Source organism: Pseudarthrobacter sp. AL07, assembly GCF_029960665.1.
In the GTDB taxonomy this organism is placed as follows: domain Bacteria; phylum Actinomycetota; class Actinomycetes; order Actinomycetales; family Micrococcaceae; genus Arthrobacter.
In genome coordinates, this window is record NZ_JASBRB010000012.1 from 1 (window position 1) to 57,516 (window position 57,516).

Consider the following 57,516-nt stretch of genomic DNA (forward strand, 5'->3'; position numbering starts at 1 on the left):
AGACTGCCTCGCCGAAGAACTCCGCCGCCTCGACCCCGACGAAGTATTCGGCGAAGTGATTACTATTGGACTGCCACGTACCAATCTAAGGAGCGTCCGACCCAGTGAGCGTTGAGCCAAGAGTTAGCATCCATCCTGATTCCTCCGTCCTGATGGCCGCCATCGCGGCCCGCCTGATCACCAAGCTGGTGGATGTGCAGGACAAGCACGGTGAGGCCACGGTGGTGCTGACCGGGGGCACAGTAGGCATCGGAACACTGAAGGCCGTTGCGGATTCTCCGGCGGCGCCCGCCGTCGACTGGTCCAGGGTGAATTTTTGGTGGGGTGACGAGCGCTTTATTGCTGCGGATGATCCCGACCGGAACACCAGGCAGGCGTTTGATGCACTCCTGTCGAGCATTGCGGTTGATCCTGCAAGGATCAATCAGCCGGGCTCCTCGGATGACTTCGACACGCCTGAGGAAGCGGCCGAAGACTACGCTCGCAGGCTCCGGGAAGCAGCCCAGGCCGAACACGCTGCTGACATGTCCGACGACCGACCGGACCAGCCGGGGATACTGCCGCGGCTGGATATTGTGCTGCTGGGCGTAGGCCCAGACGCCCATGTCGCCTCGCTTTTCCCCGAACAGGGCGGAATCCGGGAGAAGGAACTGACGGTGGTAGGCGTCCGGAATTCGCCCAAGCCGCCGCCACAGCGGATCTCGCTGACGCTTCCCGCCATTAATACTGCGGCCGAGGTCTGGATGGTGGTTGCCGGTGAGGACAAGGCCGGCGCAGTTGGCCTGGCCCTGGCGGGCGCCAACCCGGTGCAGGTTCCGGCGGCAGGCCCGCGGGGAACCTCCCGCACCCTGTGGCTTATCGATGAAAACGCGGCGTCACGTGTCCCGCAGCAGCTCGTCCGGAAGGACGCCACCGGCGCGTAGTTTTTCCAGCGCTCCGGCCAGGACAGCCTCGGCGTCCTGGTCGGAGCGCCGTTCTTTAACGTATTCAAGATGGCTCTTAAAGCCTTCGCCCAACGGGTCGGGCAGGTCGGCGTCCTTGCCGTCCCGTGATGCGTGAGCCCCGCAGCGCCGGCAGTCCCAGACGGAGGGAATTTGCTCGTCCGGCAGCCGCAGGAAGACTAGCTGGGTCTCATGACCCTTGGCGCACCAAAAAGAAACCCGGATACGGGGCACTCTTTCGCCTGAGGCCGCTTCTGACTGGTTCTTGGGACCGGCCCCCTCTGTCACACCCACCCGGGTGCCGCGGAACGCTGACGCACTATGTACCATCTGGACTCCTGGCTGCTTAAACGACGCTGTTTAAACGAAACTGTGGCTGTTGGGAGCCAACAGCCACAGTTTAGTTCGGAGATCCTCATCGCGGCAGTGCCGGGCGACGATCAGTTGCAGAGTCTACGAGTCCCCTGCGCCGCTGAAGCGCATAATCAGGCCGAGGCCAATGATAACGACGCCCCAGGTGACGCCCAGGATCACGGTGAACCTGTTCAGGTTCCGTTCGGCAACCCCGGAGGAGCTGAGGCCGGAACTCATACCACCGCCGAACATGTCCGACAGCCCTCCGCCCCGTCCCTTGTGAAGGAGGATTAGCAGGGTAAGCAGAAGGCTGGTAATGCCCAGGAGAATCTGCAGAATGACATGAAGAACGTCCACGACGGCCTTTCAGAAGATTGGAATTGCGGGAGCCTGGAACTGCGTGACGGACTAGCCCGTCACCAGGTGACTCTCGAACCTGACAATATTAGCAAACTCCGCGGGATCGAGGCTGGCCCCGCCTACCAAGACACCGTCGACGTCGCGCTCCTTCAGGATCGCGGCGACATTGTTTGCCTTGACCGAGCCGCCGTAGAGCAGCCGGATCTTCGCTGCAACATCGTCGCCAAAGAGGTTGGCCAGTTCCGCGCGGATGGCAGCGCACATCTCCTGAGCGTCCTCCGGGCCGGCCACTTCACCGGTGCCGATGGCCCAGACGGGCTCGTAGGCCACCACAAGCTCTGCCGCCTGCTCGGCAGCCAGACCGGCGACGTTCGCCCGGAGCTGTGTCAGGGTGTGCTCGACATGGGTGCCGGCCTGGCGGATTTCCAGGCCTTCGCCAACGCAAAGGACCGGAGTGACACTGTGCTTGAACGCGGCCTTAACCTTGGCGTTGAGGACGTCGTCGGATTCCTGGTGGATGGTGCGGCGTTCACTGTGCCCCACCAGGACGTATCGGCAGCCCAGCTTGTTCAGGAACTGGCCGGAGGTGTCGCCGGTGTAAGCGCCCGAGTCGAACTGGGAGAGGTCCTGCCCGCCGTAGGCAATGTCCAGTTCATCACCCTGGACGAGGGTCTGCACACCGCGAAGGTCGGTGAATGGCGGGAAGACAGCCACCTCAACCCGGCTGTAGTCGTGCTTGGCGTCCGACAGGGTCCAGGCCAGCTTCTGCAGGAGGGTGATGCCCTGGACATGGTCCATGTTCATCTTCCAGTTGCCCGCAATGAGAGGCGTGCGGTCAAAAGCGCCGTTCGTTGACGTAGTCACGTGTTCTCCAAAAGTTCTTGATATGTGTGCGGCCGGCAGGATGCCCGCGGGCACCCTGCCGGCCGGAGGACTTGGCAGTCCAGGGTCCTAACGGTCCAGGACGCTGAGTCCCGGGAGTTCCTTGCCTTCGAGATATTCCAGGCTGGCGCCGCCGCCGGTGGAAATGTGCCCGAACTGGTCGTCAGCGAAGCCGAGCGTCCGCACGGCGGCAGCGGAGTCCCCGCCGCCCACCACGGTGAACGCGTCGGCCTCAGTGAGGGCTTTGGCTACGGCGCGGGTTCCGCCGGAGAATGCTTCGAACTCGAAGACGCCCATGGGCCCGTTCCAGAACACCGTTTTCGCGTCCTTGATCCGGTCCGCAAAGGCGGCGGCAGAGTCCGGACCGATGTCAAGGCCGATGCCCTGTGCGCCGAAGCTGCTGCCTTCGATGCCGTCCGCGGGGACGGTCTCGTAGTCTGCGTTGGCCGCGAACTTACTGGCCACGATGACGTCGGTGGGCACGATGAATTCCGTGCCGGCTCCGGCAGCCCGTTTCAGGTAGTCCTGGACGACCGGGATCTGGTCTTCTTCCAGGAGGCTGCCGGCCACGCTGTGGCCTTCTGCCGCCAGGAACGTGAAGAGCATGCCGCCGCCCACCAGGATGGTGTCGGCCTTGCCGATGAGGTTGTCGATGACCGCCAGCTTATCGGAGACCTTGGAGCCGCCGAGTACCACCACGTAGGGCCGCTGCGTGTCAGCCGTCAGCTTCCGCAGAACCTCCACTTCGGTGTGTACGAGATCGCCCTGGTAGGACGGGAGGCGGGTGGCGACGTCGAAGACACTGGCGTGCTTACGGTGTACGGCACCAAAGGCGTCGTCAACGTAGGCACCGTTGGGCGCTGTCAGGGCCACCAGTTCGTCCGCGAAGGCGCCGCGTTCGGCGTCGTCCTTGCTGGTCTCCCGGGCGTCGAAACGCACGTTCTCCAGGACGAGGACTTCGCCGTCCTGAAGCGAGGCCGCGAGTTCTTTCGCTGAGCTGCCCACAGTGTCCTGCGCGAGCGAGACCTTGAAAGCGGCGAGTTCGGCGAGCCGCGCTACGGCAGGCTGGAGGGAGTACTTTTCCTCCGGAGCGCCCTTGGGGCGTCCAAGGTGCGCTGTTACCAGCACGCGGGCACCGGCGTCCGTGAGCTTTCCCAGTACTGGCAGAGAGGCCTTAATGCGGCCGTCGTCAGTCACTGTAGAGCCGTCGAGCGGCACATTCAGGTCACTTCTGACAAGAATGTACCGCCCGCGGACACCTTCAGCGATCAGTTCGTTGAGGGTGTGGAATGTCATGTGTCTAACCCTAGCCCAGCTTGGCTGCGACGAGCTCCGTGAGGTCCACGAGGCGGTTGGAGTAGCCCCACTCGTTGTCATACCAGGAAACAACCTTGACCTGGTTGCCGATGACCTTGGTCAGGCCCGAGTCGAAGATTGACGACGACGGGTCCCCCACGATGTCCGAGGAAACGATCGGAGCGTCGGTGTACGTGAGGATGCCCTGGAACTCTTCGGACTCCGAAGCCTTCTTCAGCGCTGCATTGACTTCCTCGACGGTGGTCTCCCGGGAGACGGTGACCGTGAGGTCAGTGGCCGAGCCGGTGGGGACGGGCACTCGGATGGCGTAGCCGTCCAGCTTGCCCTTAAGCTCAGGCAGGACCAGTCCGATCGCCTTGGCCGCACCCGTGGAGGTGGGGACCATATTGATGGCGGCGGCGCGAGCACGGCGGAGGTCGTTGTGCGGGCCGTCCTGCAGGTTCTGGTCAGCGGTGTAGGCGTGGATGGTGGTCATCAGGCCACGCTCGATGCCGAAGGTGTCGTTGAGGACCTTGGCCAGCGGGCCCAGGCAGTTGGTGGTGCAGGACGCGTTGGAAATGATGTTGTGCGCCGCATTGTCGTACAGGCCGTCATTGACACCCATCACGATAGTGATGTCCTCATCGGAGGCCGGTGCGGAGATCAGGACCTTCTTGGCGCCTGCATCGATGTGCTTCTGCGCGGCAGCGGCCTTGGTGAAGAAACCGGTGGACTCGATGACGATGTCCACGTCCAGCTCGCCCCAAGGCAGGTTGGCGGGATCGCGTTCGGCGAGAACCTTGATGACTTTGCCGTCGACGACAATGTTGCCGCCCTTGACTTCAACGGTTTCCTTCAGGCGGCCGCCGACGGAGTCGTACTTGAGCAGGTGGGCCAGCGCCTCAGGGCTGGTGAGATCGTTGACGGCAACGATCTCCAGGTCCGCGCCCTGAGCGAGGGCTGCGCGGAAGTAGTTGCGGCCGATGCGGCCGAAGCCGTTGATACCAATACGGGTCGTCACTTGTTCAGTCTCCTTGGTGCCTAAATAAGCACAAATTAGTTGAGCGGGCATTGAAGCCAACTAACAGATCCCGCACGCCATTGGGCAGAGATGATTAACAGATCGGAGGGCGACCAGCCACGTTGCTGAAGGCAGACCGCCTTCCGTGATCCATCTTACGTTTAAGTTGGTCCGCCCCCGCAAGTGCGGGGGCGGACCAACCGCATTCCAGCCGAAATCACGCCGAAATGTGAAGTTTGTTACACGTACATGTACTGCAGGTCACTACGGCAGGGTAATGAGGCCCGTAGCGTTGGTGCGTGCAGCATCGAAGCGTTTGGCGACATCTGCCCAATTGACGATGTTCCAGAATGCCTTGACGTAGTCAGCCTTGACGTTTACGTAGTCCAGGTAGAAGGCGTGCTCCCACATGTCCAGCATCAGCAGCGGCGTGGTGCCGAGTGCTACGTTGCCCTGCTGGTCGTAGAGCTGCTCGATGACCAGGTTGCCACCGATCGGCTCGTAGGCCAGGAATCCCCAGCCCGATCCCTGCAGGCCTAGGGCCGCAGCGGAGAACTGGGCACGGAAGGCGTCAAAGGAACCGAAGGCGTCATCGATGGCAGCTGCCAGCTCACCCTCGGGCTTGTCGCCACCGTCCGGGGACAGGTTGTTCCAGAACACCGAGTGGTTGATGTGGCCGCCGGTGTGGAACGCGAGGTCCTTGGACAAACGGTTGATGTTGGCGAAGTCGCCCTTTGCGCGTGCCTCTGCCAGCTGGGCAAGGGCATTGTTGGCACCCGCAACGTAAGCGGCGTGGTGCTTGCTGTGGTGCAGCTCCATGATGCGCGCCGAAATGTGCGGCTCAAGCGCTGCGTAGTCGTAGCTGAGTTCTGGCAGTACGTACTCGGTCACAAAATCCTCCAATGTCGTGGACTGTCTGTCCGGGTTGTAACTCTCGGATCGTGCATCCGGATGACTGGCATCCGGAAGATCAGGTTGAACCCTCTGATTCTAGGGGCGCCGCTACTCGTCCAGCATCTCAGGCGTCACATTGGCATCAGTGCCGGGGATCCCCAGATCGATGGCCCGCTTGTCCGCCATGGCCAGAAGCCGGCGGATGCGGCCGGCGATGGCGTCCTTGGTCATCACCGGATCGGCCAGGCGCCCGAGCTCGTCCAGGCTTGCCTGCTTATGGGCCACGCGGAGTTCGCCCGCGTATTTGAGGTGGTCCGGGACGTCGTCGCCCAGGATTTCAAGTGCCCGGTCAACCCGGGCACCGGCGGCCACGGCCGCTTGCGCGGAGCGCCGCAGGTTGGCGTCGTCGAAGTTGGCAAGCCGGTTGGCCGTGGCCCTGACTTCCTTGCGCATCCGGCGTTCTTCCCAGACCATCAGGGCGTCGTGGGCGCCCATCCGGATGAGCAGCGCGGCGATGGTGTCGCCGTCGCGAATCACTACCCGGTCCACTCCCCTGACTTCGCGGGCTTTCGCCTGGATGCCGAGACGGCGGGCGGCACCAACGAGCGCAAGCGCGGACTCTGGCCCAGGGCAGGTGACCTCCAGCGATGACGAACGGCCCGGCTCGGTGAGCGAACCGTGTGCCAGGAAAGCACCACGCCAGACGGCCTCGGCGTCAGCGGCCGAGCCGTTGACCACGGCTGAGGGAAGGCCCCGCACCGGCCGGCCACGGCCGTCCAGCAGGCCTGTCTGGCGGGCCAGGGACTCGCCGTCGCGGACTACCCGCACCACGTACCGGCTGCCGCGGCGCAGTCCCCCGCCGGAGACAACAATGATCTCGCTCTGGTGCCCGTAAACCTCCGCGATGGCCGCCCGGAGCCTGCGCGCCGTTGACGCTAGGTCAACCTCGGCTTCGATCACGATCCGGCCCGAGATGATGTGCAGGCCGCCGGCAAAGCGCAGCATGGCCGAAACCTCTGCCTTGCGGACTGAGGATTTCTTGATGTCCAGGCGGGACAGTTCTTCCTTGACCGATGATGTCAGTGCCATGGCACCTTCCTAACTGTTCCCAAAAATGTCGTGGTACGCCGCTGCCAGACGCAGGGGGTCATGGACGGGTCGGCGGCCCGACGCCCCCACTTTACCCAAGACAACCTCGGCGCCGATCATCCCGGCGGCTTTCTCGAACTCCTGCCGGTCCTGCACCGACGCGGGATCCGCCAGGACGACGTCGACGCTGAAGTCCGGCGCATACCGGTGGAGGGCGTACAAGTGGTCCGCCGCAGACATGCCCGTGGTCTCTTTGGTGTCCGTTGCCAGGTTCATGGTGAGGCAGCGTTTTGCCGCCGTGGAACTCAGGGCGGAACGCATTTCGGGGAGCAGCAGGTGCGGCAGCACGGACGTGTACCAGGATCCCGGCCCGAGGATGACCCAATCGGCAAGTTCGATGGCTGTCAGGGCTGCAACGCAGGCCGGCGCCTGTTCGGGCAGGAGCCGGACCTGTTCCAGCGAGCCGGCAACGGCGCAGCGCGCCTGCCCGCGGATAGTCTGGAGCGCCGACGTGCCGTCAGGTGCCGTGACGCGGATGTCGCCTTCGATGGTCAGCGGCACGGTGGACATCGGCAGCACCTGCCCGCGGGCACCCAGCAAGGCCCCTGCCCACTTCAGTCCGGCCACCGTGTCTCCCAAAAGCTCCCACAGGGTGACGATGAGCAGGTTGCCCATTGCATGCTCATCCAGCGATCCGCCGCGGCCTTCGCCGGGCCGGAACCGGTGCTGCATCACGTCACGCCAGGTGCGGCCCCAGTCCGTGTCATCGCACAAGGCGGACAGCGCCATGCGCAGGTCTCCGGGCGGCAGGACGCCGTACTCGTCGCGCAGACGCCCGGAAGACCCGCCGTCGTCCGCCACAGTGACAATGGCGGTCAGCTCGGAGGTAAGCAGCCGCAGCGCCGAGAGCGAAGCAGACAGGCCATGCCCGCCGCCGAGCGCCACAACATTGGGGCCTTTGTCCTGCTGGCCGGCTGCCGTTCCGCTGGAAATCGGTACCAGCGGGAGGGGCCCGGTGAGCATCCCCATTACTCGCGGCCCAGATCCCGATGGGTGGTGGTCACGGTCACGCGCGGATACTGTGCCAGTTTCTTGGAAAGTTCGACGGCGACGGCCACGGACCGGTGCTTGCCGCCGGTGCAGCCGACGGCAATGGTGGCGTAGTGCTTGTTTTCGCGCCGGTAGCCGTCCAGGACGGGCTCGAGCGCCAGGACATAGCGGTCCACGAAGTTCTTCACGCCTTCCGCCTCGAGGACGTAGTCGCTGACGTCCTTGTCCAGGCCCGTATGCGGGCGCAGCTGCGGGACCCAGTGCGGATTCGGGATGAACCGGACGTCCGCAACGTAGTTGGAATCCACCGGCAGGCCGTACTTGAAGCCAAAGCTCATGACGTTGAGCCGCAGTGCCACCGGGCCGGTCTCGCTAAAGAGTTCCGTGATGGCGGTAGCCAGGGCGTGGACGTTGTAGGTGGAGGTATCCAGTACGACGTCGGAGCTGTCGCGCAGTTCCTTGAGTACCTCACGTTCGGTGGCAATTCCGTCGAGGATCCGGCCACCTTCCTGGAGGGGGTGGGGCCTGCGGCCCTGCTCGAAGCGGCGGACCAGGACGTCGTCGTTGGCGTCGAGGAAAAGGACCCGGAACTTGACACCGCTGGCGGCGAGGGCCCCCAGGGCCGCACGGACGTCGACAAAGAGGCCTTTGCTGCGGACATCCATCACCACGGCCAGCCGCGGAATGGACTGCGGCGCGTGGGACACAATCTCGGCCAGGGTGCCGAGCATCTGCGGCGGCAGGTTTTCCACGACATACCAGCCGTGGTCCTCCAGCGCGTCCGCGGCGGTGCTCCGTCCCGCCCCTGACATACCGGTGACCACCAGCAGTTCCGCTTCGACGGGCTTGACCGGCGTCATGCCGTCCTGCCCTGTCCCGGATTCCGCCGTAGAGTCTGCCATTCGTTCCGCCCCGTTTCTGTCCAGATGAAGGCAGGCGACCGCAATGGCGGAAACCTGCGTTCTTTACCCTACCTAGGTTTCAATGATTTCGCCGGTGGCCATATTCACGGCCGGAACTTCATCGCCGGCCGTGTCGTCGCCGCTGAAGTGGGCCACGATGGCGTTGGCAAGGGATGGTCCAATGCCCTTCGCCGACGTGAGCTCGGCCGAGGTGGCGGCTTTGACACCCTTGACGGACCCGAAGTGGGTGAGCAGTGCCTTGCGTTTGGACTCGCCAAGGCCTGGCACGCCGTCCAGGGCCGAGACGGTCATGGCCTTACCGCGCTTCTGCCGGTGGAAGGTGATGGCGAAGCGGTGGGCTTCGTCACGGATCCGCTGCAGCAGATAGAGTCCCTGCGACGTCCGGGGCAGGATCACGGGGAAGTCGCTGTCCGGCAGCCAGACTTCCTCAAGGCGTTTGGCCAGGCCCACGACGTACACATCCTCGATGCCAAGATCTGCCAGCGCCCGGGCTGCGGCGTTGACTTGGGGCTGGCCGCCGTCGACCACCACCAGGTTGGGCGGGTACGCGAATTTTGCTCGCGGCGCCGCCGTAGTGGTGTCCAGGAGGGCGGCATCGGCGGCTGCTTCCACGGCGGCTTGATGCCCGGGCAGTGCGGACGCCTCGACCTGCGCCGACTTATCCTGCAGGTAATACCGGAAGCGCCGCGTCAGGACATCATGCATGGCGGCGGTGTCGTCCGCCGCGGCGGCCCCGGTGACGGAGAATTTCCGGTAGTCGGACTTCTTAGGCAGCCCGTCCTCGACCACCACCATGGACGCCACGACGTTGGTGCCCTGGACATGGGAGACGTCGTAGCATTCGATCCGCAGGAGCGCCACGGGCAGGTCCAGGGCTTCCTGCAGTTCCTGGAGTGCCTGGGAGCGTACGGTGAGGTCCCCGGCGCGGCGGGTCTTATGCAGTTTGAGCGCGTGTTCGGCGTTTTCACGGACAGTGGACATCAGCGCAGCCTTGTCGCCGCGCTGCGGCACCCTGATATCCACCTTGGCTCCCCGCAGGCCGCCGAGCCATTCTGTCAGTTCCGCCGCGTTGCTGGGCTCTACGGGCACCAGGACTTCGCGGGGCAGCCGCCCATGGCTGTCGCCGTCGTCGCCGTAGACCTGCTGCAGCAGGTGTTCCACCAGATCCGGGGTGGTGGCATCCTCAACTTTTTCCACCACCCAGCCGCGCTGGCCACGAATCCGGCCGCCGCGAACGTGGAAGACCTGGACGGCGGCTTCCAGTTCGTCCTCGTGCAGCGCGAAGACATCGGCGTCGGTGTCGTCGGCGAGCACTACCGCATTACGCTCAAAGACCTTCCGCAACGCGGTGATGTCGTCACGGAGCCTCGCGGCACGCTCGTAGTCGAGAGTGCTGACAGCCTCGGCCATCTGCTTTTCGAGCTTGGTGATGAAGCGTTTAGCCTCACCGCCCATAAACGCGCAGAAGTCCTCCGCCAGGGCCCGGTGTTCCTCCGGGGTGACCCGGCCAACACAGGGAGCGGAGCATTTATCGATGTAGCCCAGCAGACAGGGCCGGCCGCTTGCCTGGGCCCGTTTGAGAACGCCGGCGCTGCAGCTGCGGACGGGAAAAACCCGTAGCAAAGTGTCCATTGTTTCCCTGATTGCGCCGGCCGTATACGGGCCGAAATACCGGGTGCCTTTGCGGCGGTCCCCCCGCATGACCTGGACCCTGGGGAGCTTCTCGCTCATGGTGAGTGCCAGGTACGGATAGGTTTTGTCGTCGCGGAAGACCACGTTGAACCGGGGCTTGAATTCCTTGATCCAGGTGTATTCGAGCTGCAACGACTCCAGCTCGCTGCCCACCACTGTCCACTCCACGCTGCTCGCCGTGTGGACCATTGCGTGGGTTTTGGGCAGCAGGCCCGCCGGGTTCGCGAAGTAGGAATTCAGGCGCGAGCGAAGGCTTTTGGCCTTGCCGACGTAGATGACCCGGCCGTGTGGATCGCGGAACCGGTACACCCCGGGGTTCGTGGGAATTTCACCCGTCTGGGGCCGGTACGTTGCTGGATCTGCCACTACTTCATTCTACTAATCCGTGCTCTTACTTTGGTTGTAGCTGGTGGAGCGTTCCTGGCCGCTGAGTTCGGCGATTGCATCCATGATGCGGTCCGTCACCTGGCGGCGCGCCGGCAGCGAATGATCCGGGCCGGTCTTGTCAAAATACAGAGGCTCCCCCACCTTCATGGTGAAGTGATGCGGCCTGAAGCCCTTCTCACCGGCCGGCTGCAGATTTTCCGTCCCGATCAGGCCGACCGGGATCACGGGAACTCCGGTTGCCAGTGCAAGCCAACCCACACCGGTGCGGCCGCGGTAGAGAATACCGTCCCGCGACCGTGTGCCTTCCGGGTAAATGCCGATGCCCTTGCCGGACTCCAGGATGTCCAAGAGGGTTTTGAGCGCCTGGACGCTCGCCGCCTGCTCGCCACGCTCCACGGGGATGGAGCCCACGGACTCGAAGAAGGATTTCATGACCTTTCCCTTCACGCCACCCGTGGTGAAATACTCGGCTTTGGCGAAGAAGGCCACCGGCCGAGGCATCAGTGCCTGGACGATGACGCTGTCAAAGAAGGAGAGATGGTTCGGCGCCACAATGAAGGGCCCCTCTTTTGGGACATTTTCAAGGCCGACGACGGTGGGCCGGCAGGTGCCCGCCACGAGCCCGCGAAACGTCCAGCGGACCGCCTCAAACAGCGCCATCGTTGCGCACCTCACTCATCGCGGCAGTGTGGATGGCTTCGAGGCGCCCGATGGCGGCGAGCATGCCCGCGGCGGTGTCCACCACGGTGACGGCCCCGGCTTTTTCGAGTTCGCCGTCGGGGGCGAATCCCCAGCCCACGCCGATGCAGTCAAGCCCGTTGGCGATGGCTCCCGCCACATCCTGGGCGCGGTCACCCACCATAACGGCATGCTGGGTGGACAGGTCGGTCAGTGCGGCGGCGATGATCTCTGCCTTGCCTACCGGACCGTCCGTTGAGAGTTCGTTGTCTGCCGAACCCCTGATGGACTGGAACAGCCCGGCGATGCCGTGGTGGCCCAGCACGATCTGGGCCAGCCCCTCGGGCTTCTGCGTGGCGACGGCCACCGGCCTGCCTTCCGCAGCAAAAGTCTCCAGCACTTCCTTGATCCCGGGGTACAGCCGGCTCTGGGCTATCCCCGTGGCCAGGTAGTACTGCCGGTACGTCCGGATGACCTCATCAAGCATCTCGGCCGGAACCTTGCAGACACTCTGGAGTGCGTCGCTTAGTTTCGGGCCGATCATCGACTGCAGGACGTCTTGGCCGGGAACCGGCAGACCTGCGGCGGCAAGGGCGGCTGCGATTCCGTCGGATATACCACCGGCCGGATCGACAAGAGTGCCGTCCAGGTCAAAGATCACGGGCACTGTTGTTTGAGTCACCGGCCTAGTTTCTCACGACACCGAGCATGCCCGAAACTCGCATGCCCGACACGGCATACGTCCTTGGACGCCAACCGCCTAGCTCAGTATTTCCGCGAGGAAGGATGCCGTGTGGCTCTTGGTGGATTTCGCCACCTGCTCGGGAGTGCCGGTGGCCACGATCTGCCCGCCGCCGGAACCGCCGTCCGGGCCAAGATCCACGATCCAGTCGGCGCTCTTGATGACATCCAGGTTGTGTTCGATGGTGATCACCGTGTTGCCCTTGTCCACCAGTCCCTGCAGGACCATCAGGAGCTTGCGGATGTCCTCGAAGTGCAGGCCCGTGGTGGGCTCGTCGAGGACATAGACGCTGCGTCCGTTGGAGCGCTTCTGCAGTTCCGCGGCAAGCTTGACGCGCTGGGCTTCGCCGCCGGAGAGGGTGGTTGCCGGCTGTCCCAACCGGACATAGCCGAGGCCCACGTCCACGAGCGTGTTCAGGTGCCGGGCGATCGGCGAGAAGGCTGCGAAGAACTCCGCACCTTCTTCGATGGGCATGTTGAGCACATCCGCGATGGTTTTGCCCTTGTAGTGCACTTCAAGGGTTTCCCGGTTGTACCGTGCGCCGTGGCACACCTCGCAGGGAACGTAGACGTCCGGCAGGAAGTTCATTTCGATCTTCAGTGTGCCGTCACCGGCGCAAGCTTCGCAGCGCCCGCCCTTGACGTTGAAGGAGAACCGGCCTGGCAGGTAGCCGCGGACTTTGGCCTCGGTGGTTTCGGCGAAGAGCTTTCGGATGTTGTCAAAGACACCGGTATACGTGGCGGGGTTCGACCGGGGGGTGCGCCCGATGGGGCTCTGGTCCACGTGCACCACCTTGTCCAGGTGCTCCAGGCCCATGATGCTCTTGTGGCGTCCCGCTACCTGCTTGGCGCCGTTGAGCTTGTTGGCCAGCACTTTGTAGAGGATCTCGTTGACCAGCGTTGACTTGCCGGAGCCGCTGACGCCGGTCACGGCGGTGAACAGGCCCAGCGGGAAGGCCGCATCAACGTTGATCAGGTTGTTTTCACGGGCCCCAACGACCTTCAGCTCACGCTTTTTGTCGTATTTGCGCCGCTTCTTGGGGATGTCGATCTTCTTGCGTCCGGACAGGTAGTCGCCGGTCAGTGACTTGGTGTTGGACAGGAGGTCCTGGTACGAACCGGAGTGGACGACCTGTCCGCCGTGCTCGCCTGCGCCCGGTCCGATGTCAACGATCCAGTCCGCCACCTGGATGGTGTCCTCGTCGTGTTCCACCACGATGAGCGTGTTTCCCATGTCCCGGAGCCGCGTCAGGGTGTCAATGAGCCGGCGGTTGTCGCGCTGGTGGAGGCCGATGGAGGGCTCGTCCAGGACGTAAAGGACGCCCACCAGGCCGGAACCGATCTGGGTGGCGAGGCGGATCCGTTGCGCTTCGCCGCCGGACAAGGTGGCGGAGGGGCGCTCAAGGTTCAGGTATTCCAGCCCGACGTCGAGCAGGAAGGTCAGCCGGGCCTGGATTTCCTTAAGCACCTGGTGGGCGATCTGGGCTTCGCGGCCGGTCAGGACCAGGTTGTTCAGGAAGTCCGCGCACACCCGCATGGGCATGGCCGCTACATCTGCGATGGACTTGCCGTTGATCAGGACGGACAGCGAGGCGGGGTTGAGCCGGGCGCCATTGCACGCGGGGCACGCGATCTGCCGCATGTATTCTTCGTAGCGGTCGCGGGCCCACTCGGAGTCCGTCTCACCGTGCTTGCGGTGGACGTACTGGATGGCACCCTCGAAGCCGGTGCTGTATTTGCGTTCCCGTCCGAAGCGGTTCTTGTACTGGACAACCACCTTGTGGTCCTTGCCGTGCAGGACAGTCTGGCGGACGTCCTTGCCCAGCTTCTCCCAGGGTGTGTCCATGGAGAATCCAAGCTCATTTGCCAGCCCTTCGAGCAGGCGGTTCCAATACTCAGTGGTCGCGGTGCCCAGTGACCACGGCGCGATGGCGCCCTCGGACAACGACAGCTCCGGGTTCGGAATAATCAGTTCTTCGTCAACCTCGAGCCGTGTACCGATGCCGCTGCACGCGGAACAGGCGCCGAAGGGATTGTTGAACGAGAAGGATCGCGGCTCGATTTCATCGATGGCCAGGGGGTGTTCGTTGGGGCAGGCGAGGTTCTCGGAAAATGCCCGCAGCCGTCCCGGAGCGTCTGCGTCCAGATCGACGAACTCGGCCAGGACCCGGCCTTCGGCCAGGCCAAGCGCCGTTTCAACGGAATCCGTGAGGCGCTGGCTGATGCCTTCCTTGACCACCAGGCGGTCCACCACCACTTCAATGGTGTGCTTGAACTGCTTGCCGAGTTTGGGGGGCTCGCTCAGCTGGATCAGCTCGCCGTCCACCCGGGCACGCGAATAGCCCTTGGCGGTCAGTTCCTTGAAGAGGTCCACGAACTCGCCCTTGCGCCCCCGCACCACCGGCGCCAGGACCTGGAATCGTGTGCCCTCCTCAAGCTCAAGCAGCTGGTCCACGATCTGCTGCGGCGTCTGCCGGGCCACAACCTCGCCACAAACGGGGCAATGCGGCCGCCCCACGCGTGCCCACAGCAAACGCATGTAGTCATAAATTTCAGTGATGGTGCCAACCGTGGAGCGGGGGTTCTTACTGGTGGACTTCTGGTCAATCGATACCGCAGGCGAGAGGCCTTCGATGAAATCGACATCCGGTTTGTCCACCTGGCCGAGGAACTGGCGGGCATAGGCCGACAGGGACTCAACGTAGCGCCGCTGGCCCTCGGCAAAGATAGTGTCGAATGCCAGCGATGACTTCCCGGAGCCGGATAGCCCGGTGAAAACGATCATGGCATCACGGGGCAGATCCAGGTCCACATTGCGCAGGTTATGCTCCCGCGCGCCCTTAACCACAAGGCGGGAGAGGTCTGGCCGGGCAGGCATGGCTGGGGCCCGGGGAACGGCGACGGGGACGGATTCGACTGCTGTTTCTTCAGCTACGGCTTTAGGCACCCACTAATGCTAATCGAAAACTTCTTCGAATATCCATGCGGGCCCGGCTAGTCGGCGTCGTAGGCTGCTGCCAGTAGCTTGACTGCTTCGGCAAAGGTGGCACCTTGGGCCTTTGCCACCGATGCATAGGAGTTGGCGGCAAGGGACAGCGCATCCTCCCGCTCATCACGCGCGCACACCAGGGTGCCGTTCCTGCCCTTCGTGGCCACCACACCGGCTGCCTCCAGCTCCTTGTACGCCCGTGCAACGGTGTGGGGCGCGACGTCGAGCAACCCCGCCAACGTACGCACCGCCGGCAGCTTGGTTCCCGGCGGAAGGGCGCCACCGTCCGCCAGACGGATTACGTGCAGGCGCAGCTGTTCAAACAGTGGCACCGTGCTCGACTGACTGGGCTTCCAAGTGCCGGGGAACGGACCTCCTGAGGTCATCGTCCGGCCTCCAACGTGCCGGTGCGGCCCGCACGCCCGGCGAACTGCGCGTTGTATAGCCGTGCATAGCGGCCGTTGGCTGCCAGGAGGCTTCGATGGGTTCCCTGTTCTGCGATGCGTCCGTGTTCCATGACCAGAATTAGATCAGCGTCCCGGACAGTGGACAAACGGTGGGCGATAACAAAGCTTATTCTTCCGCGGCGCAGCCTCTGAGTTGCCTGGCGGATCAGGGCCTCCGTACGGGAATCCACCGAACTGGTTGCCTCGTCCAGGACCAGCACAGCGCGGTCCGCCAACTGCGCCCGGGCGATGGAGATCAGCTGGCGCTGCCCCTGGCTGAGCGGCTCTCCGCCGTTGCCCAGCACCGTGTCGTATCCGGCGGGCAGCGATCTGATGAGGTGGTCCACATGGCTCGCCTCTGCCGCCGCGGTGACCTCGGCATCTGTGGCCCCAGGCCGGCCGTATTCGATGTTCTCCTTGATGGTGCCGGAAAACAGCCACGCATCCTGGAGCACCACCCCAAAACCTTCACGCAGGACGTCCCTCGGAATATCAGCGATGTTGGTACCGCCGATGGTGATGCTGCCGGCGTCGACCTCATAGAACCGCTGGAGGAGATTAACAACGGTGGTCTTGCCGGCGCCCGTATGGCCGACAATTGCCACAGTCCGGCCCGGTTCCACCGTGAACGAGAGACCACGGACCACCGGGTCAGCCCGGACATAGCCGAACGTGACATCGCTGAACACAATCCGACCGCCCTGACCGGCTTTGCGGCCATCGCCTTCACTCTCAGCAGGTAGCTCCTCAGAATCGAGCAGGTCGAACACGCGGCGCGCCGATGCCACGCAGGACTGGATGACGTTGAGCATGCCGCCGATCTGGCCCACAGGTTGGGTAAAAAGCCGACTGAACTGGATGAACGCCTGGATCCCGCCGATGGTCATGGCCCCCGTGGTGACCTGGAGCGCCCCCACCACCGCCACGGCAATATAATTCACATTGGCAATGAGGACCATCAACGGCTGTACCAGGCCCGATGAATATTGGGCACGTGCCGATGCCTGGGCAAGGCGATCATTGCTTTCCTTAAAGGCTGCAGCCGCCTGGTCCTGGTACCCGAAGGCCTTGATGACCTCATGCCCGGTGACAAACTCCTCCACGTGGGCGTTCAAGGCACCCGTTTCGGTCCACTGAAGGGCAAAATGTGCTTGGGATTTCCGGGCCACCAGAACGGTGATTAGGGTGGACAGTGGCACTGAAACAATAGCGATCAGTGCCAGGAGCGGAGAGATCCACAGCATCATGGCCAGGGCACCGCACAGCATCAGAATGGACATAATCAGCTGCGTGAGGACCTGGCTAAGCGCTTGCGAAATATTGTCGATGTCGTTGGTGACGCGGCTCAGGACGTCTCCCCTGGACTGCGTCTGGAAGTACGTGGAAGGAAGCCGGTGCAGCTTGGCCTGGACGGATGCCCGGAGGCCAAACATCAGGCCGTGTACCGCGTTGGCTGTCAACGCTCCCTGGATCCAGTTGAACAGGGAAGCTCCGACGTACATCGCGGCAACGGCGGCCAGCAGGATTCCCAGCCGCTGCCCGTCGAGCACTCCGCTGTAGACCCCATCCACCACCACATCGGTGGCATCACCGAGGTAGTTCGGCGCCGCGACGTTGAGGACAACAAAAGCGCAGGTGGCCGCAACGGCGCCCAGCATCCGGCCCCGCGACGGGCGCAGCAATGCAAGGACACGTCGTGCTGTGGGCCAGAAGCCGTTGGACGCCGCCCCGGTGCCGGGTACAGCCGTCATGGCGCGCTGTCCAGTGCCAGTTGGGACCCGGCGATTTCCCGGTAGGTGGCAGATGTCTCCAGCAACTGCAGGTGCGTCCCCTCTGCGACCAACCGGCCGTCGTCGAGTACCAGGATCTGGCCGGCGCCGGCAACGGTGGAGATCCGCTCCGCCACGACAATGACCACTGCGCCGCGAAGTGCCAACTCCAGGGCATCCCGCACTCGGGCCTCGGTGGCAAAGTCCAGCGCGGAAAAGCTGTCGTCAAACAGATAGACGGGAACTCTCCGCAGGAGGGCACGTGCAATGCAGAGGCGCTGCCGCTGGCCGCCCGAGAGGGTGGTTCCCCCCTGCCCGACCTCTGTGTCCATACCCAGCGGCAGCGCACGGACGAAGCTGGCCGCCTGGGCTGTCTCCATGGCTTCCCACAGCTGGCCGTCGGATGCCTGCGGAGCTGCGACGCGCAGGTTATCGGCGATAGTTCCGGAGAAAAGATGCGACCTTTGCGGCACAACCGCCATGGTCCGGCGGAGGACATCCAAGGGCATGGAACAGATGTTCCGGCCGCCGATGCTGACAGTTCCGGCCGTGGAGTCCACGAAACGGGGCACCAGGCTCAAGAGTGTCGATTTTCCGCTGCCCGTGGAGCCGACGATTGCAACGATGGTTCCTGGCCGGGCTGTGAAGCTGATGTCTTCAAGTACTGGATTTTCGGCGCCGGGGTAGGAGAAACTCACGTTCCTGAAGGTGACGCTGCCGCCCTCCAGTGGGCTCCCATGGCCGGTCCCACGGAACATCTGATGGTCCTGGACTGATGGTTTTGCGTTGAGCACGGCACCCAGCCGCTCTGCGCAGGCGGCGGCCCTCGGAGCCGTCATAAACACGTACATGGCCATCATGATTGCCAGCAGGATCTGCAGGATGTAGGCGATGAAGGCCGTGAGGGCGCCGATGTTCATCCCGCCGTCGTAAACCCGATGGCCACCGAACCACACCACGGCCACCGATGACAGGTTGACCACAATCATGATCAGCGGCAGCATGCCGGCAACGAGCAGCGACGACTGAAGGTTGTTGCCGGTTAGGCTGCTGTTGGTCTTCGCAAACCGTCGTGTTTCGTGTCCCTGCCGGACGAAGGAACGGATCACATTTGCGCCGATGATCAGCTCGCGAAGGAGTTCACCCGTCCGGTCCAGGAGCTCCTGGCCCTGCCGGTAAAGGGGCACCAGGCGCCGGACGATGAGATACATGATCAGCAGCAGGATGGGCATGATGGCGATTACGACGCTTGAAAGCACTATGTCCTGCTGCCATGCCAGCAGGACGCCCCCAGCCGCCATAACCGGCGCCGCCACCAGCGTGGTGAAAACCAGGACGGCGAACGACTGGATCTGCTGGGTGTCGTTGGTGGCCCTGGTGACGAGGCTTTGTGTGCCGAAGGCCGCCACCTCCTGGGAAGAGAGGGACTGGATCCTGCTGAAGACCTCGGCGCGCAGCTGGTGCCCGATCTTCATGGCCACCACTGCCCCGAAGTAGCCCGCGGCGATGGCCGCCGACGCCTGGACCGCAGCTATCAGGACCATGACAGTGCCCAGGCGGAAGATTTCCGGGGTGTTCCCGGCCACGATGCCGTCGTCGATGATGGCGGCATTAACGGTGGGCAGGAGAAGGTTGCCTGCGGTCTGGACGAGCTGGAGAGCAGCGATCGCGGCCACGGCACCCTTATGGCCAGCCAGAAGCCGGGCCATTAAGCCGAAAAGCATCGCACCTCCAGGACGGGATTTGGGAGGCTGGTCAGGGTCCGGCCGTTGTGCCATCCCCAGGAGCCGCTTTCGTCATTGTAACCAGCATCACATTCTCTTCTTGGTCACAGGGCATTGCCGACCATGTCGAGAACTTCAAACGAATGGAGTTTATGTGCTGGGCTGCTTTTGCGCTACGGCAAAGATCCTCCGGAAGGGAAACACCGTGCCGTGGACCGTTCCCAGGTACGCGGCACGCAGGGCCGCCGCAAACTCGGCTTCAAAGGCGAGGCTGTCCTCGGCTGAAAGGGCCGCCACGACCGGGCGCAACGCCGTGCCCCGAACCCAGTCCAGCACCGGGTCCACCCCTGTGAGGACCTGCAGGTACGTGGTTTCCCAAGCATCCGCCGTGCAGCCCGCGTCCAGCATGATGCGCAGGTAGTCTGTGGGCTCGCCCACGGAGTCCCCACCGCGAAGTACCCCGTCGAGCCGGGACGACCAGCGGGCCGAACCCGCGAGGTCCCGCATCAGGACATGGGACGGGGCGTTGAAATTTCCCGGCACCTGCATGGCGAACCAGGCACCGGGCTTGAGCGCCGCCAGCCAGCCCGCCAACATTTCCTGATGGCCCGGCACCCACTGAAGGGCGGCGTTGGTGACCACCACGTCGGTGTCAGCCGGGGGCGTCCAGGCCGCGATATCCGCCAGTCTGAAGCTGAGGCCCGCATGGCGGGCTGCCTGCGCGGCAGCCTTGTCCAGCATCTCCCCGGACGAATCGAGCCCCACCACTTTCGCTTCCGGCCAGCGCCGGGCGAGGGTGGCCGTGAGGTTCCCTGGACCACAGCCCAGATCCACAACGCGCCGCGGACGGTCCGCCTGGATCCGCCCCGTCAGGTCGAAAAAGGGCCGGTCGCGGTAGTCGTCGAACTGGACGTACTTTACGGGGTCCCACTTCACAGTTACCTCCATCGCCTGGTGCTCCAGGGCAGTCCCGCGAGCCTAACCCGGGCCCGCCCGGATATCAGGCACCGGCTGGGCACTAAGCTGGAAATCAATGAAACTCGTTGACCAGCTGCCTGTCCTGCCCGCCCCAAGCCCCTCCGGCGCAGGCATCGACCCGGACGCCCTGTACACCCAATTCCTGGAGTGGACCGAAAGCCGGGGCCTGGAGCTGTACGCTGCCCAGGACGAGGCCATCATGGAGCTGGCCACCGGTGCCAACGTCATCCTCGCCACGCCCACCGGTTCCGGCAAATCGCTGGTGGCCATCGCGGCGCACTTCCAGGCCATGGCAAGAGGCCAGCGAAGTTACTACACCGCTCCCATCAAGGCGCTGGTCTCCGAGAAGTTCTTTGCCCTGTGCGACATCTTCGGTGCAGAAAACGTCGGTATGATCACCGGTGACTCCGGCGTGAACCAGAACGCGCCGATTATCTGCTGCACGGCAGAAATTCTCGCGAACATCGCCCTCCGCGAAGGGGCCGACGCCGAACTCGGTGCGGTCATCATGGACGAATTCCATTTCTACTCCGACCCCCAGCGTGGTTGGGCCTGGCAGGTCCCGCTGCTGGAACTGCCCCAGGCCCAGTTCCTTCTGATGTCCGCAACCCTGGGTGATGTCAGCCGGTTCGAGGCCGGCGTCACCGAACTTACGGGCCGCCCCACAACCACCGTCAGTTCAGCCGAGCGCCCCATTCCGCTGCACTACTACTACCACCAGACGCCGGTCCACGAAACACTCGAGGAACTCCTCTCCACGCGCCAGGTGCCCGCCTATGTGGTGCACTTCAGCCAGATCGAGGCCATTGACCGGGCCCAGACACTGATGAGCATCAACGTGTGCACCCGCGAGGAGAAGGACAAGATCGCCGAGCTGATCGCGAATTTCCGTTTTGCCGCAGGCTTCGGTAAGACGCTCAACCGGCTGGTCCGGCACGGTATCGGCGTCCATCACGCCGGCATGCTGCCGAAGTACAGACGGCTCGTGGAACAGCTTGCCCAGGCGGGCCTGCTTAAGGTGATCTGCGGCACGGACACGCTGGGCGTGGGCATCAATGTGCCCATCCGCACCGTCTTGCTCACCGCACTGAGCAAGTACGACGGCGTACGCACCCGTCCGCTTAACTCCCGGGAGTTCCACCAGATTGCCGGACGGGCCGGCCGCGCGGGGTATGACACCGCTGGGACAGTAGTGGTCCAGGCGCCGGAACACGTGATCGAAAACGTGAAGGCCATGGCCAAGGCCACCGCCAAATTTGGTGATGACCAAAAGAAGCTCCGCCAGGTTGTCAAGAAGAAGCCGCCGGAGGGCTTCGTTTCCTGGGGTGAACCCACTTTCAAGCGCCTTGTGGAATCCGTGCCCGATCCTTTGACCTCAAGTTTCAGTGTGACGCATTCGATGCTGATGAACCTGATGGAACGGCCCGGCGACCCGTTCACGGCGGCTCGCCGGCTTCTGACCGAAAACCACGAGACCCGGTCCTCGCAGCTGCGGCTGATGAAAAAAGCCCTGGGAATCTACCGGGAGCTCCTTGCCGCTGAGGTGGTGGAGCGCATCCCGGCAGAAGAGCAGGGCCACGACGGCAGGACCGTCCGGCTCACCGTCCATCTGCAGGCCAATTTTGCCCTGAACCAGCCGCTCTCGCCGTTTGCACTGGCGGCGCTGGAGCTCCTTGACCCGGATTCGCCGTCGTACGCCCTGGACGTGGTGTCGGTGATCGAGGCGACCCTCGAAAAGCCCCGCCAGATCCTGTCCGCGCAGCAGAAAAAGGCCCGCGGGGAAGCCATTGCCGCGATGAAGGCTGACGGTATCGAGTATGACCAGCGCATGGCCATGCTGGAGGAAGTCACCTATCCGCAGCCACTCGCGGAACTCCTGGGCGAAGCCTTCGAGGTGTACCGCAAGGCCGCGCCGTGGGTGGGCGACTTTGAACTGGCGCCCAAGTCCGTGGTCCGCGACATGTACGAGCGGGCCATGAACTTCGGCGAGTTCGTCCAGTTCTACGGGCTGGCCCGCTCGGAGGGCATTGTGCTGCGTTACCTCGCCGACTGCTTCAAGGCGCTGCGCCAGACCGTGCCGCAGGACATGCTCCGGGAGGACCTTGAGGACCTCATCGCCTGGCTTGGCGAACTGGTGCGGCAGGTGGACTCCAGCCTCCTGGACGAATGGGAGGAGCTGACGTCCGGCGCGATGCCCACCCCGCACGACGCTCCCCCTCCCCCGCCGCCGTCGCTGACGTCCAACGTCCGTGCCTTCCGTGTGATGGTCCGCAACGAGATGTTCCGCCGTGTGGAACTGTTCGCGGACGAGAACGCAGCAGCCCTGGGCGAGCTCGACGGCGGCGCAGGCTGGGGTGCCGACCGCTGGGAGGACGTCCTGGACGACTACTTCGACGAACACAACGACATCGGCACGGGCCCGGATGCCCGCGGCCCCGGGCTGCTCATGATCACCGAAGAGCCCGGGCTGTGGAAGGTCCGGCAGATTTTCGACGATCCGGCCCGCAACCATGACTGGGGCATCTCCGCAGAAGTGGACCTGGCATCTTCCGACGAATCCGGGACGGCAGTGGTCCGGGTCACCGACGTCAACCGGCTCTAGGCTGTGACCCCGTGGAATCCGTCCCCGACCTGACCGGCAGCCTTCGGGTTGTGGAAGCCCTGAAGGCCCAGCCCGTGGCACCGTCCGACGGTCCACGGCAGTGGTGGAAGGGCCCGCTGGACGTTGGGGGCTGGCTTTGGGTGCGGTCCAGGCAGCAGCCACGTCCCTGAACGCAGTGGTTGGCGTTCCGGGCAGGTACTCCCTGGCATCCGGAGCCACGGCAGCGTCCTTCGATTCGCTCGGACACCTGCGGATCGCAGGCGGAAACCCCAAGGGTTCGCTCCGATGTCCGGCTTTCGGCGCACGTCGGACGGTTGGATCCGCCTCCACGCCAACTACCCCCACCACGCAGCCCGGCTGATGGCGGCGCTCTCCGCCAGCACGCCACAGATGTGGAACCCGCCCTGCTAAGCATGACGTCCGTGGCCGCCGAGGAAGCCATCACGGCAAACCACGGCGTCGCAGCTGCCGTGCGCACAGGGGCGAGTGGATCGCGACCCCCATGTATGCAACGGCCCGTCCCGGTCCCTGGATCAGAATCTCCCGTCCGCCACGGTCAGCCAGTGAAAGTCCGCAGCTCTCCCGGTGGGTTCCATCGGCAGTTCCGCGTCACCCCTTGGCCGGGCTCAAGGTGCTGGACCTGACGCGCGTCATTGCGGGGCCCACTGCCAGACGCCACCTGGGCGCCCTGGGCGCGGACGTTCTGCGCATCGACCCGCCCCAGCTTCCGGAGTTGGGCAATGTGTTCATTGACTCGGGCTTTGACAAGCGCAGCGCCGAGGCGGACCTCCGGGATCCTGCCGCCATGGAAGCAGTACGGCTTCTCATCGAGTCTGCCGACGTGGTGGTCACGGGCTACCGCGAGGGCGGGCTGGACCCTTTTGGGCTGGCGTCCGAAGCGCTGCTGCAGGCACGGCCCGACCTCGTCATAGTTGCTCTCAGTGCGTGGGGAAGCGGTGGGCCCTGGACAGGACGGCGCGGTTTCGGCAGCCTGGTACAGGCCGCATGCGGCATTGCCGAACGGTATGGCCGGACGACCGATGACGGGTGGCGGCCTGGGGCGCTGCCTGTGCAGGCGCTCGACCATGCCACCGGATATGGCTTGGCGGCGGCAGCATTTGCCTTGCTGGCCGAACGGCTCCGAAACGGACGCGGCGGCGCGCCCCGGCGTTCCCTGGCCCGCACCGCTGAAGAATTGTTCTGGCTCCCCGCCTTGGCCGGTCACGGCGGTTCCCTGCCTGCCCCGGACCTCCGCGTGATGGACAGCCCCTACGGCCGTCTGCGATATGTTGGGCCGCCCATCATGGCGGACGGCGTGCCGCTGGCGTACAGCAAGGGACCCGTCCGCTACGGGACATCGCAGCTTCGCTGGCAATAGGGAGCCTGGCACTAGGGATCACGGCCCCGCTTGTAAACTCGGACCATGAGTGTAATCCGCCCCGCCACCCGGCAAGACGTCCCCGCCATTCTGCAGATGATCCACGAACTGGCCATTTACGAGAAGGAACCGGACGCGGTCCGCAACACACCGGAAATGCTGGCTGACGTCCTGTTCGGCGAGAACCCGCGCGTGTTTGCCACGATGGCTGAGAACAGCGCAGGCGAGGTCCGGGGTTTCGCGCTCTGGTTCCTGAACTACTCCACCTGGGAAGGCGTCCACGGCATCTACCTGGAAGACCTCTACGTCAGCCCGCATGCCCGCGGCGAGGGCCACGGCAAGGCGCTCCTGCAGCACCTGGCCGCCACCGCCGTAGAGAGGGGCTATGCCCGGGTTGAGTGGAGCGTCCTGGACTGGAACGAACCGTCCATCAACTTCTACCGCAGCCTCGGCGCCCGCCCCCTGGATGGCTGGTCCACGTTCCGGCTGACCGGCGACGCGCTGGAGAGCTTTGGCACCAGAACGGCAGCGTCCATCCGTGGCTGAGCAGGACGCGTCCTCTCAAACCACACAAACGCAGACGCCTGTCCCGCATTTTGTGAAGGCCCGGCACGAATTCCGGGGCATGCGCACCGCCGAGCACTACTTCACCGTTCCCCTGGACCACTTCGCGCCGGAGAGCGGCGACGGCGCCGCCGAGACCATCACCGTTTTCGCCCGTGAGTACGTCTCGTCGGCCCACACCCGTGCTGAAGCCGAAGCGCTTCCCTGGCTGCTGTTCCTCCAGGGCGGCCCGGGCGGCCGCGGCAACCGGCTGGCTTCACTGAGCGGCTGGAGCAAGGCGGCTGCCCGGGACTTCCGGATCCTGATGCTGGACCAGCGCGGCACCGGGCTGTCGACCCCCCTTGACCGGAACACGCTGCCCGCGCGTGGAACGGCCCAGGCACAGGCTGGGTACCTTGAGCATTTCCGTGCTGATTCCATCGTGGCCGACGCGGAGCTCATCCGGGCGGCGCTCGGCTCCGGCCCCTGGAGCATCTACGGCCAAAGCTATGGCGGATTCTGCGCGCTGACGTACCTGTCCTTTGCCCCGGACGGGCTGAAGGAAGCCCTCATCACGGGCGGGTTGGCGCCCCTCGCCGGCCACGCCGACGACGTCTACCGCGCCACGTTCGCCCGCGTTGCGGCCCGCAACACTGAATACTTCAGCTGGTATCCGGAGGACCGCCGGACTGTGAATGCGATCGCATCGCATCTTCGGCAGACCGAGGAGTTCCTTCCCGACGGTTGCCGGCTCACGCCGGAACGGTTCCAGATGGTGGGCTCCTTTCTGGGCGGAAACACGCGGGTGGACGGCCTGCACTACCTGCTGGAGGACGCCTTCACCGCGACACCGCACGGGAACAGGCTCTCCGATGCCTTCCTCGAACAGGTCCAGGGCATCGTGTCCCGCCTGGGAAACCCGCTTTATGCCCTGCTGCACGAGTCCATCTACGGTCAGGGACGGGCGACCGACTGGGCTGCCTGGCGGGTGCTGCAGGAAAATCCGGCATTCCGCCCGGACGCGGATCCGTTGCTGCTGACCGGCGAAATGGTGTACCCGTGGTACTTCGAGCAGGACGCCGCCTTGGCCCCGCTGCAGCACGTGGCCCAGTTGCTGGCAGTCAAGACGGACTGGAAGCCGCTGTATGACCACAGGCAGTTGGCCGCGAACGGAGTGCCGGCAGCCGCTGCGGTTTACCGGGACGACATTTACGTGGACCGCGATCTGTCCCTGGAAACGGCCGCTGCCGTGCATGGACTCCAAGTATGGGAGACAGCCGACTTCCACCATGACGGCATAGCTGACGACGGCGAGGCCATCTTTGGTCGCCTGCTGGGTATGGTGCGCTCGGTTGCCGGCTCAGCGGGCAACCGAGCCGCCAACTGAACCGGTGGTTGTGGCGGCGTTGGGGCTGCGGCGGCGCGCCACAAGAACAACGACGGCGGCGGTCAGCACTGCAGCCCCCACCAGGCCGCCTGCCATGTTGAGCCCCAGGTAGCCGGCCCAACTGAGGATCAGGCCGGAGGTGGCCCCGCCCACTGCGCCGGCAGCGCCCATCAGCATGTCCGAGACACCTTGGACCACCACACGGGACTCCTGGCTAACGCTCTCCGCCAGCAGTGTGGATCCGGAAATCGTGGCCGCAGACCATCCGATGCCCAGCAGGACAAGTCCCACGGCAACCGCCACGGTTGATGTCTGGCCGAATCCGGCGACGGCGACGGCCGCGATGAGCGTGGTGAAGCCCATCATGATGGTCTCTGTCCTGCCTGCCTTGTCCGTCAGCCAGCCCATGACCGGCGACAACGCGAACATACCGGCGATATGCAGTGAGATGGTGAAGCCGATGATCACCAGGACATCGCCGGAGGCGGTGTGGCCGGCATGGGAAGCACCCGGTCCGGCCACGAGTTTCTGCAAGTGCAGCGGGGTCATGGACATCACGCCGACCATCACGGCGTGCGCTCCGACGACGGCGGCAAGCGCCAGCCAGGCCGATCGGGACTGGCGGATTGCCCGCATACCGCGGACGAGCGATCCGCCGACTGCGTTGCGCGCTGTGGCGCCTTGCTGGTTTGCTATTTCCCGCGCGAGCAGGAGCGGGTCCGGCCTGAGGCCAGCGAAAAGCAGCACAATCGCCAGCAGGAGTCCGGCCGCGGAGATCACAAACGGTCCGGCGACGGGAGGCAGACCGAGGGCCAGGCCCACAACGGTGCCGGGCTGGATCAGGTTGGGTCCGGCCACTGCGCCGACCGTCACAGCCCACACGACTGCGGAAAGCGCCCTGCCGCGGTGTTCAGCATCCGCAAGGTCGACGGCGGCGAAGCGTGCCTGCAGGCTGGCCGCGGTGCCCACCCCGATGCCCACCGCCCCCAGCACCAGCAGGACGAACAAGCCGGACACGATGGACAGCACTATCAGCACAGTGCCGGCCAGGGCGGCGGAAAGCCCCGTGACCTGCCCGGCCCGGCGGCCCCGCCGGTCCGCCAGCGAAGCCAGGGGCAGTGCTGTCAGCGCGGCCCCCAAGGTCATCACCGTGGCCACGGCTCCCGCCCACACGCTGGAACCTGAAAGTTCCACGGCCAGGATGGAACCAATGGAAACCGTGGCTCCGGTGCCGATGCCACCGAAAACCTGGGCCGCACTCAGCAGCGCCACGGTGCGCCGTTGCACCTGGCGCACTCCATATTCCATCATCGGGACGCGGGCCATGGTCAGAGCATAGTCCTCGGGCGGCCGTTGCAGCAGGTGTTCGTTAATGCAAGCAACCCCGGCCGCAGTGCGACCGGGGTTGCTGGAACGTGCTGTGCGTAGGAGAGCTTACTCGGTTTCGCTGAGGCTCTTCTTGGCGTCTTCCTCGAGGCGGGGATCCAGGTGGGCCGTCTTTGCCTTGGAGCTCATGAGGCTGGCAACCACGGCAACGATGATGGTGCCCACAATGACGGCCAGGGAGACGAAGGTCGGAATCTCCGGGGCCCACTCGATGTGATTGCCGCCGTTGACGAACGGCAGTTCGTTCACGTGCATGGCGTGCAGCACCAACTTCACACCGATGAACGCCAGGATGAAGGACAGCGCGTGCTTCAGGTAGACCAAGCGGTTCATCAGCCCACCCAGCAGGAAGTACAGCTGGCGCAGGCCCATGAGGGCGAACAGGTTGGCGGTGAAGACGATGAACGGGCTCTGCGTCAGTCCGAAGATCGCGGGAATCGAGTCAACGGCGAAGAGGAGGTCGGTCAGGCCGATGGTGATGAACACTATCAGCATGGGGGTGAAGACCTTTTTGCCGTCCACCGTGGTGCGCAGCTTGCCGCCGTCGAACTTCTCCGACATGGGGATGACCTTGCGGATCCCGGCGATGAGCGGATTTTCCTTGTCCTCTTCGTCTTCGCCTTCGTCCTGGGCCTGCTTCCAGGCTGTCCAGAGCAGGAACGCGCCGAAGATGTAGAACACCCAACTGAACTGCTCGATCACGATGGCACCGAGGAGGATGAAGATGCCGCGCAGGATCAGGGCGATGATGATGCCCACCATCAGGACTTCCTGCTGGTACTTACGGGGCACGGAGAAGCGGGCCATGATGATGATGAAGACAAACAGGTTGTCGATGCTGAGGCTGTATTCAGTGACCCAGCCGGCCACGAACTGGCCGCCGAATTCGGCGCCGGTAAAGAAGAACATGGCCCCGGCGAACAGCAGGGCAAGGGAGACGTAGAACGCAACCCACAGGCCGGCTTCCTTCATGGAAGGTTCATGGGGACGCCGGACGACCAGCAGAAGGTCAATGAGGAGGATCAGTCCGAGGACGACAAGTGAGCCGACCTCAAACCATACGGGTAATTCGGGCACGGGTAGCCTTTCGCAGGGCACAAGGAATTGGTGTAAGTCTCTCCTGCCAGCCTGTGCACTTGGTGCTGAAATGGCGGCCCGCTACGCCCGGCCAGGCAACTATGCCTGGCGTGTTGACGATCGTAGCGCTCGGGATACTCCCCTACGTGACGTTAACTGTACAGCAGGCGTCCCGACATGCGGAAACATGCCCCGACTGCCACGTGCCCCCGGCGCCCGGGCGTGTCCTAGGCGTGGCCGGCCGCCTGCATCTGGCGGAGCTCTTTCTTGAGGTCACTGACCTCGTCCCGGATCCGCGCGGCCAGCTCGAACTGGAGTTCGGCGGCAGCGCCGTGCATCTGTTCGGTCAGCTGTTCGATGAGGCCCACAAGGTCTTCGGCCGGCGCCGCGGCGAGGCCGTCCTTGCGGACCTGCGCCGCACCCTTTGCCGCAGACTTTCCACGCTTGGCGCCCTTGGCCAGCCGGTTGTTGTTCAGCAGCTCCTGGGTGTCGGCGTCTTCCTTGGCCAGTTGGTCGGTAATGTCGGCAATCTTCTTCCGCAGCGGTTGCGGATCGATGCCCCGTTCCGTGTTGTAGGCCACCTGGATGGCGCGGCGCCGGTTGGTCTCATCGATAGCCTTGGCCATGGAGTCCGTGATGCGGTCCGCGTACATGTGGACCTCGCCGGAGACGTTGCGGGCGGCACGGCCGATGGTCTGGATCAGCGAAGTCGCCGAGCGCAGGAAGCCTTCCTTGTCCGCATCCAGGATGCTCACGAGCGAGACTTCTGGCAGGTCAAGGCCTTCCCGGAGCAAGTTAATGCCCACCAGGACGTCGAAGACACCCATCCGGAGTTCCCGGAGCAGTTCAACCCGTCGCAGGGTGTCCACGTCCGAGTGCAGGTATTCGACCTTGATGCCGTGGCCCAGCAGGTAGTCGGTGAGGTCCTCCGCCATCCGTTTGGTCAGCGTGGTGACCAGGACGCGTTCGTTCTTTGCCGTGCGGGTCTTGATCTCGCCGAGCAGGTCATCGATCTGGCCCTTGGTGGGCTTGACCACCACCTCGGGGTCGATCAGTCCGGTGGGCCGGATGATCTGCTGCACAAAGCCGTCCGCCTTGCCCAGTTCGTACTTGCCGGGAGTGGCCGAGAGGTAGACCGTCTGGCCTACGCGTTGCAGGAATTCGTCCCATTTGAGGGGGCGGTTGTCCATGGCCGACGGCAGGCGGAAACCGAAGTCGACGAGGTTCCGCTTGCGGGACATGTCGCCTTCGTACATGGCGCCGATCTGCGGCACGGTGACGTGGGATTCGTCGATCACCAGCAGGAAGTCGTCCGGGAAGTAGTCGATGAGGCAGTGCGGAGCGGTCCCTCGGGCACGTCCATCAATGTGCGACGAGTAGTTTTCGATGCCGTTGCAGAAGCCCATCTGCTGCATCATTTCGAGGTCGTAGGTGGTGCGCATGCGGAGCCGTTGGGCTTCCACCAGCTTGTTCTGGCCTTCCAGGACGGCCAGGCGTTCGGCGAGCTCGTCCTCGATGCGTTTGATGGCCCGGCCCATCCGCTCGGGCCCGGCCACGTAGTGCGAGGCCGGGAAGACGTACATTTCCTCTTCGTCCCGGATCAGTTCGCCGGTCAGCGGATGGAGGGTGTGGATGTTCTCAATTTCGTCCCCGAAGAATTCGATCCGGATGGCCAGTTCCTCGTACATCGGGATGATTTCCACGGTGTCGCCCCGGACCCGGAACGTGCCGCGGTGGAAGTCCATGTCGTTGCGCGCGTACTGCATGGAGACAAATTTCCGGAGCAGGTCGTCGCGGTTCATCTGCGCTCCCTTTCGGAGTGTGACCATGCCGGCAATGTACTCTTCCGGCGTGCCCAGGCCGTAGATGCAGGACACCGTGGCGACCACAATGACGTCACGGCGGGTCAGCAGGGCGTTGGTGGCGGAGTGGCGGAGGCGTTCCACTTCTTCGTTGACCGAGGAGTCCTTTTCAATGAAGGTGTCCGTCTGCGCTACGTACGCCTCGGGCTGGTAGTAGTCGTAGTAGGAAACAAAGTACTCCACCGCGTTGTTGGGCAGCAGTTCCCGGAATTCGTTGGCGAGCTGGGCGGCCAGGGTTTTGTTCTGCACCATGACCAGGGTGGGCCGCTGGACCTGTTCGATCAGCCAGGCCGTGGTGGCGCTCTTGCCGGTACCGGTGGCACCCAGCAGGACTACGTCCTTTTCGCCGTTCCTGATCCGCTCTGTCAGTTCGGTGATCGCAGCAGGCTGATCACCTGCCGGCTGGAACTCGCTGATGACTTCAAACGGAGCGACGACGCGGTTGATCTCCTGGGCAAGGCTCATGCATCTAATCTACAACCGGGGACCGACAGTGACAGCCGGATCAGTTACCGGCGAACAGCCAGCCGCGGGGGCCGGGAGTTCAGGGGGTGTACGACGGCGGCACCCACCCCGTGCGGTCCGCCCAGCTGTCCATTTGCGGCCAGGCGACGTCCGTGAACCACGGCTCCTTCGCCGCCGCGTACGCGTGGGTACCTTTGGACTCGGCAAACTGCTCGGACAAAACACGTTTGTGGTCCGCATACAGGCTGACGGCCTCCGGATCGCTCCTGAGCCAGTCGCGGAAGAGCAGCGCGTACCGCCAGCCAGATGACCCGGCAGCCCGTACATGGACGTTCACGGCGCGGCCGGGGTCCGCGTTGGCATGGAAGCGTTTCTTCCATTGCTCCGGATCTGGCTGCGTCGGTTTCGGAGTGTCGAAGGCCACCCCTGGCACGGCAGGGAATCCCGCGTCCGCCAGCAGCGGCGCGATCCGGTCCGCGGTATTGAGATCCGACACCGTGACCTGGAGGTCAATGACGTCCTTGGCTGCCAGGCCAGGCACGGCCGTGGAGCCAATATGGTCCACTGCAAGAATGTCGTCCGCTGCGGCGGCGGCGATCCGGGATCCCAGCCGTGCGGCCTGGTCCGCCCAGTCCTCGCGCGGCGCAAACAACACGGCGGTGCCGATCCGGGCTGCCCTGACGCCGCGGCGGATATTGTCCGCGTACGGGACCAGCCGTTCCGTCCACAGCCGGTCCACCTGCGCGGTCACGTCTGCCAATGACCCGGAGTTGACCAGGACCACGTCGGCAGCAGCAAGCCGCGCTCCACGCGACGCCTGGGCCGCCATCCGCGACCCGGCGTCCTCGGCTGTCATGCCTCGGTGTTCGAGCATCCGGCCGATCCGGATGTCATCGGGTGCATCCACCACCAGGACCAGATGGAAGCCGCTCCCCTGGCCGGTTTCCACGAGCAGTGGAATGTCCTGGACCACAATGGCGCCGGCCGGGGCTGTGGCGATGATCCTGGCCGCGGCGGCCCGGACCAGCGGGTGCACAATGCCGTTCAGGACAGCCAGCTGCGAGGGATTGCCGAACACCACGGAACCCAGCCTGGCCCGATCCAGCCGGCCGCCGGCGTCGAGCATGTCCGGCCCAAAGGCTTCCACCACACGGGCCAGTCCCGGCATTCCCGGCTCAACCACGTCCCGGGCCAGCGCATCCGCGTCCACCAGCACGGCACCGAGCCCGGCGAGGCGTGAGGCGACCACTGACTTCCCGGATGCTATACCACCCGTCAAACCGATCTTGAGCATCCCATCACCCTACTAGTGGGCCCACGCGACCAGGGTTCCCTGGGTGAGCGCAGCGAATTCAGGGAGGCGGTGGGGAATAGACTTGGGCGGTGCAAGAGCAAGACAGCCGCGCCACGGCCTACACCACCCTCGCCTTGGGCCAGGACTTCCGGCACGAGATCGAGATCAAGCGCTCCAGGTTCATTACCGTGCTGGGCCGCGCCGACAATGAGGACACCGCCCGGGACCTGGTGGCCGGACTGCGCCGCGAGTTCCACGACGCCCGCCACCACTGCTCGGCGTTCGTCCTGGGACCGGACCGGGACATCCAGCGCTCCAATGACGACGGCGAACCTTCGGGCACCGCCGGCATCCCCATGCTGGAGGCCATCGTCAAAAGGGAAACAGCACCTGGCGTGACGGACCTCAGCGACTTAAGTGCCGTCGTCGTCCGCTATTTCGGCGGCATCCTGCTGGGCACCGGCGGACTGGTGCGCGCCTATTCGGAATCGGTGTCCGCCGCCCTGGAACGGGCTCCCCTGGTCCGGCGGAGCCGGCTGCGGATCTGCTCTGCGTCGGTGCCGCATGCCGCTGCCGGACGGCTGGAGAACGATCTTCGGGCAGCCGGGTTTGTGATGGCGGAAACCAGCTACGGAGCGCAATACACGATCCTGCGCCTGGCAGTACCCGACGAACCTGAGCAAATCACTGCAGCCACCGAACGCGTGCTGGCGCTTACCGCCGGGAGAACCGGGCTCACGCCGGCCGGAACGGAGTGGCTCGATGTCCCGCTCCCCTGAGGTCCGCCTGGCAGACGTTGACGAACCCATGCTGGAGCGGCTGCTGGAACTTGCGCAGCGGGACGCGTCCGCGGACGACGCCACGCCGCCCCTTGGCAACGGGACCGGCTGGAACACTGAACGCATCAACTGGTTCCGCAACTTCCACCGGTCTGCGGCCGCCGGATTGGACGGACCAGGCGCGGAAAAGAGCTGGGCTGTTCTCTGCGACGGCAGCGCGGCCGGTTCGGTCAGGCTCAAAATGATTGACGACGGAACGGCACAATCCGGAACTGCTGAGACAGGCATCTGGCTGGGCCGGAACTACCGTGGCCTCGGTGTGGGCGGCGCCGCGCTGATGCTGGTCTTGGCGGAAGCCCGCCGCGCCGGACTGCGGCAGATGCTGGCCCACACCACGGCAGGCAACGTAGGCGCGCAGCGGCTCCTCACCGCTGCCGGCGCGGTATTAACGCACGGCGACGGCGGCGCGGTGCGTGCCGTCGTCGTGCTCTCATCTGGCTCGCAGTAGACGCACCGAAACCCGCGTTTGGGAGCGTTCAGGTTTGGGAGCGTTCAAGTTTGCGAGCGTTCAGTGCTGGTCAAGTAGCCGCCTGAACACTGCGGGTTAAACACTGCGGGCCCCTGCTCTCGCAGGGGCCCGCTGTGTTGGCCCGGGAAGCCCCGGGCCGGTGGCAATTAGTTGCCGGTCAGCTTCTCGCGCAGAGCTGCAAGAGCCTCGTCCGAGGCCAGGGTACCGGCGCCGGTGTTGGACTCTGCAGCAGGCTCGGAGGAGTAGCTGGTGGTGCCTGAATCGCTGTCACCGGACGTTGCAGCTGCAGCGTCGTCGGCAGCGTGCTGGGCAACCTGCTTCTTGTGTGCTTCCCAGCGGGTCTGGGCGTCAGCGTACTGCTGCTCCCAGACGGCGCGCTGGTTCTCGTAGCCTTCAAGCCACTCGTTGGACTCCGGGTCGAAGCCCTCCGGGTACTTGTAGTTGCCCTCTTCGTCGTACTCAGCGGACATGCCGTAGAGAGCCGGATCGAATTCGGTGGACTCGGCGTCAACGCCCTCGTTGGCCTGCTTGAGGGAGAGGGAGATGCGGCGGCGCTCGAGGTCGATGTCGATGACCTTGACGAACAGCTCGTCACCAACGGAGACAACCTGCTCAGCCAGCTCCACGTGGCGGACTGCCAGTTCGGAGATGTGCACGAGGCCTTCGATGCCGTCTTCGACGCGTACGAACGCACCGAACGGAACAAGCTTGGTGACCTTACCCGGAACAACCTGCCCGAGGGCGTGGGTGCGGGCGAAGGTCTGCCACGGATCTTCCTGCGTAGCCTTGAGCGACAGGGAAACGCGCTCGCGGTCCAGGTCGACTTCGAGAACTTCGACGGTGACTTCCTGGCCAACTTCGACAACCTCGGACGGGTGGTCGATGTGCTTCCAGGACAGCTCGGAAACGTGCACGAGGCCGTCTACGCCGCCAAGGTCCACGAATGCACCGAAGTTGACGATGGAGGAAACAACGCCGGGACGGACCTGGCCCTTTTCCAGCTTGTTGAGGAACGTGGAGCGAACCTCGGACTGGGTCTGCTCGAGCCATGCACGGCGGGACAGCACAACGTTGTTGCGGTTCTTGTCCAGCTCGATGATTTTGGCTTCGATCTTCTGACCGATGTACGGAGCGAGGTCGCGCACACGGCGCATCTCGACGAGGGATGCGGGCAGGAAGCCGCGCAGACCGATGTCGAGGATAAGACCACCCTTGACAACCTCGATGACGGTACCGGTAACGACACCGTCTTCTTCCTTGACCTTCTCGATGTCGCCCCAGGCGCGCTCGTACTGAGCACGCTTCTTGGAGAGGATCAGGCGGCCTTCTTTGTCTTCCTTGGTGAGCACCAGGGCTTCGACGAGATCGCCAACGGAGACAACGTCTCCGGGATCAACGTCGTGCTTGATGGACAGCTCGCGGGAGGGGATGACACCTTCGGTCTTGTAACCGATGTCGAGCAGAACTTCATCGCGGTCGACCTTGACGACGGTACCTTCGACGAGGTCTCCGTCGTTGAAGTACTTGATTGTGGCGTCGACTGCTGCGAGGAAGTCCTCAGCGGTACCGATGTCGTTAATGGCGACTACGGGGGTACCGGGCTTCTCGGTGGAGGTGATGGTCATGTAGTAGGGGCTCCGTTGTGGATAGTTAGTCGGTCAGGCAAACCGCCGCGCCCGCGTTATGGAACGCAGGCGCAGGTCTTCGGGCGATCACAAGGATCTTCCGGGTCTTCCTGATTTTTGGATTTTAGAAACTTGCACGTAGCACGCGCCCACTTATTCTAGTCGCTGCGGCCAACAGGGGTCAAAGTGCAGGCAACACATCGCCCAGTCGGGCGAACCTGGTTCCGCCGCCCTTAAGTTGTGGCAGCGCCTGCCGGAAGCCGGCGGCTGTGCCGCCGCCGGGCTTATTGAAATGCGCTATGACTATGTCGCCAGGCCGTGCTGTGGCCACGGCGGAGGCAACCGCCGCCGGCGCCAGCGTGGCGCCGGCGTCGGCGTTGATGCTGAAGTTGACCGGCAACATGCCCAGACGCCGGGACACCGCGGCGGCCACCTCGTCGAAATAGGCTGTTCCGGAGCGGAAGAACCGTGGCCGGTGCCCCGTCACTTCCCGGAAGACATCCGCGCAGCCGGTGAGTTCGTCATATACGTCGGCCACGTTCCTGGTGCCTGGGATGCCATACGCTGATTTGCCGGTCACGGACAACGGCCGGTGCTGCCAGCCATGGTTGGCCAGTTCAAAGAGCGGGTCGTGCGCCAACTCGGCGGCGACTTGCCGGTTTGACTGGATCCACCGCGCATTCACAAAGAGGGTGGCCGGGATGTTCAGCCGCCGGAGCGTAGCGAGCAGTTCCTGGTCGACGCCGGATCCGCCGGGGCCGCCGCAGGCATCGAAGGTGAGCACCGTATGACTGCCTGGCGATCTGGTGACCACGCCGGTGACGGCCAGACCCCACTCGGCCGGACGGCGGCCCTCGAATTCCGTCACCAGCTGCGCTTTTGACGGAAGCGGGACCTCGGCTGCCGTCGCGGCCGGGACCGGCGACGGTGCCGCCGACGCTTCTGGCCCGTTTGGCACGGGCGGGGTAAGCACCGAGAGGTCCCCGTGTTCATCCGAAAGAGCCACAGGCGCAATCGCGGCCGTGTCCGCCGACGAACACGATGTCACGGCAGCAAAAACTCCGGACGCCAGACCGAGCAAAATAGCCCGGCGGCCAGTCCGCCCGGCCACACCAAAATCCCCCATGGATTGTCCTTGAACGAGGCAGGAGCCCCTAGAAATGGGTCAGGCAGTGGGTGGCCCGCTCAACCGCGAACATCCTCCGTGCCCGGAGCGACGCGCCCTGCTTGTGTTCACGGATTCGCCCAGCCGAAGTCAGCGTAACCGGACAGACCGCTCCCAGATAAATTGAAGACAGGGCGGAGACATCCAACGTCAGTTCAGCCCCGGCTGTCTCTTCCAGGCATACGACGCCGGCCTCGCCGCCGCTGACCTCCACGGCAAACGTTCCAGCCGTGAGGCCAAGCAGGTCCTGCACGTCGAGCACAAGCCTGCCATCCTCAGGGTAATGCCGCGCCTCCAGCGCCTGGGCCACGTCCAGGATGACCTCCGGCACAAGGTCCAGCAGCACACGCGGGTCCGCGATGTCCACGTTGCCGGCGGCGTGGTAGTTCAGCTGGAAGCGGGACGTGGTGTCAACCTTCACCGCGCGTTCGAAGCTGGCCACCCCGTGGCCGAACCGTCCGTAGATAGAGCCCTCGCACGCTGTCAGGGCTGCCATTGCAAGGCCATCCTGCTTCGCCATGGCCAGATTCTCGGACATCATCCGGCGCAGCAGGCCGCGCCGACGGTGTGAGGTCCGGACCGTCACTGCGGTGACCAGTTGGGATTCCAGTAGCTTGCCGAAGTCGATGTTGAGTGTTTTGCGCAGGGTGCCGAAGGTTGCCACCGGCACCTCCGCAGGGAAGCGACCCCGGCGCGACTTCCCTCGTCTGGTAGGCGCCAGTGAAGATCCGTTGGTCAGCTACGTAGGCCTCCAAGGATTTCGCAATGTGTGCCGGCGTGCGCGTGGGTTCGTGGAAGCCGAAGGCCACCGCCTTTATCCACGATTCGGCGTCGGGGTAACCCGCCTCGCCGTTGGATGCCGCTGTGAAGCGCCGGATTTCATAGTCATCACTCAGTTCAGCCACACCGCCGAGCCTAACCAATGATTCCGGCGCCTGGCCAACAGCAACACGCCGGCCGTTCCCCCAGGCGCCGCGCTCCCGCCTCCTAGTGGCCGGCGTCGTACCAGCTGGGGCCCACGCCGATCTGGACATCCAGCGGGACGCTGAGGTCCGCGGCCGAGCCCATCTGCTCGGTGACGAGCTTCTCAACCGCTTCGCGCTCGCCGGCGGCGACTTCCAGCACCAGTTCGTCGTGGACCTGCAGGAGCATGCGCGACTTCAGGCCCTGGGCGGCCAGTTCAGCGTGCACGCCCAGCATGGCGCGTTTGATGATGTCCGCGGCCGATCCCTGGATGGGTGAGTTCAGCGCGATGCGCTCCGCGTTTTCGCGTAGCTGCCGGTCCGTGCTGGTGAGGTCCGGCAGGTAGCGGCGTCGCCCCTCGATGGTGGCCGTGTAGCCGTCCACCCGGGCCTGGTCCACGACACCGCGAAGGTAGTCGCGGACGGCGCCGAACCGGTCGAAGTAGTCCTTCATCAGGGTGCGGGCCTCGTCCACGGAAATTTCCAGCTGCTTGGACAGGCCGAACGAGGTCAGGCCATAGGCGAGTCCGTAGGACATGGCCTTGACCTTGGAGCGCATGGCGCTGGTGACTTCCTCGGTGGGCACGTGGAAGATGTTCGAGCCCACAAACCGGTGGAGGTCTTCGCCGTCCTTGTAAGCCTGGATCAGGCCCGCATCCCCCGAAAGGTGCGCCATGATCCGCATTTCGATCTGTGAGTAGTCCGCGGACAACAGGCACTCGTAGCCGTCACTGACCACAAAGATGCCGCGGACGCGCCGGCCTTCCTCGCTGCGGATGGGGATGTTCTGCAGGTTCGGGTTGTTCGAGGAGATACGGCCCGTCGCTGCCACGTTCTGCGCATAGGTGGTGTGGATCCGGCCGTCTTCCGTCACGGACTTCTTGAGTGACTCCAGCATCTGCCGCAGCTTGGAAGACTCCCGGTGCGCCATCAGCTGGACCAGGAATTCGTGGCCGGTCTTTTCCAGCAGGTTCTTCAGCGACGCGGCATCGGTGGTGTAGCCGGACTTGATCTTCTTGGTTTTCGGCAGCTCGAGTTCTTCAAAGAGCACGGTCTGCAGCTGTTTGGGCGATCCGAGATTGACCTCATGGCCGATCGCGGCGAAGGCAAGTTCCTGCGCGTTGTCAATCACCTTGGCCAGATCAGCGATCTGCTCGTCCATCCGCGGCAGGTCGATGGCGATGCCCGCGGTTTCCATGTCGGCCAGCACGCGACTGACCGGCAGCTCGAGGGTGGTCAGCAGGTCCCCGGCCTTGCGTTCGGTGAGTTCTGACTCGAAGTGCAGGCTCAGGGACCGGACCACAGCCGCTACCTGCACCAGGGCACCGGCAGCGGCGGCGTCGTCGCCGTCGAACGCCAGCTCCAGCTGGCCCGCCTTGGAGGCCTCCGACGGGACACTGACGTTGAGGTGATGCTGGGCCAGCTCCGCAAGTTCATACGTGCGGCGGTCCGGCTGGATGAGGTAGCCGGAAATTGAGGTGTCGTCCACCACGCCTTCCAGGCCAAGGCCCCGGCTGGAGAGGGCCTTCAGCGCAGCCTTGTAGCCGTGCATGACCTTCGGGGAGTTTTCATCGCGCAGCCAGTCCGCGAGGACATTTTCGGCAGCAGCGTCCTGTGCAGCGAGATCGACATAGACGGCGGCGTCGTCACGGACGATGGCCAGTGCGGCGGCGTCCTCGCCGATGCGCCCAGGCACCAGGTCGACGGCGACTGCCGAGGTCTTGCCAGCGCCGGCCGCCAGGAAGGCACCCAGCTCGGCTGCCTCGGCAGGGACCACGAAGTCCGGCGTGGCGATGCTTTCGCGCTCCGCGGATTCCACTTCTTCGCTGCCGTACAGGGCAAAGAGGCGGGTACGGATGGTCTTGAATTCGAGCTCGTCGAACAGCGTTTCCAGGGCGGCCTCGTCCGGCCGCGGTTCCGCGAGGTCGTCCAGCGTGAGCGGGAGGTCAAGGTCTGTATGGAGCCTGTTCAGCCGGCGGTTGCGCTTGACGTCCTCGACGTTGGCACGCAGGGAGTCCCCTACTTTTCCACCGATTGCATCCAGGTGCTCAAGAACGCCCTCGAGACCGCCGTATAGATTGATCCACTTTGCCGCGGTCTTGGGACCGACGCCGGGAACACCGGGGAGGTTGTCCGCGGTCTCCCCCACCAACGCGGCAAGGTCCGAATACTGGGCGGGTGTCACAAAATACTTCTCCTGGATGGCGGCCGCGTCCATCCGGGGGATGTCGCTGACGCCCTTCCTCGGGTAGAGCACAAAAACGTTGTCCGTGATCAGCTGGAAGGCGTCGCGGTCGCCCGAGACGAGCAGTACTTCAAAGCCTGCCTTTTCCCCCATGGCGGCGAGGGTTGCCAGGATGTCATCAGCTTCGTAGCCGGGCAGTTTGATGGTCTTGATGCCCCAGGCGCCCATGACCTGGTCGATGAGGTCGATCTGGCCGCTCATCTCACGGGGAGTCTCGTTGCGTCCACCCTTGTACTCGCTGTACTCCGCTTTGCGGTGGGTGGTGTCATCCGAGACGTCGAAGGCGACGCAGATGTGGGTGGGCTTCTGTTCCTTGATCAGGTTGATGAGCATGGAGGTGAAACCGTGGATGGCATTGGTGTGCTGTCCGTTGGCGGTGGAGAATTTGTCCGCCGGAAGGGCGAAGAAGGCGCGGAAAGCCATCGAATGGCCGTCAAGCACCAGAAGCCGCGGCTGGCCGGTGCTGGGAACCACTGGGGCTTCCGTAGCGGAGACCCGGCCTCCGACCGGCAGGACGTTGATGTCCTGTAAGGCATCTGCAGCGTCAAGCGCAGTAATTTCGGTCGGGAAGGGGGCCGGTTTGGTAGTTTCACTCACAGGTGCCAGCCTAGTTGCCATGATGGACAATTTCACGCCCGGTCCCTTCACTGAGGAATTGGTCACAGCAGGCATCCCGACGGACCTCCACGACTGGCTCGGCCACATGGGCATCGGCGCGCTGGTCGTGAAGATGGGGATCCACTTCCTGGAGATGCGCCCGGCACGGACGGTGGCCACCATGCCGGTGGAAGGGAACACCCAGGTGGCGGGCATCCTGCACGGCGGCGCCCATGTGGTGCTGGCCGAGACGCTGGGATCTTTCGCTGCCGGGATGCACGCTGGCCCGGGCAGGCACGCCTTGGGCATTGAAGTCAGCGCGACACACCACCGTGCGATCGCCGCGGGCACCGTAACAGGCACCTGCACGGCAATCCACCTGGGCCGGACCCTGACAACGCATGAAATTGTGATGACCGACGAAAAAGGCCGCCGCCTCTCCACGGCACGCATCACCAACATGCTGCGGGACAACGAGCCGGCGGAGGCCTGACAGCTTGAGGCAGTCAGGCCGCTAGCGGGTCGGATCCGGGGCTGTGAGGGTGTAACGCAACTCCACGATCCCCCGCCCCATGGTGCGGGACGCCGTCAACTCCAGCGGCGTCGTCGGGCCTTTCAAAGGGAGCAGCCGCTTCCCCTCGCCCAGGACGACCGGGATGACCGACAGGATGAGTTCGTCCAGCAGCCCGGCATCGGCGAATTGCGCAGCGAGGTTGCCGCCGCCCACCACCCATACGTTCTTCTCACCGGCGTGATCCTTGAAGTCCTGGATGAACTCCTCGACGGGACCGCGGATGAAAGTTATGTCCGTGCCGGCCGGGGCCACGTGTTCGTGCCGGGTAAACACATAGCAGGGTATGGAAGGGTACGGCCAGTTTCCGGGTTCGTGCTCCATCAGCCAGGCGAATGTCTCGCCGCCCATAACAATGCAGCCGACGGCGGCCATGAAGTTTTCGTAGCTTTCCTTGCCGCCCTCGAAGCCGTCGAATTCGAGGAGCCAGGCCAGGTCATCCTTCGGGGTGGCAATGAAGCCGTCGATGGAGGCCGCGACGAAATACTGGATCCTGCACATGGAACCAGAGTAGCGCTGCGGTGGACGGGCTGAAGGGCTACTTGCTGAAGTAAGGAATTATCAGGTAGAGCCCGAACAGCACAGCCAGGCCGCAGAGGCCAAAGCAGAGGTAGGCGAAGTAGCGCTTGGCGCGGGGTGAGGCCTGCTCAGCGTCGCCGGCGATGGCCGTCAGCCGCACGCCCAGCGAATACAGGACCACCACCGTTACTGCGGACACCAGGGTGGTGCCGGCCACGGTCAAGAGTTCCAACCACTTCATAGCTGCGCGTCCTTCTGCTGGTCTGCCATGGCGGCGTCCTTCTGCCGGCTCGGCTTGGCACGGGCCCGGGCGAGGGCTTTCTTCTTGGCGAAGCGGACGGCCTGGCCCGCTTCTTCGACTTCCACGGCATTGTGGTGGCCCACCGACGACTTGCGGGAGTAGACGAACATAAACAGCACCGCCGCGGTGCCGGCGACGGCGGCAATCGCCACACCCACCACGCCCGTCTTCACGAGCAGCGCGGTCAGCGCGCCCACAATACCGGCAGCAGGAAGCGTAAACAGCCAGCCCAGGGCGATCTTGCCCACCATGTTCCAGCGCACCGTGGTGCCTTTGCGGCCCATGCCGGACCCGATCACGGAGCCGGATGCCACCTGCGTGGTGGAGAGGGCGAAGCCCAGGTGGGAGGAAGCCAGAATGGCTGAAGCGGTGCTGGTCTCGGCCGCGAAGCCCTGGGCGGGCTTGACCTCGGTGAGTCCGGAGCCCATGGTCCGGATGATGCGCCAGCCGCCTGCGTAGGTGCCAACAGCGATGGCCAATGCGCACGCCGTGATGACCCAGAGCTGCGGGCCCGAGCCCGGGGCCTGGGTGCCGGCGGAAATCAGCACCAGCGTGATAATGCCCATGGTCTTCTGGGCGTCGTTGGTTCCGTGGGCCAGCGCCACGAGGCTGGAGGTGAAGATCTGGCCGGTGCGGAACCCGCCGCGCTTCTGCGTCAGTTTGCTGCCGGTGTCAGGATCGTGCCGGGATGTCAGCGCATAGGCGAGCCGCGTGCAGAGGTACGCCACAAGGCCGGCAATGAGCGGGGCGAAGACAGCGGGGAGGATGACCTTTTGGAGCAAGGTTTCCAGGTTCACGGAATTAAAACCGATGCCGGCGATGGCCGCGCCGATCAGCCCGCCGAACAACGCATGGGATGAGCTGGACGGCACGCCTTTGAGCCAGGTGATCATGTTCCAGAGGATGGCACCCATAAGCCCGGCGAAAATTATGTCCGGGGTGATCTGGACACCGTCGGAGCCTTCCCGGATGATGCCGCCGGAGACTGTTTTGGCCACTTCCGTTGAAAGGAAGGCACCAACCAGGTTCAGGATTGCGGCGAGGGTCACTGCCGTCTTCGGTTTAATGGCACCGGTGGCGATGGGCGTAGCCATCGCATTGGCGGTGTCGTGGAAGCCGTTAGTGAAGTCAAAAAATAGTGCCAGTCCGATGACCAGCGCCACCATAAAGGTGATGTCCACCTGTTGCCCAATCTGCAGAGACGACGTTCAGCAGTTCCGTTGCCCCCGTCTGCCCTGCACAGCGTAATTCACCTTTAGTTCACGTGGAATGACCTGCGGTGTTAACAGAGCCGGGTTGAAACCTTATCGATCGTACGCGCCCCTGGCATCAGGTCAAAAACAGCTGCTTGGTGGCAAACGCGCTGACTGCGGCCAGTTCAGCTGGAGAAATTCCCCGGCGGGGATCGGGCGACACCGTCAGGATCCGCGGGCCCAGGAAAGCGGCCCAGCCCATTGCTTGCTCTTCATACCGGAGTTGGTCGTCGATCCACACGATGCCATCCGGGTCGCTGGCCGCCAGGTCCTCTTGGAGGGCGGCCAGCTTCCACCACCCCTCCCCCGTTCCGCAGCCCTCCGCCGTTAAGCAGGGCCAGCAGCTGCCGCCCAGACCGATGGCAGGGCACTTGCATGACTTAGGGAGTTCCTGTTACCACACCGGAGTGCCTTCGGGCCGGTATATGACAGCTTTTCCGTCGTCTTGAACGATGAGCCGGGTTCCGGGGTTGTTATCTGTCTTGCTGTCCCACACGTAGTCCTCGTCCCTGGACGTAGAGCACGAGGTTCCCGTCCGCCTGGTACATCAACCCGTAGAAGCCTCTAGCGGCCCGGGCTGTGGGGGTGAAAAGCCGTTTCGGGCTGCATTGTCATGACTACTGCTTGATTTGGTCGTCATCGATAAGCAAATTAGGAGTGCGGCCAGGCTCTGGGTTCGGTAGCGATCCCGGTACCGTCCCTCGGTGCACGGTCCAGTCCCCTTATCAGGATCAGATGTTCCCGGAGCACGGCGACGTGGTCATCCGGGTGGGCAGCGAGAAGGCTGTGCAGAGTGGCCTCGACAGATGCGGCTTCCGGGTCGGTCAGAAGCGCTTGAATGATGCCACGGGCCTGGTCTTGCAGCGACATGACTGTGTCGTTTTCTGGTCCTCCGGCGCGGGGTGCCGTAGCGTGCACGGGAATTTGGGGATTGTCAAAGTTCATCGGCTCGTCCTTTCCTTGGGAACGTTCTCTCTGGGGACCTGCCGGCAACGCCCTGGTCCGTTGCACCCTTTCATTTATGGGACCGTGCATGTGTGTGCGGGCCGCATCGGCGGCTGCGGGTCCTCGGGATGATTGGTTTCCAAGGACACCGGCTGGCTGGGAGTTTCGCTTTGGAATGGCGGCGCAGCGGGGCCCTGACTGGTTCGGGCTTTGATCCTTTTTCGGACGTACCAGGCTGCCGCCGCGGCCGTGAGGACGGCCAGTAGTGCGATGGTTACTGTGGGTCCGAAGGTTTTGGCGGCCGTGAGGTAGGCGTTTCCGGCGAAGTATCCGGCGAGGACTACCGCGGCCCCCCAGATGGTGCCTCCGGCGATGTTGAAGGCCAGAAATCGGCGGTAGGGCATGTGGGATAGCCCGGCGAGGGCGGGCATGACGGCGCGGAAGAACGCGGTGAACCGGCCTAGGAACACGGCCGATCCTCCCTTGCGGGCGAGCAGGTCCCGTGCCCGGTCCAGTTGCGGCCGGCGTTTTTGGAGCAGGGGGATCTGCAGGATCCGGGACCCGAAGTGGCGGCCGATCTGGTATCCGACGGTGTCTCCGATGATGGCTGCGGCGACGACGAGAAGCAGGATTAGCCAGAGTTGGAGATGGTGCTGGCTGGCCAGGACCCCGCCGAGGACGGCTGCGGTTTCGCCGGGCAGGATGAATCCGATGAACAGGGCGTCTTCGGCGAAGACCAGGGCAGTAATGATCAGGTAGGCGGGCAGGGGCCCGGCGTTGCGGATGGCATCGATGATCCAGGTCATGACGTGCGGTCCTGTTCTCGGGCCGCCGGACCGGTTGCTCCTCCAGCGGCCGTCTGGCTCTGGCTCGGGCTCTTCATGGTGGGTCTCCTGCGGGTTCGTATCGGTACTACCAGCATGGATGATGACGCCTGAGGGGATCCTGAGGCTTGTCCCGGAACCGTCGCGTGGCCCGGCAGCAGCCCGTGTCAGTCTAGTTTTTCGCCGGTGCCCTTGGCTTTGGTGGCGGTGGCGGTGGCTGGTGCGAGTCCGGGCGCGGCGGCCTCAACGCTGATTTTTACTTCGTTGGTTGAGGTGCGGTAGAGGCTGTATTTGTTTTCCGTGTAGTGCCCGGGGCCGTTGCCGTTGTCGAAATACACGGTGGCGGACGTGTCCGGCGCCAGGGTCAGTCCGTCCAGCTTCTGGTAGTAGGACTCCGTTTGTCCCGTGGCTGAATCCGTCATGGTGTAGTACACCTCGATACTGCTGATCGGGGCGGGGGTGGAGTTGCTCAGGGTGAACTGGAGCCGGTCCGGAATGGCGGCGTTGGTTTGCGGGTCGGTGTTGTCTTCGGCCTTGGCTTTGCTGATGGTGAGTCCCGGGGCGGTTCCGGTGGTGGCGATGGGGTTTTTGGTGACGGGCAGCACGGTGGCCGCCGGGGCTGTTGATGAGGGCTGGGCCGATGGTGTGGGGGCCCCGAGGGTCCCCTGCCAGATCAGGATCGCGGCCAGGGCGGCGATGACGACCAGTGCCAGGGGAAGAATTTTCTGGAGGGTGAGCGTCTTCATTGTTCTAGGCCTTTCGGAGGAGTTTGTCCCGGGTGCCGGCCAGGAGTGCTGCGGTGATGGCCGCCGCGAAACCGGCGAGGAGCCAGAGGCTGTGGTTGAACGTCCCTGCCCACACAAATGCAGGGCTCTGTTGGTTGTACTGGTTTTTGATGCCGAGCCAGGCGAAGAGGGGGCGTTCATATTGTTTGGTCAGGGAGGTTTGTTCGATGAGGTCGCGGGCTGTTTCGTAGCCGGTGAAGTTGGCCATGACGGCGTGTTCGTGGGCTTTGTCGATTTGGAGGCTCGCGAAGAGGCCGCCGGGGATCTGGTTGTCCGGGTCCATGGTGTCGCCGATTTGCGGGATGATCAGGACCACCACGAGCCAGAGGACCAGGGCCAGGATCAGCCCGGTAGCCGGGGCCCGGGTGAGGGCGGCCAGGGCCAGCGCCGCGAGGGACCACAGGGTGAGGTAGATGGTGGTGTGGGCTGCGGCGATGAGCAGCCGGATGAGGTCTGTTCCCGTCAGGGGGGCGTTGCCGGCGATGAGCAAGGTCGCGGTGATGACGGCGAACAGGGCGGTGGTGACGGCGGTCCAGATGATCAGGGCGGCCAGGATTTTCCCGGCGGCGAAGCTGTGCCTGCCAAGAGGGCGGGTGAAAAGCAGTTGCAGGGTCCCGTTGTTCTTCTCCTTGGCGATCAGTCCGTAGCCGAGGATTACGGCGAAGAGGCTCCCGACGATTTCCAGGTATTCCATGCCAGCCCGGAGCATCTGTAGCGGGAAAAGGTCAGGCGGCGGCGCGGTCACGGCACCACCGCTGGCTTGAAGGGCCGCGAGATAGGTGTTGTAATCGGCAGTTTTGGTCCGGAAGTCCGCGGCCGCGACGAGGACGGTGAGCACGACGACGACGGCCAGGAAGAGGATGAGCAGCCTTACGGAACGGTTGCGGGAGAGGTCCCGGAGTTCCTTCTGGCACAGCGTGATGAGGCTAGTCATGGATTTCCTTTCGCATGCTGGGCCGTCCGGTCAGGACGACCGAGCCGATCCCGGCCAAGAGGAAGGCCAGGATCACCGTGATCCCGCCGGTCATGGTGCCGGTGGCTTGGGGGTCCTGGAGCAGGATTGCGGCGACGTGTTTGAAGTGCTCCCCGAGTGACAAGGGACCGGTGAGGGCGGCGGTGAGCGCAAAGATGCCGGTCTGCGGGGCCGTGGGCGGTGTCACGGGGTTCAGCAGCGAGACGGGGTGGACCGCGGTCCCGAGCAGCGGAAACACGAAGATAATGACGCTCCAGATCACGATGGGGATCAGCAGTGCAGAGGTGTAACTGGATGCGTGGATCCCGCTGAACATGCCCAGGGCCACGAAGAAGAGCAGGAAGAGCCATGCCACGCTAAAAAGTGCCGTGAGTCGGAGCAGCTGATCGGGTGCGGGGATGGTTCCGGTGACGGCGCTGATGCAGGCTGCGCTGATCAGTGCCGAGGTCCCCAGGACGGCGAGGAGTCCCAGGCTGATGCCGGCCATTTTCGCGGACAGGTAGCTGGCCGGGGACAAGCGCCGGGTCAGGACCAGATCGACCGTCCGGGCACGCCGGTCCCGCATCGCGGACTGGACACCGAGCACGATGGCCAGCAGGGCCCCGATCAGGAGGATGTAAATGACGGTGTTGCGGGCATAGTAGAGCGGCGGGACATTCCCGAACGGATTGGGGGCACTCGTGAGCCCCTGCCCGGCCGCTGAGTTGTACACCTCGGTGACGGTTGCCTTCGCGGCCGAGCCGATAAATGCCGAGGCGGCGGTCATGCCGATGAATATCATCAGGAGCAGTTGGGGCAGGCGTTCACGGCCGGCGCTGCGCAGTTCGTGGCCGACGGTGGCTACCCAGGGATTCATGAGGGGGTGCCTGATTCGATGTGGAGGTAAATATCTTCAAGCGATGCCTGGTCAGGGAACGCCTCCAGGGTGGCCGCGACGGAGTTCTGGTAGATCAGCCGTCCTGAGCTAAGGATCCCGATGCTGGTGCAGGTCTTGGTCACTTCTGCCAGAAGGTGGGTATTCATGAACACGGTCATTCCCACGGACTGGTTGAGGCCGATGATGATCTCCCGCAGTTTGGCCACACCCTGGGGGTCCAGTCCGGAGGTCGGTTCGTCCAGGAACAGAACCTTCGGTTCGTGCAGGATGGCCTGTGCGATCCCGGCGCGTTGACGCATCCCTTTGCTGAACGTGGACATCAGTTCCTGGCCGTGGCCGGTGAAGTCCACGGCAGCCAGTGCCGTCTCGATGCGGGCGGCGGGATCCGGTACCCCGGAGAGCCGGGCGAAGAATGTCAGGTTCTCCGCCAGCGTGAGGTTGTCGTAGAACTGGACATTCTCCGGAAGGTAACCGATCGACCGGCGCACCCGGTCAGCGCCGGTGCTGACGTCGTGGCCCGCTATCCGTGCCGTGCCGGATGAGGCAGGCAGCAGCGTGGTCAGGATATTCACGGTTGTTGTCTTGCCCGCCCCGTTGTGTCCGAGCAGGCCGAAGATCTCGCCGCTGGGAACTTCGAGGCTCAGGGCCTCAAGGGCCTGTTTCGACCCGTAGGTCTTAGCCAGCGCACTGGTTTCAATTGCCATTTCCGTCATGCTTAGCAACTTATGCCGCTGCCGATAAGAGAACCCTGAGGATGCGCCGAACCCTTCGGATTCCGGCATCAGGGGTTCAGCCCAAGGGCGGGTGCGAGCCAGCCCACGGCCGGGGCCAGGGACTGCCGTGGAACCTCCCAGGAGTGTCCCAGCCCGGGCACCAGGGCCGTCTTGACGTCAAAGCCGGCTCTAGCTGCTGCGTCAGCGACCCGTGCCTGGTAGCCGGCGAACGTGCCGTCCTGCGCCCCGGCGGCGAGGTAGCTCCTGCTGTGGGTGTAGTGCCGGGTTGCCAGGTCGTTCAGGGGCGCGACCGCGTCGAAGGCGGCGGTGTCTGAGCCGAACGCCTGTGCGATGGTCGCGGCCCGGTTGGGGCCCAGTGCCGGTTCCGCTTCGCCGCTGACGTCGATTACTGAGGGGTAGATGTCGGAGTGCAGGGACGCCATTTGCACGGCGCAGGTCCCGCCAAAAGAGAAACCGCCGATCGCCCACCGTGCTGGGTCAGGATCAACTCTCAGGGTGGCTTTGATCCAGGCGGGGACATCGGTGGAGAGGTGCGTGCGGGCCTTGGCGATGCGCGAATCCAGGCACATGGTGTTGGCCGTGGCGGAGCCGTTGACATCGGGTATGACTACGACGGGTGCGAGTCCGTTGTGTGCTGCGGCGAAAGCATCCATGGCGGTTTTGACGCCGCTGGCGGTAACCCAGTCGACCGGCGAGCCGGGCTGACCGGCGATCAGGACCAGCACCGGCAGTGCCGGTCCTGTGTCTGCCTGGTACGCCGACGGGAGGTAGACGTAGGCGTTGCGGGCGGCGAAGCCGGACGCCGTACCCGGAATCTGCGCCGAGTTGATCGTCCCGGCCGCAGGGAGACCCGCCGGCTTCACCCATGAGCAGGAGGAGCAGTGCCGCCGCCGCTGCCGCGGACCCGACACTGACCGGAACGACCCCGGTGAGCAGATCCAACCCGGAAAGAGTGTTCATACCGTAGTCCTTCGAACTGCCGGTGCTCCCGGACTCCGGGAGTTAATACCGGACGCTGGTGTTGTTGCCCAGGCGCAGGAAGACCCGCGAAGCGGGGTGCTTCGCGGGTCCCGGTACGCCGGCGGCGCTGTGCTGTCGGCCGGTCCTTTCCTCAAGGCCACCTGCGCGGGTCGGTGCTACGGGGAACCGGGTGCGTCCCCCGGATCGGTGTGGTCACCGGTCTGCTCAATGTTCGGACCGGTATCACCGGGCGCCTCCGGTGACTCTGCCGCTTCGGTGCCCTCGACGGCACCCGGGGCATCGGCCGTGTCGCCCGGGGTGAGGGTGTCGACGGCACCTGGTGTGTCAGCCGTATCGCCCGGGGTGGGCGTGTCCGCCGTGACGGATTGGGTGGTGGTCGGCGCCGGTGTTGCAGCGTTTGCGGCCCCAAGGCCCAGCCCGGCCATGCCGAGGACTCCTGCACTGACGATGACGATTTTGGTCTTGGTTTTCAGGTCTTTGACGTTCATGTCCGGCTCCTTTCGTGGCGGGCTCTTGGGTCCGCCGGTGCCTCCCGGTGCGGGTGGCGATGGTTCAAGTGTGGCCCGTGGCGCCTGAGAGGAGACTTAGCGTGCTTGAGGTCCGGCTGAGACAGGACCCGGGGGAGGGGTTTGTTTTCTGCCCTGTGCCGGGCCCATCCTTGGAACATGGATGCTGCTCAGGGTTTGGTGCGCCGGCGCGGTGCGCGTTGGGGTGTGCGCAAGCGCGCGACTGCGACTGCGGTGCTGGTCGTCGCGGCAGCACTGGCCGTGGGCGGGATCGTCCTGCTCGCCTTGCTCCAGAGCTCCCTCGTGGCGTCAACGGAAACGACGGCGCGGCAGCAAAGCTTCGACGTCATCGCACAGATCTCCGGACAGGACGTCGCCGAGGCCGGCCAATACATTGCCTCGACCGCCCATACCGGTCAATACGTGCAAATTCTCGCACCGGGAGGTTCAGTATTTGCCTCATCGATACCTGCAGCTGCCGCGGCCCCATTGACGTCCCTTCGCCCCGGGGCCGGACAGACCCTGACCCAGGACGTGACCGGACTGGACAGCCTCCATGACAACGACGATTTCCTGATCGTGGCGACCGGCGTCGATGTCGGGGGCCGGCTCTACACGGTGGTCGTCGCCGCGACCGTCCAGGTCCAGGCTGACACCGTTTCCACGGTGGCCTGGTTCATCCTCGGGGCCACCCCGCTGCTGCTGGTGGTCGTCGGTATTTCCGTCTGGGTCCTGGTCGGGCGGTCACTGCGGCAAGTGGAACTGATCCGTGGCCAGGTCGCAGGGATCAGCGCACGGAGCCTGGACGGGCGCGTGGACGTTCCGTCCACCGCCGATGAGATCCAGTCCCTGGCCGAGACGATGAACATGATGCTGGGCAGGCTGCAGGCCTCAGACCAGGAACAACGCCGCTTCGTCTCGGACGCCAGCCACGAACTGCGAAGCCCGCTTGCGACACTCAGCGCCGGAGTGGAGATCGCCGCCGCTGACGCTTCCGGCGCGACCTGGGAACAGATGAAAACCGTTTTAGCGGGGGAAACAGCCCGGATGCGTTACCTGGTCGAGGATTTGCTGACCCTGGCCAAAACCAACGACGGCGGTCTCCGGCTCGAGAGCACGGACGTGGATCTGGATGATGTCCTGAACGAGGAGATCCGCCGGCTGCGTTCCACCAGCACCCGCGTTATCGAGGTCAGCCTCGAGCCCGTCAGGGTATCCGGGGACCCGCGGCGTCTGGGCCAGGTCGTGCGCAACGTCCTGGACAACGCAGACCGGCACGCCGCATCCCGGATCAGCATTCGGCTGCGCAACACCACTGACGGGGCGCTCATTAGCATCGACAACGATGGATTGCCGGTGCCGGCGGCGGAACGGGAGCGAATTTTCGAACGTTTTGTCCGGCTGGATCAAAGCCGGTCCCGTGAAAGCGGCGGGAGCGGTCTGGGCCTGGCTATCGCGGCCGGAATTATGGCAGCTCACCACGGCTGGATCCGCACCGGTGAAACCCCCGGCGGGGGTTGCCGATTCGAGCTGGGCTTTCCTCCGGCTCCCGCCACCGCCCGCCAACCAGAGGGGCCGGACCTGGCAGTGGACCCGCGGCTCGCCGAAGCGCCATGAAGGCCTGCGACGGCTTTGAAAGGTTTCGAAAGCCCGGGCACGGGCCAGTTGCGGCTTCATCGGGTTATGTGGGAGCGGCCTTGGAGCGCAGGACGTCACAGCGGTTCCTCAGTTCCAGTGCGGAAGTGTTCTCCCTATGAACCTTCGCAGCGCAACCAGCACCGCATTGGCGATCATCGTCGCGCTGACCCTCGGCATGGGTTCGGCTTCCGCCGCGGAACACGGTAAAACGACGGGAACTGCCGCCAGCGCCGCCCGGGCCGCAAGTCCGGACGCGGCGGACCGAGGTCAGGGCGGCCCGGATATGGTTATCCTCACCGGGTACCCCCAAGAAGTCCACACTGACGAGCGGATGATCGAAGAGGAACTCGAATTCGGGGAAGCCGCCCTGCACACGCTATGGAGGTTCCACACCGGCAGCGCTTAGAGTCCCGGCCGGCCAGGCCCGCCCCCACCACGCGCCGCTCGTTGCATCGGAGCAGGAGAGCCGGGCGCGGACATCACTTTTTATCCGGTTGGCCGGTCAGCGGTCAGCATGTATCCCATTCCCCGGACGGTGGTCAGGGTCTGCAGACCGAAGGGGCTATCGATCTTGCGCCGCAGATACCCGATGTAAACTTCCACGACGTTGTCGCCGCCTTCGAACGCCGGGTCCCAGACGTTGTCGAGAATCTGGGATTTCGACACGACCTGGTCATGGCTGCGCATCAGGTAGTGCAGTAGGCCATACTCCCGGGCTGTCAATTCAATGAGGGAATCGCCCCGGCGGACGTTGCGGCTGCCGGGGTTCAGTGACAGCGTCCCCAGGGTCAGGGTGACGGGCCGTTCCGGGGCGCCACGGCGGATCAGGGCGCGGATCCTGGCGACGAGCACGAGGAAACTGAAGGGTTTTGTCAGGTAGTCATCGGCTCCCAGATCGAAGGCGTCCGTCTGGTCGTATTCCCCGTCCTTTGCCGTGAGCATCAGAACAGGGGTCCAGATCAGCCGCTCCCGGAGTTCCTTGAGAACGTCGTACCCGTTTTTGAGCGGAAGCATCAGATCAAGCAGGATCACGTCGTACGGGTTCTCCGTAGCAGCCCACAGGCCGCTGACCCCGTCATGGGTAATGTCGACCACGAAGCCCTCATTAGTGAGTCCGCGCCGGACCGTCTCGGCCAGCATTTTTTCGTCCTCGACCAGCAGCACCCGCATGCCCGGCCCCCTTTCGTTGGTACTTGCAGTATCCCGGACGCCCGTTGAGCGGAACCTGAGCAGCGGCGGAGCGGCTCTCAGTTTTTTCTCAGGGCGGGTGCCCCAAGCTGGTGGCACCCCGGCGCATCAGCGCTCATACTGTCAGGACTGCACCATGGATTCCTCCCCCGCCCGCCGGACCACGATCTTCCCGGGGCTGCGGTCCTGGTGGTGGGTCACCGTGGCCGCGTCATTGTTCGCCACCACGGCCGCGGCGGGGATGGCGGCGAAGTCCTTCGGACCACTGGCCCCGGAGCTGGGCCTGGACATCTCCCTGAGTCATGGGAGGAACAGTGCGTTGATTGCGGCCAGTGAGGCCATTCATTACGGTCTTGGACCGGCCGGTGCCCTGGCGCTGGTGATGATGATCTGCGGGTACCTGCTCTGGTCCCGCCGTCGCCCGGTTCAGGCGCTGGCGTTCGGCTCCGTTGTTGCTGTCGGGTGGCTGGCCTCAACGGCCGGCAAAATCCTGGTCAGCCGCTCCCGGCCGCCTGCCGACGCGACCGGAGCGCTGATCGCTGAAACGGGCAACAACAGCTTCCCTTCCGGGCACACGGCCTTCGCAGTCGCCCTGGCGCTGGCGGCCGTGCTGGTCCTAGCCCACGGCACCGGGCAGCGCCTGACGGTTCTGGCCGCAGGCTCACTTTTCGTCGCGATAGTGGCGTTCTCCCGGATGTACCTCGGTGTGCATTACCTTAGCGATGTAATCGGGTCTGTCCTGATCAGCAGCGCGGCGATCCTGGCATGGCTGCCGGTATGGAATACTCTCGTAGCGCCGCGGATCTCCGGCATTGGCCTGATCCGCGGGTTCGAGGCAAGAACGCTGGGGCGGCAATGACCCCACAGGACCAGCAACCCTGCAGGATATCCCCGATGAATTTCCGCTCCCTCCGCATCTGCTGAAAGGAATTCCCGTGGCAGCGCCACCGCTGGATTCTGGACCCGTTGCCCGCCAAGGGCGTTGGCTGTCCCGGATCGGAAATCTCCGCCGAGCCCCGGTCACAGTAGGTTTTGTCCTGGCCTTTTGGGCCGCCGGCGCACTGTCCTCCACCCTCATCACCGGCCCGGCCGGCACCCTGCGTCCCAACGTAGCGGCGACAGCGCATTCTTTTCCCGGTCACTGGTGGGCGTTGCTGACCTCCGGGGTGTGGGCGCAAAACCTGGCCGGGTACCTGCTGGGCAGCGCCGTTGTGCTCGTGGTCGGGCTGGCCCTGGAATCCCGGATGGGGAGCCTAAGATTCGCCACGGCGGCCCTTGGCTCTCAAATCCTCGGAATTTCTGCCGCTCTCGGGTTCCTCACGGTTGCACAGCAGGTCATGGGGACCTGGACCCAGGAAATGAGCGGGCACATCTTCCTGGGCCCCAGTGCGCTCATGACCGGGGCCATCATGGCGGGGTCAGCAGTGATGCCGACGCTGTGGCGGCGGCGGGTCCGCCTGGTCGTCTTCGCCCTGCTGGTACTCCTGGCCCTCTATAGCGGCGGGTTCGCCGACCTGGTCCGCCTCGGTGCCGCAGGGGCCGGGGCCCTTCTGGGCCCGGTCCTGCACGGCAGGGGGCCCCGGTTCGTCCGCCCTGTCAGCTCCCGACATGAAGGCCGGGTCCTGATCGCGCTCCTTGTCGCCGTATCGGCCATCGGGCCCGTCGTCGCTGGCCTGACGCCACACGCCGCGGGACCGTTATCGGTGCTGCGTTTCCTATTCACCAACATTCAGCCCGTGGACCCGGCGATACTCCAATCCCTGTGCGCCGACCCGGGACAAGCGAAGGAATGCGCCGGCGCGCAACTGCAACTGCGCGCCGGCGCCGGCGGGATCTTCATGGCGATCCTCCCGTCATTTCTCTTAGTGCTGCTCGCAGACGGTCTACGCCGTGGACGCCGCTTCGCCTGGGCCGCCGCCGTGCTGATCCAGCTGGGTTTGTCCGTGCTGGCCGGAATAACTATTGCCGGAGTCCTGTATCCGGCGGCACCGGGGGCTGCGGCGCCCGAAGGGATCGGCGCCATCGAAACTGCCGGGTACACGCACCCGCTGGCCCTGGTGCTGCCGCTACTGCTGCCCGCGGTGCTGACCATCGTGTTGCTGATCTCCCGTGGCCTCTTCCCGGTCGCAGCCCCGGCGGGGACCTACCGACAGCTCGCGGCCCGGACCGGAGCCGCCGCAGCTGTCCTCAGTGCCATCTATCTGGCCGCCGGTACTGTCCTGGCCGACGGCTTTACGCCCGGGCCGGGACCGGGAGAACTGCTGGCAGACATTCCCGACAGGTTCCTACCACTGGGTTACATGCTGGATGCGTCCCCGGCGTTCTTCCCGCAAAGCACCCTCGCGGTTCTGCTCTACGAGGGCATCGGCGTCACCTTCTGGACCGTCACAGCCGTCCTGGTCCTGAAAACCTTCCTGCGCCCGGCCCCGACCCAACACAATGCCGGCACCGGCCGCGCCCGGGAAATACTGAAAACCCAACAAGGCAGCACCCTGTCCTGGATGACAACCTGGCCCGGGAACACCTACTGGTTCTCCTCGACCGGTGAAAGCTTCATCGCCTACCGCGTCATCGCCGGGATCGCCCTGACACTCGGAGTCCCGGTCGGACCCCGGCCCCAGACTAAAGCCGCGTTCGCGGAGTTCACCAGGTTCTGCACCAAGCAAGGCTGGACGCCGTGCTATTACTCCGTGCCCCAGGAACTACGCGACCACGCCGCGTCCCTCGGCTGGGACTCAGTCCAGGTTGCCCAGGAAACGATCCTGGAACTGGATGCGGTGTCCTTCCGGGGAAAAAAATTCCAGGACATCCGCACGGCCATGAACAACGCGGCCAAAGCCGGCATCAGCGCCGAATGGACCACCTACGCGACCGCGCCCTTCTCCGTACTGGCCCAAATCCAGGAAATCTCCGAAGAATGGGTGGCCGACAAAAAGATGCCCGAAATGGGATTCACCCTCGGCGGCCTCGACGAACTCAACGACCCCGACGTCCGCCTGCTGCTCGCCATCGACAGCACCCACACGGTCCACGCGGTCGCCTCCTGGCTGCCCGTCTATAACAACGGCACCATCGAAGGCTGGACCCTGGACTTCATGCGGCGCCGCCGCACCGGATTCCGTGCCGGCATCGAATTCCTCATCGCCTCCGCCGCACTCAGCCTCAAAGACCAGGGATACAGATTCATCAGCCTCTCCGGGCCCCCCTGGCCAGGCTGAACGCGGATGCACCGCCCACACCTACACCAGCCGGGCCGCAGACCTCCGGAAGCCTCGACCGGCTGCTCAGCTGGCTCGGCGCAACCCTGGAACCCATCTACGGATTCAGGTCCCTCCTGGCATTCAAAGCAAAATTCCAGCCACACTACGAACCCCTCTACATGATCTACCCCGACGCCGCGGCGCTGCCGGCCATAGCCAACGCCATCACCCGGGCCTACCTCCCCACCATCAACCTCGGTGAAAGCCTGACACTGGCCCGACGCATACTCCGCCGGCCCACACGCTCCCGCCCCACCGGACGGCGTCCCACAACACCGGACCGCCCCGGCGCACACGACCGCGTCCCGGCGATGAACCTCCCGGCGCCAACGCCCCCGGCAGGGAGCCGCTCCGGCCAGCATCCGGGTCACATACCATACCGTCAGCCGCCATCCCGGGCCGGAACACCGGGGAAGAATCAGGAATGAGGAATCGAAACCCCCGGATGCCTGCACCTAAAAACACGGCGGCCGCAAGACGGGACAGAGAAAGGACGGACACGGCCATGGGGTCAGCTCATCGAAATCATCCGGGCACAGCCGCCAGCCGTCGTGCGTTCATCCTCTCCGCCGCGCTGGCCCTCGCCGGATGCCAAAATCCACCCGAGAACCGTGCAGACAGATCGGAGAACGCCACCCGCAACGCCGCCGCCCCGGCGGGCCCTCCACCAGCCCCTCTACCTCCGGAGCCCTTACCGTCCCCACCCGGCAAGGAACAGATCGTGGCAACCTTCACAGGGCAAGCGCCCCTGGCCTGGGGGCTTCAGCTTCCCGGAGTCCTCACCTGTCTCCCTCCCGGAAACGCGGGCATCGCTCTGAGCTTTGACTGCTGCGGCGGCCCCGGCAGTAACGCCGTGGACCAGAACCTCATCGATGCCCTGCAAAAAACGGGCACCCCGGCCATATTTTTCCTGAACTTACGATGGATCAGGGCCAACCCGGGACCGGCGAAGTCACTGGCCGAAAACCCGCTGTTCGAAATCGGCAACCACGGCACCCGACACGTGCCGCTCTCGGTCTCCGGCCGCAGCGCCTACGGCATCTCCGGGACCGCCAGCGTGGCCGAAATCTACGACGAGGTCATGACAAACCAGGACGCCATTCACCGTCTCACCGGCAGGGCTGCCCGATATTTCCGGCCGGGGACCGCCTACCTTGACGACGTCGCTGTCCGGATTGTCCATGCAATGGGAATGGTCCCGGTCTCCTTCAGCACCAACGGCGACGGCGGCGCCACCTACCCCGCCGCGGTGGTATTCCGCGAAGTCACCGCAGCCAGGGCCGGGGAAATCGTGATCGCCCACGCCAACCACCCGACCGGAGGAACGGCCGCCGGAATCGTCCGTGCACTGCCGGCATTGCACGCCGCGGGAATCATCCCCGTTCCACTCACCGATACCTGACCCGGCAGCGGAGACGCCGCCGTCCGCGCCTGGCCGCCGTGCTCCTCAACGAGTAAAATTTCGAAGGCGGCGACCAGGACGGGTGACGGCACTGGCGGATAGGCCCGTCCCGCGCGGCTCCGTCAGACAGAACAAGACGCTGCCGAGCGCGAAGCCGAACCGGATGTCACCAAGCGGCCGTGGGTGCACGTGGGCTGACCGCCCGACGGCTGGAGGTCACCCCCCGAGCTGGTGGACTGTGAAGGCCGTCAGGAACCCTACGGAAGCGGTCAGTCCCGTGAGGTTGTGATGCTCCTCGAACGCTTCGGGGATCATGGTGTCGGCGAGCATCGCCAGGATCCCGCCCGCCGCGATCGCGGTGATGAAGGCGACGACGGCGTCCGGCGCGTTCTCCAATGCCACGAACCCGATCAGCGAGGCGAGCCCGGACAACACGGCAATGCCTCCCCACACCCCAAAAATGTATCCGGTACTGCGGCCGGCCTTTTTCATCCCCGCAGTACCGGACAGACCCTCGGGAACGTTGGAGATAAACACTGCCACAAGCATGGCCGGGCTGACCGATCCCGCGGTGATGAGTCCGACGCCGAGAACTACCGACTCCGGGATCCCGTCGAGGAGGGCGCCGAAGGCGATGGCCGTGCCGCTG

54 protein-coding genes and 1 pseudogene (1 of these 55 only partly in view) are annotated in these 57,516 nt (G+C 64.6%); 16 read left to right on the plus strand and 39 right to left on the minus strand.

Translation table 11 applies throughout. The annotated features are described in order from the left end of the window. Together QK290_RS11150 and pgl are read left to right on the plus strand one after the other, a co-directional pair. Window positions 1-115 (plus strand): annotated as a pseudogene (locus QK290_RS11150) (OpcA protein); the annotation flags it as partial. Next, complete coding sequence (gene pgl, locus QK290_RS11155) at window positions 105-923, plus strand: 6-phosphogluconolactonase (RefSeq protein ID WP_282330726.1); 819 nt, start codon at window positions 105-107, stop codon at window positions 921-923. The pseudogene QK290_RS11150 and the gene pgl, both read left to right, overlap by 11 nt. Here the strand turns inward: pgl and QK290_RS11160 are convergent. The 17 genes from QK290_RS11160 to QK290_RS11240 all read right to left on the minus strand — a co-directional run bounded on the left by QK290_RS11160 (window position 876) and on the right by QK290_RS11240 (window position 20,172). Further along, a complete protein-coding gene (locus QK290_RS11160) occupies window positions 876-1,271 on the minus strand; it encodes an RNA polymerase-binding protein RbpA (protein ID WP_282330727.1) in 396 nt (131 codons plus the stop codon). The two genes, pgl and QK290_RS11160, sit on opposite strands and share 48 nt — an antisense overlap. A gap of 123 nt (window positions 1,272-1,394) precedes the next feature. Beyond that, window positions 1,395-1,652, minus strand: coding sequence for a preprotein translocase subunit SecG (gene secG, locus QK290_RS11165; RefSeq protein WP_282330728.1), 258 nt, complete (start codon window positions 1,650-1,652; stop codon window positions 1,395-1,397). A gap of 51 nt (window positions 1,653-1,703) precedes the next feature. Then, window positions 1,704-2,519 (minus strand): triose-phosphate isomerase, encoded by an 816-nt coding sequence (gene tpiA / locus QK290_RS11170; RefSeq protein ID WP_282330729.1) that lies wholly within the window; start codon window positions 2,517-2,519, stop codon window positions 1,704-1,706. A gap of 87 nt (window positions 2,520-2,606) precedes the next feature. Then, window positions 2,607-3,833, minus strand: a complete 1,227-nt coding sequence (locus QK290_RS11175; RefSeq protein ID WP_282330730.1) for a phosphoglycerate kinase — start codon at window positions 3,831-3,833, stop codon at window positions 2,607-2,609. Window positions 3,834-3,843: 10 nt separating this feature from the next. Beyond that, on the minus strand, window positions 3,844-4,854 hold the full coding sequence (gap, locus tag QK290_RS11180; protein WP_282330731.1) for a type I glyceraldehyde-3-phosphate dehydrogenase: 1,011 nt from the start codon (window positions 4,852-4,854) through the stop codon (window positions 3,844-3,846). Window positions 4,855-5,118: 264 nt separating this feature from the next. After that, window positions 5,119-5,745: a superoxide dismutase gene (locus QK290_RS11185; protein WP_185263578.1), complete on the minus strand. Its 627-nt coding sequence runs from the start codon at window positions 5,743-5,745 to the stop codon at window positions 5,119-5,121. A 111-nt stretch (window positions 5,746-5,856) separates the two neighbouring features. Further along, window positions 5,857-6,837 carry a DNA-binding protein WhiA gene (gene whiA / locus QK290_RS11190; RefSeq protein WP_056339766.1) on the minus strand — a complete coding sequence of 327 codons (981 nt, stop codon included), beginning with the start codon at window positions 6,835-6,837 and terminating at the stop codon, window positions 5,857-5,859. A 9-nt stretch (window positions 6,838-6,846) separates the two neighbouring features. Next, window positions 6,847-7,866, minus strand: coding sequence for a uridine diphosphate-N-acetylglucosamine-binding protein YvcK (yvcK, locus tag QK290_RS11195; RefSeq protein WP_282330732.1), 1,020 nt, complete (start codon window positions 7,864-7,866; stop codon window positions 6,847-6,849). Further along, window positions 7,866-8,789 carry an RNase adapter RapZ gene (gene rapZ / locus QK290_RS11200; RefSeq protein ID WP_282330733.1) on the minus strand — a complete coding sequence of 308 codons (924 nt, stop codon included), beginning with the start codon at window positions 8,787-8,789 and terminating at the stop codon, window positions 7,866-7,868. Before rapZ ends, yvcK begins: the two co-directional genes overlap by 1 nt. A gap of 72 nt (window positions 8,790-8,861) precedes the next feature. Next, a complete protein-coding gene (gene uvrC, locus QK290_RS11205) occupies window positions 8,862-10,868 on the minus strand; it encodes an excinuclease ABC subunit UvrC (RefSeq protein WP_282330734.1) in 2,007 nt (668 codons plus the stop codon). A gap of 12 nt (window positions 10,869-10,880) precedes the next feature. Then, window positions 10,881-11,549, minus strand: a complete 669-nt coding sequence (locus QK290_RS11210; RefSeq protein ID WP_282330735.1) for a lysophospholipid acyltransferase family protein — start codon at window positions 11,547-11,549, stop codon at window positions 10,881-10,883. Then, window positions 11,536-12,249 carry an HAD hydrolase-like protein gene (locus tag QK290_RS11215; RefSeq protein WP_282330736.1) on the minus strand — a complete coding sequence of 238 codons (714 nt, stop codon included), beginning with the start codon at window positions 12,247-12,249 and terminating at the stop codon, window positions 11,536-11,538. Before QK290_RS11215 ends, QK290_RS11210 begins: the two co-directional genes overlap by 14 nt. Before the next feature lie 78 nt (window positions 12,250-12,327). After that, window positions 12,328-15,255, minus strand: coding sequence for an excinuclease ABC subunit UvrA (gene uvrA / locus QK290_RS11220; RefSeq protein ID WP_282330737.1), 2,928 nt, complete (start codon window positions 15,253-15,255; stop codon window positions 12,328-12,330). Window positions 15,256-15,302: 47 nt separating this feature from the next. Continuing rightward, window positions 15,303-15,683 carry a GntR family transcriptional regulator gene (locus QK290_RS11225; RefSeq protein WP_282330738.1) on the minus strand — a complete coding sequence of 127 codons (381 nt, stop codon included), beginning with the start codon at window positions 15,681-15,683 and terminating at the stop codon, window positions 15,303-15,305. Beyond that, a complete protein-coding gene (locus QK290_RS11230; RefSeq protein ID WP_282330739.1) occupies window positions 15,680-17,494 on the minus strand; it encodes an ABC transporter ATP-binding protein in 1,815 nt (604 codons plus the stop codon). Before QK290_RS11230 ends, QK290_RS11225 begins: the two co-directional genes overlap by 4 nt. Then, the gene (locus tag QK290_RS11235) at window positions 17,491-19,236 is read right to left on the minus strand and encodes an ABC transporter ATP-binding protein (protein ID WP_282330740.1); all 1,746 of its coding nucleotides are present in this window, start codon (window positions 19,234-19,236) and stop codon (window positions 17,491-17,493) included. Before QK290_RS11235 ends, QK290_RS11230 begins: the two co-directional genes overlap by 4 nt. Window positions 19,237-19,386: 150 nt before the next feature. Further along, entirely contained in the window at window positions 19,387-20,172 is a 786-nt protein-coding gene (locus QK290_RS11240; RefSeq protein ID WP_282330741.1) for a trans-aconitate 2-methyltransferase, read from the minus strand. Between the two features lie 97 nt (window positions 20,173-20,269). On the opposite strand from QK290_RS11240, the gene QK290_RS11245 reads away from it, so the two are divergent. The 5 genes from QK290_RS11245 (at window position 20,270) to QK290_RS11260 (ending at window position 26,124) form a co-directional block, all read left to right on the plus strand. Continuing rightward, window positions 20,270-22,816: a DEAD/DEAH box helicase gene (locus QK290_RS11245; protein WP_282330742.1), complete on the plus strand. Its 2,547-nt coding sequence runs from the start codon at window positions 20,270-20,272 to the stop codon at window positions 22,814-22,816. An 11-nt stretch (window positions 22,817-22,827) separates the two neighbouring features. After that, the gene (locus QK290_RS18645; protein ID WP_348994459.1) at window positions 22,828-22,986 is read left to right on the plus strand and encodes a hypothetical protein; all 159 of its coding nucleotides are present in this window, start codon (window positions 22,828-22,830) and stop codon (window positions 22,984-22,986) included. Between the two features lie 446 nt (window positions 22,987-23,432). Beyond that, window positions 23,433-24,194, plus strand: coding sequence for a CoA transferase (locus QK290_RS18650; protein ID WP_348994458.1), 762 nt, complete (start codon window positions 23,433-23,435; stop codon window positions 24,192-24,194). A gap of 45 nt (window positions 24,195-24,239) precedes the next feature. Further along, window positions 24,240-24,740, plus strand: a complete 501-nt coding sequence (locus QK290_RS11255) for a GNAT family N-acetyltransferase (RefSeq protein WP_282330743.1) — start codon at window positions 24,240-24,242, stop codon at window positions 24,738-24,740. 79 nt (window positions 24,741-24,819) lie between these two features. Next, complete coding sequence (locus QK290_RS11260) at window positions 24,820-26,124, plus strand: alpha/beta fold hydrolase (RefSeq protein ID WP_282330808.1); 1,305 nt, start codon at window positions 24,820-24,822, stop codon at window positions 26,122-26,124. On the opposite strand, the gene QK290_RS11265 is transcribed toward QK290_RS11260, so the two are convergent. From QK290_RS11265 to coaE, 4 genes are all read right to left on the minus strand, one after another. Then, a complete protein-coding gene (locus tag QK290_RS11265) occupies window positions 26,098-27,450 on the minus strand; it encodes an MFS transporter (protein WP_282330744.1) in 1,353 nt (450 codons plus the stop codon). The genes QK290_RS11260 and QK290_RS11265 overlap by 27 nt on opposite strands. Window positions 27,451-27,558: 108 nt before the next feature. Further along, window positions 27,559-28,587, minus strand: a complete 1,029-nt coding sequence (locus QK290_RS11270; RefSeq protein WP_282330745.1) for a TerC family protein — start codon at window positions 28,585-28,587, stop codon at window positions 27,559-27,561. Between the two features lie 227 nt (window positions 28,588-28,814). Continuing rightward, window positions 28,815-30,914, minus strand: a complete 2,100-nt coding sequence (gene uvrB, locus QK290_RS11275) for an excinuclease ABC subunit UvrB (protein WP_185263563.1) — start codon at window positions 30,912-30,914, stop codon at window positions 28,815-28,817. A 79-nt stretch (window positions 30,915-30,993) separates the two neighbouring features. Next, window positions 30,994-32,208 carry a dephospho-CoA kinase gene (coaE, locus tag QK290_RS11280; protein ID WP_282330746.1) on the minus strand — a complete coding sequence of 405 codons (1,215 nt, stop codon included), beginning with the start codon at window positions 32,206-32,208 and terminating at the stop codon, window positions 30,994-30,996. A gap of 89 nt (window positions 32,209-32,297) precedes the next feature. Between coaE and QK290_RS11285 the strand changes: the two genes are divergently transcribed. Both QK290_RS11285 and QK290_RS11290 read left to right on the plus strand, forming a co-directional pair. Next, window positions 32,298-32,987, plus strand: a complete 690-nt coding sequence (locus tag QK290_RS11285; RefSeq protein WP_282330747.1) for a YigZ family protein — start codon at window positions 32,298-32,300, stop codon at window positions 32,985-32,987. Further along, the gene (locus QK290_RS11290) at window positions 32,971-33,495 is read left to right on the plus strand and encodes a GNAT family N-acetyltransferase (protein WP_282330748.1); all 525 of its coding nucleotides are present in this window, start codon (window positions 32,971-32,973) and stop codon (window positions 33,493-33,495) included. The genes QK290_RS11285 and QK290_RS11290 overlap by 17 nt, the downstream gene beginning before the upstream one ends. Before the next feature lie 167 nt (window positions 33,496-33,662). Here the strand turns inward: QK290_RS11290 and rpsA are convergent, their stop codons facing one another. From rpsA to polA, 4 genes are all read right to left on the minus strand, one after another. Continuing rightward, window positions 33,663-35,141, minus strand: a complete 1,479-nt coding sequence (gene rpsA / locus QK290_RS11295) for a 30S ribosomal protein S1 (RefSeq protein ID WP_185263559.1) — start codon at window positions 35,139-35,141, stop codon at window positions 33,663-33,665. 181 nt (window positions 35,142-35,322) lie between these two features. Then, window positions 35,323-36,267, minus strand: coding sequence for a polysaccharide deacetylase family protein (locus QK290_RS11300; RefSeq protein WP_282330749.1), 945 nt, complete (start codon window positions 36,265-36,267; stop codon window positions 35,323-35,325). A 28-nt stretch (window positions 36,268-36,295) separates the two neighbouring features. Next, the gene (locus QK290_RS11305) at window positions 36,296-36,970 is read right to left on the minus strand and encodes a GNAT family N-acetyltransferase (protein ID WP_282330750.1); all 675 of its coding nucleotides are present in this window, start codon (window positions 36,968-36,970) and stop codon (window positions 36,296-36,298) included. Between the two features lie 323 nt (window positions 36,971-37,293). Beyond that, complete coding sequence (gene polA, locus QK290_RS11310) at window positions 37,294-40,110, minus strand: DNA polymerase I (protein ID WP_282330751.1); 2,817 nt, start codon at window positions 40,108-40,110, stop codon at window positions 37,294-37,296. Window positions 40,111-40,129: 19 nt separating this feature from the next. Between polA and QK290_RS11315 the strand changes: the two genes are divergently transcribed. After that, the gene (locus QK290_RS11315; RefSeq protein ID WP_282330752.1) at window positions 40,130-40,603 is read left to right on the plus strand and encodes a hotdog fold thioesterase; all 474 of its coding nucleotides are present in this window, start codon (window positions 40,130-40,132) and stop codon (window positions 40,601-40,603) included. Window positions 40,604-40,624: 21 nt separating this feature from the next. Here the strand turns inward: QK290_RS11315 and QK290_RS11320 are convergent, their stop codons facing one another. From QK290_RS11320 to QK290_RS11375, 12 genes are all read right to left on the minus strand, one after another. Next, complete coding sequence (locus tag QK290_RS11320) at window positions 40,625-41,182, minus strand: dihydrofolate reductase family protein (RefSeq protein ID WP_282330753.1); 558 nt, start codon at window positions 41,180-41,182, stop codon at window positions 40,625-40,627. Between the two features lie 37 nt (window positions 41,183-41,219). Then, a complete protein-coding gene (locus QK290_RS11325; RefSeq protein WP_282330754.1) occupies window positions 41,220-41,441 on the minus strand; it encodes a hypothetical protein in 222 nt (73 codons plus the stop codon). After that, window positions 41,438-42,682: an inorganic phosphate transporter gene (locus tag QK290_RS11330; protein WP_282330755.1), complete on the minus strand. Its 1,245-nt coding sequence runs from the start codon at window positions 42,680-42,682 to the stop codon at window positions 41,438-41,440. Before QK290_RS11330 ends, QK290_RS11325 begins: the two co-directional genes overlap by 4 nt. 148 nt (window positions 42,683-42,830) lie before the next feature. Further along, window positions 42,831-42,995 carry a hypothetical protein gene (locus QK290_RS11335; RefSeq protein ID WP_282330756.1) on the minus strand — a complete coding sequence of 55 codons (165 nt, stop codon included), beginning with the start codon at window positions 42,993-42,995 and terminating at the stop codon, window positions 42,831-42,833. Window positions 42,996-43,405: 410 nt separating this feature from the next. Then, window positions 43,406-43,624, minus strand: coding sequence for a hypothetical protein (locus tag QK290_RS11340; protein ID WP_282330757.1), 219 nt, complete (start codon window positions 43,622-43,624; stop codon window positions 43,406-43,408). A 149-nt stretch (window positions 43,625-43,773) separates the two neighbouring features. Further along, window positions 43,774-44,505, minus strand: coding sequence for a DedA family protein (locus tag QK290_RS11345; protein WP_282330758.1), 732 nt, complete (start codon window positions 44,503-44,505; stop codon window positions 43,774-43,776). Between the two features lie 185 nt (window positions 44,506-44,690). Continuing rightward, window positions 44,691-45,269 (minus strand): hypothetical protein, encoded by a 579-nt coding sequence (locus QK290_RS11350; RefSeq protein ID WP_282330759.1) that lies wholly within the window; start codon window positions 45,267-45,269, stop codon window positions 44,691-44,693. A gap of 4 nt (window positions 45,270-45,273) precedes the next feature. Further along, window positions 45,274-46,242: an ABC transporter permease gene (locus QK290_RS11355; protein ID WP_282330760.1), complete on the minus strand. Its 969-nt coding sequence runs from the start codon at window positions 46,240-46,242 to the stop codon at window positions 45,274-45,276. After that, window positions 46,235-47,137 (minus strand): ABC transporter permease, encoded by a 903-nt coding sequence (locus QK290_RS11360; RefSeq protein WP_282330761.1) that lies wholly within the window; start codon window positions 47,135-47,137, stop codon window positions 46,235-46,237. The genes QK290_RS11355 and QK290_RS11360 overlap by 8 nt, the downstream gene beginning before the upstream one ends. Beyond that, window positions 47,134-47,862, minus strand: a complete 729-nt coding sequence (locus tag QK290_RS11365; RefSeq protein ID WP_282330762.1) for an ABC transporter ATP-binding protein — start codon at window positions 47,860-47,862, stop codon at window positions 47,134-47,136. The genes QK290_RS11360 and QK290_RS11365 overlap by 4 nt, the downstream gene beginning before the upstream one ends. Before the next feature lie 77 nt (window positions 47,863-47,939). Next, window positions 47,940-48,755, minus strand: a complete 816-nt coding sequence (locus tag QK290_RS11370; protein ID WP_282330763.1) for an alpha/beta hydrolase-fold protein — start codon at window positions 48,753-48,755, stop codon at window positions 47,940-47,942. 273 nt (window positions 48,756-49,028) lie between these two features. Further along, entirely contained in the window at window positions 49,029-49,361 is a 333-nt protein-coding gene (locus QK290_RS11375) for a hypothetical protein (protein ID WP_282330764.1), read from the minus strand. 177 nt (window positions 49,362-49,538) lie between these two features. On the opposite strand from QK290_RS11375, the gene QK290_RS11380 reads away from it, so the two are divergent. Then, complete coding sequence (locus QK290_RS11380) at window positions 49,539-50,996, plus strand: ATP-binding protein (RefSeq protein WP_282330765.1); 1,458 nt, start codon at window positions 49,539-49,541, stop codon at window positions 50,994-50,996. 136 nt (window positions 50,997-51,132) lie between these two features. Beyond that, window positions 51,133-51,423, plus strand: a complete 291-nt coding sequence (locus tag QK290_RS11385) for a hypothetical protein (RefSeq protein ID WP_282330766.1) — start codon at window positions 51,133-51,135, stop codon at window positions 51,421-51,423. An 80-nt stretch (window positions 51,424-51,503) separates the two neighbouring features. On the opposite strand, the gene QK290_RS11390 is transcribed toward QK290_RS11385, so the two are convergent. After that, entirely contained in the window at window positions 51,504-52,187 is a 684-nt protein-coding gene (locus QK290_RS11390) for a response regulator transcription factor (RefSeq protein WP_282330767.1), read from the minus strand. Between the two features lie 154 nt (window positions 52,188-52,341). On the opposite strand from QK290_RS11390, the gene QK290_RS11395 reads away from it, so the two are divergent. The 4 genes from QK290_RS11395 to QK290_RS11410 all read left to right on the plus strand — a co-directional run bounded on the left by QK290_RS11395 (window position 52,342) and on the right by QK290_RS11410 (window position 56,867). Continuing rightward, window positions 52,342-53,064 (plus strand): phosphatase PAP2 family protein, encoded by a 723-nt coding sequence (locus tag QK290_RS11395; protein WP_282330768.1) that lies wholly within the window; start codon window positions 52,342-52,344, stop codon window positions 53,062-53,064. Between the two features lie 76 nt (window positions 53,065-53,140). After that, the gene (locus QK290_RS11400) at window positions 53,141-55,423 is read left to right on the plus strand and encodes a DUF2156 domain-containing protein (RefSeq protein ID WP_282330769.1); all 2,283 of its coding nucleotides are present in this window, start codon (window positions 53,141-53,143) and stop codon (window positions 55,421-55,423) included. Window positions 55,424-55,584: 161 nt separating this feature from the next. Further along, window positions 55,585-55,893, plus strand: a complete 309-nt coding sequence (locus QK290_RS11405) for a hypothetical protein (protein ID WP_282330770.1) — start codon at window positions 55,585-55,587, stop codon at window positions 55,891-55,893. A gap of 293 nt (window positions 55,894-56,186) precedes the next feature. Next, the gene (locus QK290_RS11410) at window positions 56,187-56,867 is read left to right on the plus strand and encodes a polysaccharide deacetylase family protein (protein ID WP_282330771.1); all 681 of its coding nucleotides are present in this window, start codon (window positions 56,187-56,189) and stop codon (window positions 56,865-56,867) included. Between the two features lie 216 nt (window positions 56,868-57,083). Here the strand turns inward: QK290_RS11410 and QK290_RS11415 are convergent, their stop codons facing one another. Next, window positions 57,084-57,516, minus strand: the 3' portion of a protein-coding gene (locus QK290_RS11415) for a ZIP family zinc transporter (RefSeq protein ID WP_282330772.1). It continues 323 nt past the right edge of the window; the window shows 433 of its 756 coding nt (coding positions 324-756); its start codon lies off the right edge, out of view; the stop codon is at window positions 57,084-57,086.

What these genes read in the sequence shown, in the direction of transcription:
- QK290_RS11160 (WP_282330727.1), bottom strand. Translation starts at nt 1,271, where the DNA reads ATGGTACATAGTGCGTCAGCGTTCCGCGGCACCCGGGTGGGTGTGACA.
- QK290_RS11175 (WP_282330730.1), bottom strand. Translation starts at nt 3,833, where the DNA reads ATGACATTCCACACCCTCAACGAACTGATCGCTGAAGGTGTCCGCGGG.
- whiA (WP_056339766.1), bottom strand. Translation starts at nt 6,837, where the DNA reads ATGGCACTGACATCATCGGTCAAGGAAGAACTGTCCCGCCTGGACATC.
- yvcK (WP_282330732.1), bottom strand. Translation starts at nt 7,866, where the DNA reads ATGGGGATGCTCACCGGGCCCCTCCCGCTGGTACCGATTTCCAGCGGA.
- rapZ (WP_282330733.1), bottom strand. Translation starts at nt 8,789, where the DNA reads ATGGCAGACTCTACGGCGGAATCCGGGACAGGGCAGGACGGCATGACG.
- QK290_RS11210 (WP_282330735.1), bottom strand. Translation starts at nt 11,549, where the DNA reads ATGGCGCTGTTTGAGGCGGTCCGCTGGACGTTTCGCGGGCTCGTGGCG.
- QK290_RS11225 (WP_282330738.1), bottom strand. Translation starts at nt 15,683, where the DNA reads ATGACCTCAGGAGGTCCGTTCCCCGGCACTTGGAAGCCCAGTCAGTCG.
- QK290_RS11230 (WP_282330739.1), bottom strand. Translation starts at nt 17,494, where the DNA reads ATGACGGCTGTACCCGGCACCGGGGCGGCGTCCAACGGCTTCTGGCCC.
- QK290_RS11235 (WP_282330740.1), bottom strand. Translation starts at nt 19,236, where the DNA reads ATGCTTTTCGGCTTAATGGCCCGGCTTCTGGCTGGCCATAAGGGTGCC.
- QK290_RS11245 (WP_282330742.1), top strand. Translation starts at nt 20,270, where the DNA reads ATGAAACTCGTTGACCAGCTGCCTGTCCTGCCCGCCCCAAGCCCCTCC.
- QK290_RS11255 (WP_282330743.1), top strand. Translation starts at nt 24,240, where the DNA reads ATGAGTGTAATCCGCCCCGCCACCCGGCAAGACGTCCCCGCCATTCTG.
- QK290_RS11260 (WP_282330808.1), top strand. Translation starts at nt 24,820, where the DNA reads ATGCGCACCGCCGAGCACTACTTCACCGTTCCCCTGGACCACTTCGCG.
- QK290_RS11265 (WP_282330744.1), bottom strand. Translation starts at nt 27,450, where the DNA reads ATGGCCCGCGTCCCGATGATGGAATATGGAGTGCGCCAGGTGCAACGG.
- uvrB (WP_185263563.1), bottom strand. Translation starts at nt 30,914, where the DNA reads ATGAGCCTTGCCCAGGAGATCAACCGCGTCGTCGCTCCGTTTGAAGTC.
- coaE (WP_282330746.1), bottom strand. Translation starts at nt 32,208, where the DNA reads ATGCTCAAGATCGGTTTGACGGGTGGTATAGCATCCGGGAAGTCAGTG.
- QK290_RS11290 (WP_282330748.1), top strand. Translation starts at nt 32,971, where the DNA reads ATGTCCCGCTCCCCTGAGGTCCGCCTGGCAGACGTTGACGAACCCATG.
- rpsA (WP_185263559.1), bottom strand. Translation starts at nt 35,141, where the DNA reads ATGACCATCACCTCCACCGAGAAGCCCGGTACCCCCGTAGTCGCCATT.
- QK290_RS11300 (WP_282330749.1), bottom strand. Translation starts at nt 36,267, where the DNA reads ATGGGGGATTTTGGTGTGGCCGGGCGGACTGGCCGCCGGGCTATTTTG.
- QK290_RS11315 (WP_282330752.1), top strand. Translation starts at nt 40,130, where the DNA reads ATGATGGACAATTTCACGCCCGGTCCCTTCACTGAGGAATTGGTCACA.
- QK290_RS11320 (WP_282330753.1), bottom strand. Translation starts at nt 41,182, where the DNA reads ATGTGCAGGATCCAGTATTTCGTCGCGGCCTCCATCGACGGCTTCATT.
- QK290_RS11325 (WP_282330754.1), bottom strand. Translation starts at nt 41,441, where the DNA reads ATGAAGTGGTTGGAACTCTTGACCGTGGCCGGCACCACCCTGGTGTCC.
- QK290_RS11340 (WP_282330757.1), bottom strand. Translation starts at nt 43,624, where the DNA reads ATGTCGCTGCAAGACCAGGCCCGTGGCATCATTCAAGCGCTTCTGACC.
- QK290_RS11345 (WP_282330758.1), bottom strand. Translation starts at nt 44,505, where the DNA reads ATGACCTGGATCATCGATGCCATCCGCAACGCCGGGCCCCTGCCCGCC.
- QK290_RS11350 (WP_282330759.1), bottom strand. Translation starts at nt 45,269, where the DNA reads ATGAAGACGCTCACCCTCCAGAAAATTCTTCCCCTGGCACTGGTCGTC.
- QK290_RS11355 (WP_282330760.1), bottom strand. Translation starts at nt 46,242, where the DNA reads ATGACTAGCCTCATCACGCTGTGCCAGAAGGAACTCCGGGACCTCTCC.
- QK290_RS11360 (WP_282330761.1), bottom strand. Translation starts at nt 47,137, where the DNA reads ATGAATCCCTGGGTAGCCACCGTCGGCCACGAACTGCGCAGCGCCGGC.
- QK290_RS11365 (WP_282330762.1), bottom strand. Translation starts at nt 47,862, where the DNA reads ATGGCAATTGAAACCAGTGCGCTGGCTAAGACCTACGGGTCGAAACAG.
- QK290_RS11375 (WP_282330764.1), bottom strand. Translation starts at nt 49,361, where the DNA reads ATGAACGTCAAAGACCTGAAAACCAAGACCAAAATCGTCATCGTCAGT.
- QK290_RS11380 (WP_282330765.1), top strand. Translation starts at nt 49,539, where the DNA reads ATGGATGCTGCTCAGGGTTTGGTGCGCCGGCGCGGTGCGCGTTGGGGT.
- QK290_RS11385 (WP_282330766.1), top strand. Translation starts at nt 51,133, where the DNA reads ATGAACCTTCGCAGCGCAACCAGCACCGCATTGGCGATCATCGTCGCG.
- QK290_RS11390 (WP_282330767.1), bottom strand. Translation starts at nt 52,187, where the DNA reads ATGCGGGTGCTGCTGGTCGAGGACGAAAAAATGCTGGCCGAGACGGTC.
- QK290_RS11395 (WP_282330768.1), top strand. Translation starts at nt 52,342, where the DNA reads ATGGATTCCTCCCCCGCCCGCCGGACCACGATCTTCCCGGGGCTGCGG.
- QK290_RS11405 (WP_282330770.1), top strand. Translation starts at nt 55,585, where the DNA reads ATGATCTACCCCGACGCCGCGGCGCTGCCGGCCATAGCCAACGCCATC.